This is a genomic window from Streptomyces sp. NPDC091412, from assembly GCF_044756885.1.
Taxonomy (GTDB): domain Bacteria; phylum Actinomycetota; class Actinomycetes; order Streptomycetales; family Streptomycetaceae; genus Streptomyces.
On sequence record NZ_JBIVTV010000001.1, the window covers coordinates 788804 to 846292 of the forward strand.

Annotated in this window: 47 protein-coding genes and 1 pseudogene (1 of these 48 running past the window's edge); 28 read left to right on the top strand and 20 right to left on the bottom strand. The window is 71.7% G+C overall.

Annotated features, from left to right (window positions below):
* Positions 1–353: pseudogene (locus ACIQMV_RS03550) on the bottom strand (hypothetical protein); the annotation flags it as partial.
* Positions 354–543: 190 nt separating this feature from the next.
* Here ACIQMV_RS03550 and ACIQMV_RS03555 point away from each other — a divergent pair.
* On the top strand, positions 544–1728 hold the full coding sequence (locus ACIQMV_RS03555; protein WP_402590793.1) for a MarP family serine protease: 1185 nt from the start codon (positions 544–546) through the stop codon (positions 1726–1728).
* 28 nt (positions 1729–1756) lie between these two features.
* On the opposite strand, the gene ACIQMV_RS03560 is transcribed toward ACIQMV_RS03555, so the two are convergent.
* Positions 1757–2245 carry a GNAT family N-acetyltransferase gene (locus ACIQMV_RS03560; protein ID WP_141361553.1) on the bottom strand — a complete coding sequence of 163 codons (489 nt, stop codon included), beginning with the start codon at positions 2243–2245 and terminating at the stop codon, positions 1757–1759.
* A gap of 71 nt (positions 2246–2316) precedes the next feature.
* Between ACIQMV_RS03560 and ACIQMV_RS03565 the strand changes: the two genes are divergently transcribed.
* A complete protein-coding gene (locus ACIQMV_RS03565) occupies positions 2317–3213 on the top strand; it encodes a TIGR01777 family oxidoreductase (protein WP_141361552.1) in 897 nt (298 codons plus the stop codon).
* Between the two features lie 203 nt (positions 3214–3416).
* On the top strand, positions 3417–4826 hold the full coding sequence (locus ACIQMV_RS03570) for an NAD(P)/FAD-dependent oxidoreductase (RefSeq protein ID WP_402590796.1): 1410 nt from the start codon (positions 3417–3419) through the stop codon (positions 4824–4826).
* An 88-nt stretch (positions 4827–4914) separates the two neighbouring features.
* Here ACIQMV_RS03570 and ACIQMV_RS03575 read toward each other — a convergent pair whose 3' ends face one another.
* Positions 4915–6405: a regulator gene (locus tag ACIQMV_RS03575; RefSeq protein ID WP_402590798.1), complete on the bottom strand. Its 1491-nt coding sequence runs from the start codon at positions 6403–6405 to the stop codon at positions 4915–4917.
* A 244-nt stretch (positions 6406–6649) separates the two neighbouring features.
* Between ACIQMV_RS03575 and lipB the strand changes: the two genes are divergently transcribed.
* The 4 genes from lipB to ACIQMV_RS03595 all read left to right on the top strand — a co-directional run bounded on the left by lipB (position 6650) and on the right by ACIQMV_RS03595 (position 9799).
* Entirely contained in the window at positions 6650–7447 is a 798-nt protein-coding gene (gene lipB / locus ACIQMV_RS03580; RefSeq protein ID WP_402590800.1) for a lipoyl(octanoyl) transferase LipB, read from the top strand.
* Positions 7448–7565: 118 nt separating this feature from the next.
* Positions 7566–8531 (top strand): lipoyl synthase, encoded by a 966-nt coding sequence (gene lipA / locus ACIQMV_RS03585; protein WP_141361547.1) that lies wholly within the window; start codon positions 7566–7568, stop codon positions 8529–8531.
* 271 nt (positions 8532–8802) lie between these two features.
* Positions 8803–9003 (top strand): hypothetical protein, encoded by a 201-nt coding sequence (locus ACIQMV_RS03590; protein WP_141361545.1) that lies wholly within the window; start codon positions 8803–8805, stop codon positions 9001–9003.
* Between the two features lie 94 nt (positions 9004–9097).
* The gene (locus tag ACIQMV_RS03595) at positions 9098–9799 is read left to right on the top strand and encodes a DUF4191 domain-containing protein (protein WP_141361543.1); all 702 of its coding nucleotides are present in this window, start codon (positions 9098–9100) and stop codon (positions 9797–9799) included.
* Between the two features lie 214 nt (positions 9800–10013).
* Here ACIQMV_RS03595 and ACIQMV_RS03600 read toward each other — a convergent pair whose 3' ends face one another.
* Complete coding sequence (locus ACIQMV_RS03600; RefSeq protein ID WP_141361541.1) at positions 10014–10481, bottom strand: RDD family protein; 468 nt, start codon at positions 10479–10481, stop codon at positions 10014–10016.
* Between the two features lie 208 nt (positions 10482–10689).
* On the opposite strand from ACIQMV_RS03600, the gene glnA (ACIQMV_RS03605) reads away from it, so the two are divergent.
* Positions 10690–12099 carry a type I glutamate--ammonia ligase gene (glnA, locus tag ACIQMV_RS03605; RefSeq protein WP_141361538.1) on the top strand — a complete coding sequence of 470 codons (1410 nt, stop codon included), beginning with the start codon at positions 10690–10692 and terminating at the stop codon, positions 12097–12099.
* Between the two features lie 87 nt (positions 12100–12186).
* On the opposite strand, the gene ACIQMV_RS03610 is transcribed toward glnA (ACIQMV_RS03605), so the two are convergent.
* Entirely contained in the window at positions 12187–12456 is a 270-nt protein-coding gene (locus ACIQMV_RS03610) for a hypothetical protein (RefSeq protein ID WP_402590804.1), read from the bottom strand.
* Positions 12457–12850: 394 nt separating this feature from the next.
* Between ACIQMV_RS03610 and ACIQMV_RS03615 the strand changes: the two genes are divergently transcribed.
* From ACIQMV_RS03615 to ACIQMV_RS03630, 4 genes are all read left to right on the top strand, one after another.
* Positions 12851–13108 (top strand): hypothetical protein, encoded by a 258-nt coding sequence (locus ACIQMV_RS03615; protein WP_141361534.1) that lies wholly within the window; start codon positions 12851–12853, stop codon positions 13106–13108.
* Between the two features lie 167 nt (positions 13109–13275).
* Positions 13276–14199 carry a zinc metalloprotease HtpX gene (gene htpX, locus ACIQMV_RS03620; protein ID WP_402590806.1) on the top strand — a complete coding sequence of 308 codons (924 nt, stop codon included), beginning with the start codon at positions 13276–13278 and terminating at the stop codon, positions 14197–14199.
* Between the two features lie 2 nt (positions 14200–14201).
* Positions 14202–14786 carry a hypothetical protein gene (locus tag ACIQMV_RS03625; RefSeq protein WP_401771529.1) on the top strand — a complete coding sequence of 195 codons (585 nt, stop codon included), beginning with the start codon at positions 14202–14204 and terminating at the stop codon, positions 14784–14786.
* 132 nt (positions 14787–14918) lie between these two features.
* A complete protein-coding gene (locus tag ACIQMV_RS03630; protein WP_402590809.1) occupies positions 14919–16103 on the top strand; it encodes a winged helix DNA-binding domain-containing protein in 1185 nt (394 codons plus the stop codon).
* Between the two features lie 70 nt (positions 16104–16173).
* Here the strand turns inward: ACIQMV_RS03630 and ACIQMV_RS03635 are convergent, their stop codons facing one another.
* Both ACIQMV_RS03635 and ACIQMV_RS03640 read right to left on the bottom strand, forming a co-directional pair.
* Positions 16174–16488 (bottom strand): hypothetical protein, encoded by a 315-nt coding sequence (locus ACIQMV_RS03635; protein WP_141361526.1) that lies wholly within the window; start codon positions 16486–16488, stop codon positions 16174–16176.
* A gap of 434 nt (positions 16489–16922) precedes the next feature.
* Positions 16923–17642 (bottom strand): dienelactone hydrolase family protein, encoded by a 720-nt coding sequence (locus tag ACIQMV_RS03640; protein ID WP_402590811.1) that lies wholly within the window; start codon positions 17640–17642, stop codon positions 16923–16925.
* Positions 17643–17843: 201 nt separating this feature from the next.
* Here ACIQMV_RS03640 and ACIQMV_RS03645 point away from each other — a divergent pair, with 201 nt between their 5' ends.
* From ACIQMV_RS03645 to ACIQMV_RS03670, 6 genes are all read left to right on the top strand, one after another.
* Positions 17844–18206, top strand: a complete 363-nt coding sequence (locus ACIQMV_RS03645; protein ID WP_141361522.1) for an arsenate reductase family protein — start codon at positions 17844–17846, stop codon at positions 18204–18206.
* Positions 18207–18346: 140 nt separating this feature from the next.
* Positions 18347–19048 (top strand): hypothetical protein, encoded by a 702-nt coding sequence (locus ACIQMV_RS03650; protein ID WP_402590813.1) that lies wholly within the window; start codon positions 18347–18349, stop codon positions 19046–19048.
* A 232-nt stretch (positions 19049–19280) separates the two neighbouring features.
* Entirely contained in the window at positions 19281–20318 is a 1038-nt protein-coding gene (gene glnII / locus ACIQMV_RS03655) for a glutamine synthetase (RefSeq protein ID WP_402590815.1), read from the top strand.
* Positions 20319–20674: 356 nt separating this feature from the next.
* Complete coding sequence (locus ACIQMV_RS03660; RefSeq protein WP_402590817.1) at positions 20675–21277, top strand: winged helix-turn-helix domain-containing protein; 603 nt, start codon at positions 20675–20677, stop codon at positions 21275–21277.
* A gap of 59 nt (positions 21278–21336) precedes the next feature.
* Entirely contained in the window at positions 21337–22329 is a 993-nt protein-coding gene (locus ACIQMV_RS03665; protein ID WP_402590819.1) for an NAD-dependent epimerase/dehydratase family protein, read from the top strand.
* A gap of 209 nt (positions 22330–22538) precedes the next feature.
* The gene (locus ACIQMV_RS03670) at positions 22539–24134 is read left to right on the top strand and encodes a DUF1996 domain-containing protein (RefSeq protein ID WP_402590821.1); all 1596 of its coding nucleotides are present in this window, start codon (positions 22539–22541) and stop codon (positions 24132–24134) included.
* Between the two features lie 102 nt (positions 24135–24236).
* Here the strand turns inward: ACIQMV_RS03670 and ACIQMV_RS03675 are convergent, their stop codons facing one another.
* Complete coding sequence (locus ACIQMV_RS03675) at positions 24237–24677, bottom strand: hypothetical protein (protein ID WP_402590823.1); 441 nt, start codon at positions 24675–24677, stop codon at positions 24237–24239.
* A 157-nt stretch (positions 24678–24834) separates the two neighbouring features.
* Between ACIQMV_RS03675 and ACIQMV_RS03680 the strand changes: the two genes are divergently transcribed.
* The 3 genes from ACIQMV_RS03680 to ACIQMV_RS03690 all read left to right on the top strand — a co-directional run bounded on the left by ACIQMV_RS03680 (position 24835) and on the right by ACIQMV_RS03690 (position 28096).
* Positions 24835–25335 carry a tetratricopeptide repeat protein gene (locus tag ACIQMV_RS03680; RefSeq protein ID WP_402590825.1) on the top strand — a complete coding sequence of 167 codons (501 nt, stop codon included), beginning with the start codon at positions 24835–24837 and terminating at the stop codon, positions 25333–25335.
* A gap of 51 nt (positions 25336–25386) precedes the next feature.
* The gene (locus ACIQMV_RS03685) at positions 25387–27309 is read left to right on the top strand and encodes a hypothetical protein (RefSeq protein WP_402590827.1); all 1923 of its coding nucleotides are present in this window, start codon (positions 25387–25389) and stop codon (positions 27307–27309) included.
* Positions 27310–27406: 97 nt separating this feature from the next.
* Complete coding sequence (locus ACIQMV_RS03690; protein WP_141361502.1) at positions 27407–28096, top strand: TetR/AcrR family transcriptional regulator; 690 nt, start codon at positions 27407–27409, stop codon at positions 28094–28096.
* Between the two features lie 203 nt (positions 28097–28299).
* Here the strand turns inward: ACIQMV_RS03690 and ACIQMV_RS03695 are convergent, their stop codons facing one another.
* From ACIQMV_RS03695 to ACIQMV_RS03725, 7 genes are all read right to left on the bottom strand, one after another.
* The gene (locus ACIQMV_RS03695) at positions 28300–28656 is read right to left on the bottom strand and encodes a 5-carboxymethyl-2-hydroxymuconate Delta-isomerase (protein WP_402590829.1); all 357 of its coding nucleotides are present in this window, start codon (positions 28654–28656) and stop codon (positions 28300–28302) included.
* Between the two features lie 35 nt (positions 28657–28691).
* Entirely contained in the window at positions 28692–34106 is a 5415-nt protein-coding gene (gene pulA / locus ACIQMV_RS03700) for a pullulanase-type alpha-1,6-glucosidase (protein WP_402590831.1), read from the bottom strand.
* A 340-nt stretch (positions 34107–34446) separates the two neighbouring features.
* Positions 34447–35823 (bottom strand): alpha-amylase family protein, encoded by a 1377-nt coding sequence (locus ACIQMV_RS03705; RefSeq protein ID WP_402590833.1) that lies wholly within the window; start codon positions 35821–35823, stop codon positions 34447–34449.
* A gap of 132 nt (positions 35824–35955) precedes the next feature.
* The gene (locus ACIQMV_RS03710; protein WP_402590835.1) at positions 35956–37644 is read right to left on the bottom strand and encodes a glycoside hydrolase family 13 protein; all 1689 of its coding nucleotides are present in this window, start codon (positions 37642–37644) and stop codon (positions 35956–35958) included.
* Between the two features lie 206 nt (positions 37645–37850).
* On the bottom strand, positions 37851–38756 hold the full coding sequence (locus tag ACIQMV_RS03715; RefSeq protein ID WP_402590837.1) for a sugar ABC transporter permease: 906 nt from the start codon (positions 38754–38756) through the stop codon (positions 37851–37853).
* Positions 38757–38775: 19 nt separating this feature from the next.
* Positions 38776–39780, bottom strand: a complete 1005-nt coding sequence (locus ACIQMV_RS03720; RefSeq protein WP_402590839.1) for a carbohydrate ABC transporter permease — start codon at positions 39778–39780, stop codon at positions 38776–38778.
* 100 nt (positions 39781–39880) lie between these two features.
* Positions 39881–41152 (bottom strand): extracellular solute-binding protein, encoded by a 1272-nt coding sequence (locus ACIQMV_RS03725; protein ID WP_402590841.1) that lies wholly within the window; start codon positions 41150–41152, stop codon positions 39881–39883.
* 445 nt (positions 41153–41597) lie between these two features.
* Here ACIQMV_RS03725 and ACIQMV_RS03730 point away from each other — a divergent pair, with 445 nt between their 5' ends.
* Together ACIQMV_RS03730 and ACIQMV_RS03735 are read left to right on the top strand one after the other, a co-directional pair.
* On the top strand, positions 41598–42632 hold the full coding sequence (locus ACIQMV_RS03730) for a LacI family DNA-binding transcriptional regulator (RefSeq protein WP_141361486.1): 1035 nt from the start codon (positions 41598–41600) through the stop codon (positions 42630–42632).
* A 75-nt stretch (positions 42633–42707) separates the two neighbouring features.
* Entirely contained in the window at positions 42708–43550 is an 843-nt protein-coding gene (locus tag ACIQMV_RS03735; protein ID WP_402590843.1) for a phosphatase PAP2 family protein, read from the top strand.
* 72 nt (positions 43551–43622) lie between these two features.
* Here the strand turns inward: ACIQMV_RS03735 and ACIQMV_RS03740 are convergent, their stop codons facing one another.
* The gene (locus ACIQMV_RS03740) at positions 43623–46619 is read right to left on the bottom strand and encodes a bifunctional [glutamine synthetase] adenylyltransferase/[glutamine synthetase]-adenylyl-L-tyrosine phosphorylase (RefSeq protein ID WP_402590845.1); all 2997 of its coding nucleotides are present in this window, start codon (positions 46617–46619) and stop codon (positions 43623–43625) included.
* 291 nt (positions 46620–46910) lie between these two features.
* Positions 46911–48272, bottom strand: coding sequence for a type I glutamate--ammonia ligase (gene glnA / locus ACIQMV_RS03745; RefSeq protein ID WP_141361480.1), 1362 nt, complete (start codon positions 48270–48272; stop codon positions 46911–46913).
* A 329-nt stretch (positions 48273–48601) separates the two neighbouring features.
* Between glnA (ACIQMV_RS03745) and ACIQMV_RS03750 the strand changes: the two genes are divergently transcribed.
* Complete coding sequence (locus ACIQMV_RS03750) at positions 48602–49813, top strand: globin domain-containing protein (protein ID WP_401771482.1); 1212 nt, start codon at positions 48602–48604, stop codon at positions 49811–49813.
* Positions 49814–49928: 115 nt separating this feature from the next.
* Here the strand turns inward: ACIQMV_RS03750 and ACIQMV_RS03755 are convergent, their stop codons facing one another.
* Complete coding sequence (locus tag ACIQMV_RS03755; protein ID WP_141361476.1) at positions 49929–50372, bottom strand: Rrf2 family transcriptional regulator; 444 nt, start codon at positions 50370–50372, stop codon at positions 49929–49931.
* A 149-nt stretch (positions 50373–50521) separates the two neighbouring features.
* On the opposite strand from ACIQMV_RS03755, the gene ACIQMV_RS03760 reads away from it, so the two are divergent.
* The 3 genes from ACIQMV_RS03760 to ACIQMV_RS03770 all read left to right on the top strand — a co-directional run bounded on the left by ACIQMV_RS03760 (position 50522) and on the right by ACIQMV_RS03770 (position 54062).
* Positions 50522–51196, top strand: coding sequence for a DUF3105 domain-containing protein (locus tag ACIQMV_RS03760; protein ID WP_402590849.1), 675 nt, complete (start codon positions 50522–50524; stop codon positions 51194–51196).
* Positions 51193–51825 carry a DUF305 domain-containing protein gene (locus ACIQMV_RS03765; protein WP_402590851.1) on the top strand — a complete coding sequence of 211 codons (633 nt, stop codon included), beginning with the start codon at positions 51193–51195 and terminating at the stop codon, positions 51823–51825. Before ACIQMV_RS03760 ends, ACIQMV_RS03765 begins: the two co-directional genes overlap by 4 nt.
* 302 nt (positions 51826–52127) lie before the next feature.
* Positions 52128–54062 (top strand): protease pro-enzyme activation domain-containing protein, encoded by a 1935-nt coding sequence (locus ACIQMV_RS03770; RefSeq protein ID WP_402590853.1) that lies wholly within the window; start codon positions 52128–52130, stop codon positions 54060–54062.
* Positions 54063–54069: 7 nt separating this feature from the next.
* Here the strand turns inward: ACIQMV_RS03770 and ACIQMV_RS03775 are convergent, their stop codons facing one another.
* The gene (locus ACIQMV_RS03775; RefSeq protein ID WP_402590855.1) at positions 54070–54372 is read right to left on the bottom strand and encodes a hypothetical protein; all 303 of its coding nucleotides are present in this window, start codon (positions 54370–54372) and stop codon (positions 54070–54072) included.
* Positions 54373–54802: 430 nt separating this feature from the next.
* Between ACIQMV_RS03775 and ACIQMV_RS03780 the strand changes: the two genes are divergently transcribed.
* A complete protein-coding gene (locus ACIQMV_RS03780) occupies positions 54803–56557 on the top strand; it encodes an NAD+ synthase (protein WP_402590857.1) in 1755 nt (584 codons plus the stop codon).
* 49 nt (positions 56558–56606) lie between these two features.
* Here ACIQMV_RS03780 and ACIQMV_RS03785 read toward each other — a convergent pair whose 3' ends face one another.
* Positions 56607–57489, bottom strand: the 3' portion of a protein-coding gene (locus ACIQMV_RS03785) for an MFS transporter (protein WP_141361466.1). It continues 431 nt past the right edge of the window; 883 of the gene's 1314 nt are visible here — the last part of the coding sequence; its start codon lies off the right edge, out of view; its stop codon occupies positions 56607–56609.

Sequence of the window (57489 nt, forward strand, 5' to 3'; positions counted from 1 at the left end):
CAGGAGCCCCGGCAGACCCAGGAGTGCCCGGAAACCCCGGAGGTTCGGGAGGCCCAGGACAGCCGGGAGGCCCCGGAAGCCGAGGAGGCCCAGGACAGCCGAGAGACTTCGGAGAGCCGAGAGGCCCGGGGAGTTGCGTCCAGCCAGGCCGAGCGGGGCACGATCCGCGACCTGGGCGCGTCGTGCGCCGGGGCCGCCGGACCGGGCACGGCGGCCCACACGGGCACGGACGGCGTCCGTCCGGAGCCGGACACGTACGGCAGCAGCGCGCCGACGGCGGCGACACCCGGCAGGCAGCACACGAGCGCCACGAGAGCGCTGCGCGGCCGCCCGGCCCTCGGCACCGCACGCATGAGCCCACTCTCGGGGCGGTTCCGGTCCGTCCGCGATGTGCACTCTGCCACCTGGTGGAACCAACGTCCTGGTCCAGGACGTTTATGGGGGTACACGTACACGTGGCCGGTCCCCGGATCCACGTGTGCGTGGCTGATCACTGGACCCGTCCCGCGCGTATGTGTGGATCCGAGGAGAAAGGCGGCGTGAGTGAACCTGCTCGACCTGCTGTTGGTGCTGGTGATCCTCGTCTACGCCGCGTCCGGCTACCGGCGGGGACTGGTGGCCGGCTGTGTCTCGCTGGCCGGTTTCGTCGGCGGTGCCGTCGTCGGCGTGTGGATCCTGCCATGGGTGATGGACTTCGTCACGCGCGGGACGACCACGGCGACGGTCACCGCCGTGCTCACGGTGCTGGTGCCGGCCGTGGTGGGGCACGAGCTGGCGGGCCGCCTGGCGCTGCGGCTGCGGCGCGAGCTGGACCGCGGACCGCTGCGGGTGGCCGACGGCATCGGCGGGGCCGCCGCCAACACGGTGGCGGTGCTGATCGTGGCCTGGGTGGCGGCGAGCGTCCTGGGCGCCTCCTCCTCCCCGGTGGTGACGTCGGCGATACGCGACTCCAGACTTCTGGGCACCGTGCAGAACGCGATGCCGGAGACCACCCCGGCCTGGTTCTCGCGTGCCACCTCCGCGCTGACCGAGGCGGGCTTCCCGCAGGTCTTCAACCCCTTCGAGAGCGAGCCGGCGGCGGGCGTCGCCCGGCCCTCCGGGGACAGCGTGACGGAGAGCGCGACGAACGCCGCCCGGTTCAGCACGGTCAAGATCGAGGGCGCCGCGGGCAACCAGGGCCGCGAGGGCAGCGGGTTCGTGTACGCGCGGGAGCATGTGATGACCAACGCGCACGTGGTGGCGGGCGTCGACGATCCGGCCGTGCGGATCGGCGGCGTCGGGCGGTCGTACGAGGCACGGGTGGTGCTGTTCGACCCGCACCGGGACGTGGCCGTGCTCTACGTCCCCGGGCTGGAGGCCCCCGTGCTGCGGTTCGACGACGCCGCCGTGCGCGGCGATTCGGCGGTGGTCGCGGGCTATCCGCAGGACGGCGACCTGAACCTCCAGGCGGCGACGGTGGCGAACCGGATCCGGGCGACGGGCCAGAACATCTACAACAACGGCACGGTCACCCGGGAGATCTACTCGATCCGCTCCACGGTCCGCCCCGGCAACTCCGGCGGTCCGCTGCTCACCACGGACGGCCGGGTCTTCGGCGTGGTCTTCGCCCGCTCCACCTCCGACAACGAGACGGGATACGTCCTGACGGCGGCCGAAGTCGCCCCGGACGCGCAGCGGGCGGCACACGCGACCGCGCCGGTGGACACGGGCGGGCTGGTGACCTCGTGACTCGGGGCCTCGCGTCGGGCCCCGCGGCTCACAGGAAGCGGCCCATGAGGACGTCGTCGACGTAGACGCCGTCCAGGTGGAACTCCTCCGGCTGGACGCCCTCCACCACGAAGCCCTCGGACTCGTACAGCTTGCGGGCGGGGGTGTTGTGGCCCAGCACCCGCAGGGTGATCCGGCGGGCGCCCTGGCGGCGGGCCTCCTCGACGACGGCACGCAGCAGGGCGCGGCCCACCCCGCTGCCGCGGGCCTCCTCGGCCACGGCGAGTCCGTGGATCTGCCGGACGTGCGCGTTCGACGCCAGTCCGGTGGGGAAGCCGAGGCGGATGTATCCGACCAGACGGCCGCCGAGCTCGGCGACCAGGTGGTCGCGCGGTCCCGACCGGTGCGTGAAGAAGGGCTCGTAGGGCTGCCGCGGGGGCGGGGCGACCGCGTGCGTCGTGGACCAGGTCTCACGGTCGAGCCGGCCGAGACCGTCCTCGTCGTCCAATGTGGCGTGGCGTATGGAGGGAACCGGCATGACGGTCACTCTACGGCGCGGACCGGACCGGCCCGCCGGGATTTTCGCGGCCCGGCGGGCAGGATGGGCGCATGGAACGTTCGCGAATCGCGGTGGCCGGCGCGTCCGGTCTGATCGGCAGTGCCCTGGTGCGGTCCCTGGTCGCGGACGGGCACGAGGTGGTGCGCCTGGTGCGCCGTTCGGCCCGCGGCGAGGACGAGGTCTGCTGGGATCCCGTCGGCCGGTACGTGGACGCGGCGGGGCTCGCCGGGTGCGACGCGGTGGTCAACCTGGCGGGCGCGGGCGTGGGCGACCACCGGTGGACGCGGGAGTACAAGAAGGCGATCCGGGACAGCCGGGTGCTCGGCACGACGGCGCTCGCCGAGGCCGTGGCCTCCCTGGACGCGCCTCCGCGGGTGTTCGTCAGCGGCAGCGCGATCGGCTACTACGGCGACACCGGCGAGCGCGCCGTCGACGAGGACGCGCCGCCCGGGGACGGTTTTCTGCCGGCGCTGTGCGTCGAGTGGGAGCAGGCCGCGGCTCCCGCGCGGGAGGCGGGCGTCCGGACGGTGTTCGCCCGCACCGGGCTGGTGGTGGCCCGTGAGGGCGGGGCGTGGGGACGGCTGTTCCCGCTGTTCAAGGCCGGATTGGGCGGGCGGCTGGGAGACGGGCGGCAGTTCTGGTCGTTCATCGCGCTGCACGACGAGGTGGCCGCGCTGCGCCATCTGCTGGACACCGAGAGCCTGTCCGGGCCGGTCAACCTCACCGCGCCGCAGCCGCTGACGAACGGTGAGATCACCGCGGCCATGGGCCGGGTGCTGCAACGGCCGACGCTGTTCTCCGTGCCGGCGCCGGTCCTGCGCGCGGCGCTCGGGGAGATGGCGGGCGATGTGCTGGGCAGCGCGCGGGTGGTGCCGAAGCGGCTGCTGGAGTCGGGGTTCTCGTTCGCCTTTCCGGGGATCGAGGACGCCGTCCGTGCGGCGCTGTGACGTCTGTGGCCACTCGCCGTGCCACTTTGCGATCGCGTGCGGAACACCTTGCGACCGTGTGCGACCGCCGTGCGACCGTGCCCTGTTGATGCGCGACTGTCGCTGACCGGGCACGGCCCTAATCTCGACGCGAACTCGGGTATTCCTGACGCCGGTCGCGGGCATCACCGCCCCACCGGCCGCGCAACCTCGAGGAGGGGCACGTGCTTGAGCCCGCGTATCAGGCGGACGTCGTCGTTGTGGGAGCCGGGGTCGCCGGGCTCGCGGCAGCGCATCGACTGACCAGTGCAGGAGTGACGACCGCGGTCCTGGAGGCCGCCCCTTACGTGGGCGGCCGCATGTCGACGGAGAAGGTCGACGGGTTCCGGCTCGACCGGATCGGACAGCTGCTGAACACGTCGTACCCCCAACTGGCCCTGAGCCCGGGGCTCGACGCGCTCGTGCTGCGTCCCTTCGCGCCGGGGGTCCTGCTGCACAGCGACGGACGGCACCTCCGCGCGGGCGCTCCGGCGCACGGAGGGAGCGCGAGGAGCGCACTTCACGTAGTGCGCGCCCTGGCGAGCGCCCCCCGCCCGCCGGTCCCCCGGCCGTCGTCCCTCGCCCGTGCGCCCCTCTCCCTGCCGTCCGTTCCCCGGTCGTCCGCCGTGCCGTTCCTCGACGGTCCGCCGCCCGGACGCCGCGGGGTCGGCGCGCCGCTGCGGCTGCGCGCCGCGCTCGGCCGGATCGCCGCCACACCGGTCGAACGCCTGTTGTCGCGGACCGAGTTGACGGCCCAGCAGGCGCTGGCCGCCCGCGGCCTGCCCGCCCGCACGGTCGACGGCTTCCTGCGTCCGCTGCTCGCCGCCCTGTTGTGCGACCCGGACCTCACCACGTCCAGCCGCTGCGCGGACCTGGCCCTGCACTCCTTCGCCTCCGGCCGGCTGTGTCTGCCGGAGGGCGGCGCCGAGGTCCTGCCGGAGCTGCTCGCGCGCACGCTGCCGCCCGGCACCGTGCACACCGGCGTACGGGCCACCTCGGTCTCCACGACCTCGGTGACCACCGCCGAGCACGGCGAGATCCGCTGCAAGGCCGTGCTGGTCGCCACCGACGCGCGTGCCGCCGCCGAGCTGCTGCCCGGGCTGCGCGTACCGGACTTCCACCCGGTGACGGTGGTCCACCACACGACCGACGAGCCCCCGGAGACGGGCGGGTACCTGCTGCTCGATGCGGAGCGCGGCGGCCCGGTGGCGCACACGGCGGTGGTCAGCCGCGTCGACCCCTCCCGCGCGCCCGCCGGCCGCGCCCTGGTGTCGTCGACGGTCCTGGGCGTGCCCCCGGCCGACGTCGACACGGCCGTACGCCGCCATCTGTCCCGCCTCTACGGCACCTCCACCGCCCGCTGGGAGACGCTCGCCGTGCACCACACCCCCGAGGCCGTCCCCGCGATGCGCCCCCCGCACGACCCACGGCGCCCGGTGCGGCTGCTGGCGGGCCTGTACGTGTGCGGCGACCACCGGGACACCAGCACCGTCCAGGGGGCGCTGCACTCGGCCCACCGGGCCGCCGCGGCGATCCTGGGCGACCTGGGGGCCGGCCGCCCGATGCACCGGGCGGAACCGAAAGCCGCCGCCTGAGCCGCCACCGCCCCGTCCCGGAACTTGCCCCGGCACCACCGCCGTTGCCCCGGGCCTCGGCCCAACACCGCCACCCCGTCCCCGGGACTCAACCCAACGCCGCCACCTTGTCCCGGTAGCCGCGTACGGGTGTCGCGTCCTTGTACGGTTCCAGGCGGCGTTCGAAGTCCTTGACGTACTCCACCGCCCGGACCGAGCGCATGTCCGCGGCCTGGGCCGCCGCCTCGGCGGCCAGGCGGCAGGCCTGGTCCAGGTCGCCGAGGCCGAGGCGGGCGGTGGCCAGGACCACCCGGCAGAACAGCCGGCTGCGGGCGTGCGCCGGGGCGCGCAGCCGCAGGGCGCGTTCGGCGTGCTGCGCGGCGGCCCGGTACTGCTGGAGGTCCCGGTGGCAGTGCCCGGACTCGTCGGCCAGCTGCGCCTCGTCGAAGCGCGCCCAGGAGGGCACCTCGTCCCCGGGCCGGGCCGCCTCCAGGAAGCGCTCGGCGCGCACCAGGGACGCGGTGCAGGCGCGCACCTCGCCCAGCACGCCGTGCCCGCGCGCCTCGGCGGCGTGCAGCAGCGACTGCACGGCGGGCGGGGCGGAGCCGCCGAGCCCCTGCTGGGCCACCCGTGCGAGCTGTACGGCCTCCCGCCCGTGTCCGAGGTAGACGGCCTGCCGGCTCATGGTGACCAGCACATAGGCGCCGTAGGGCCGGTCCCCGGCGGCCTGGGCGAGCCGCAGCGCCTGCACGAAGTAGCGCTGGGCGAGCCCGTGCGCGGCGATGTCGAACGACGTCCAGCCGGCGAGCCGGGTCAGGTCGGCGGCGGCGCCGAAGAGCCGGCGGCCGGTCTGCTCGCCGTAGGTGCCGCGCAGCATCGGCTCGCACTCGTGCTCCAGGTAGCGCACCAGGGCCTGGCGGGCATGGCCGCCGCCGTACAGGTCGTCGAGGGTGCGGAACAGCTCGCCGACCGAGCGCAGGGCGGCGATGTCGCCGGCGGTGACCTTCCGGCCCGCCTCCCGTCCGGCCGGGCCCCGTTCGGCCCGGCCGCGCTGCCGGGGCACGCCGGGCACCGAGGGGTCGGGCACGACGAGGGCGGGCCGGTCCGGGTACCCCTGGACGGGGACCCGGGTGGCCGGTGCCTCCGCGCGGGCGACCCGGTCGTCGGCCCGCCCGATCAGCCAGTCCCGGCTGGGCACGACGAGGCCCGCCGGGGTGAAGGCGATCCTGCGCAGTTCGGCGTGGCTGCCGCAGTCCTTGCGCCACAGCCCGCCGACGATGTCGACGGCCTCCTCCGGGGTGGCGGCGAACTCCAGCCCCGCGTACACCGGGGCGCAGGCGTCCAGGCCGAGGTCCTGGGCGGTCAGGCGGCGGCCCAGGCGCCGGGTGAACACCTCCGCGATGAGGGCGGGCGTGGTGCCCCGCGGCTGCTGGCCGCGCAGCCAGCGGGTGACCGACGTCTTGTCGTATCTCAGGTCCAGCCCGTGTTCGAGACCGAGCTGGTCGACGCGACGGGCCAGACCCGCGTTCGAGAACCCCGCTTCTGCGATGAGCGCGGCGAGCTGGCGGTTGGGAGTGCGCTGCGCGGGTCGTTCCGTCATCTGCGGTGCGGTCTCCTGCCTCTCGGGCAGCCACGCGGCCGCGTGGTGCCCGGATTGCCTGTGAGCAGCCCTTATGGCCTCATGAACGGCGCGAATGTAGCGGAGAGTGAGCAACCGACCGCAGAGTTCGACCATCATTCATCCGATCGTGTGAGGATTGCCCGCGAGGCTGACGCGTGCCGGCCGGACGTACAGTGACGTGGGCACGTTTCGTGCCTTACGACCTTCCGGGGAGGCGTTTGCCGTGAGTGAGCTGCGGTTCGTCCGCATGGGATTCGGTGCCGAGGCCGTGGACTACGTCCAGGCCTGGGACGAGCAGCGCCGGGTGCACGCCGCCCGGTTCGCGGACGAGGTCCCCGACACCGTGCTGCTCCTGGAGCACCCCCCGGTCTACACGGCCGGCCGGCGGACCGAGGACAGCGAGCGCCCGCTCGACGGCACGCCCGTCATCGACGTGGACCGCGGCGGCAAGATCACCTGGCACGGTCCCGGCCAGCTGGTCGGCTACCCGATCCAGAAGCTGCCCCGCCCGGTGGACGTGGTGGCCCACGTGCGCCGCCTGGAGGAGGCGCTGATCCGCGCCTGCGCGGACTTCGGCCTGGAGACCACCCGCGTCGAGGGCCGCAGCGGAGTGTGGGTGCTCGGCGACCCGGTCGAGCAGCGGCCCGCCCTGGGCGGGCTGTCCCTGGACTTCGACCCGCGCCTGGCCGACGAGGAGTTCGACCCCCGGCTGAACGGCCCGGAGTACGCCCCCTCCAACGCCGGCCAGCGCCGCGAGGACCGCAAGATCGCGGCGATCGGGATCCGGGTCGCCAAGGGCGTCACGATGCACGGCTTCGCGCTCAACGTGAACCCGGACAACAAGTGGTTCGACAAGATCATCCCGTGCGGGATCCGGGACGCCGGCGTCGCCTCGCTGGCGGCCGAGCTCGGCCGGGACGTCGCGATCGTGGAAGTGCTGCCGGTCGTCGAACGGCACCTGCGGGACGTCCTGCAGAACGCGGACCTGAAGCCGCGGGAGATCGAGAGGGCCACCGCCTGACCGGGCCCCGCCCGGGGAATGATCCCCCAGGCCCGCAGGTTGGCCTCACCGACGGGGCGCAACAAGCACGGGCGTACCCTGGTGTACGCCGAAGAATCGAAGCTACAGGGAGCCGGTCGTGTCCGCAGTCGCACCCGACGGACGCAAGATGCTGCGCCTGGAGGTCCGCAACAGTCAGACCCCCATCGAGCGCAAGCCCGAGTGGATCAAGACCCGGGCGAAAATGGGTCCCGAGTACACCAAGATGCAGAACCTCGTGAAGAGCGAGGGCCTGCACACGGTCTGCCAGGAAGCCGGCTGCCCGAACATCTACGAGTGCTGGGAGGACCGCGAGGCGACCTTCCTCATCGGCGGCGACCAGTGCACCCGGCGCTGCGACTTCTGCCAGATCGACACCGGCAAGCCCGAGGCCCTGGACCGCGACGAGCCGCGCCGCGTGGGCGAGTCCGTGGTCACCATGGACCTGAACTACGCCACCATCACCGGCGTCGCCCGCGACGACCTGGAGGACGGCGGCGCCTGGCTGTACGCCGAGACCGTGCGCCAGATCCACCAGCAGACGGCGGACCGCGAGGACGGCCGTACCAAGGTCGAGCTGCTGGCCCCCGACTTCAACGCGGTCCCCGAGCAGCTGGCCGAGGTCTTCGCCTCGCGCCCCGAGGTCTTCGCGCACAACGTCGAGACCGTGCCGCGGATCTTCAAGCGGATCCGCCCCGGCTTCCGCTACGAGCGCTCCCTGAAGGTCATCACCGAGGCCCGCGACTTCGGCCTGGTGACCAAGTCGAACCTCATCCTCGGCATGGGCGAGACCCGCGAGGAGGTCGTCGAGGCGCTCAAGCAGCTGCACGACGCGGGCTGCGAGCTGGTCACCATCACCCAGTACCTGCGCCCCTCGGTGCGCCACCACCCGGTGGAGCGGTGGGTCAAGCCGCAGGAGTTCGTCGAGCTGAAGGAGGAAGCCGAGCAGATCGGCTTCTCGGGCGTGATGTCGGGTCCGCTGGTACGGTCCTCCTACCGCGCCGGACGGCTGTACCGGATGGCCGTCGAGAAGCGGGGCACCTACATCGCCGCCCAGGCGGTCTGACGGCTGACCGACCGTCACCATCCCTGTCCCGCAAGCGGGCGGGCAAGTGTGTGAAATCGGGCACAAGAGCCAACTGACCGGTAGTGGCCGATACGACGCGGTCCCGACCGTTGCCGCAGATGAGCGGCCCGGTCGGGGCCGCGTCAGTCTTTCGGACCGCGGCCGCGAGGCTTCATCGGTGTTTGACCGGCCGGTCACGCCCTGGTAACACCAAGCAGTGACCCTGGACTCACAGCCCGTAGACCAAGAGCCGTCATGAGGGGGACCTCCCATGCAGGCCGCGCACGTTCGCGCCACCGCCATTCCGTCCGTCACCGACGCACTGCGTGCGGTCGAGTCCCTGCTCATGAGCAGCGGCCAGCGCACCGCCCGCCGCAACGCCTGGAACTCCGTCCTCGAGGACCGACGCCGGGCCAAGGACCGCGTCGAGGCGCAGCGCGTCCTCGACCAGTTCCCGGCCGTCGGCCCCTGACCGCCGCTCCCCCAACCCCTTTCCGCTCTCCACCCCGGGCCCGTACGGGCACTGCCGTCGTGGGCCGCTCCGGGGGCCACGTAGACTTCGTGGCATGGCGAGGAAGGACAACGCAGCCGAGGCTGCCAACCCCGGGCGACTGAAACAGATCGCCCTGACCTACAAGATGACCCGCAAGGCCGACAACAAGATCGGTCTGGTACTCGCGGGTGTCTTCATCATCACCTTCGGCGTCCTTCTCGGGATCGGCTTCGCGATCGGCCACCCGTACTACGCCGGCATCCTGGGCCTGCTGCTCGCCTTCCTCGCGACGGCGATCATCTTCGGACGCCGGGCCGAGCGCGCCGCCTTCGGGCAGATGGAGGGCCAGCCGGGCGCCGCAGCGGCGGTCCTGGACAACGTGGGCCGCGGCTGGACCACCACCCCGGCGGTGGCCATGAACCGCAGCCAGGACGTGGTGCACCGCGCGGTCGGCAAGGCCGGCATCGTGCTGGTCGCCGAGGGCAACCCGAACCGGGTGAAGTCCCTGCTCGCCGCCGAGAAGAAGAAGATGAACCGGATCGTCGCGGACGTCCCGGTGCACGACGTGATCGTCGGCAACGGCGACGGTCAGGTCCCGCTGAAGAAGCTGCGCACGACCATGCTGAAGTTCCCGCGCGTGCTGACCGGCCCGCAGGTCACCACCACCAACGACCGGCTGCGCGCCCTCGGCGACCTGATGAGCAACATGCCGCTGCCGAAGGGTCCGATGCCGAAGGGCATGCGGATGCCGAAGGGCGGCCCGAAGGCCCGCTGATCCCGCGCAGACACCCTCTCTCTACGACGACGGGGGCGCCCGGAGACCACTCCGGGCGCCCCCGTCGTCGTGGGGACGTCTCGCGCGCGTACGAGCGCTGGAGCCGCGACCGGCTCACGCCACCGAGATCCTGCGGCGCGCTTGCGCGACCCGATCCTGCGGCGGGCTCCGGCGGCCGACTCCCGTCACTGGATCCCGCGGTCGGCTCCCGCGGTCAGATGCGCACCTCCACCGTGCCCGCCAGCCGGTCGTGCAGACCGCGGCCGTCGCGGTCCCAGATCAGGGCGGGAACGGCCAGGCACAGCAGGACCGTGCGCAGCAGGGCGCGCAGCGGCTGCACCCGGCCGGTGGCGAGGGCGACGACGCGCAGGCCGAACAGGCGCTTGCCGGGCGTGAAGCCGATCGTGCCGACGGTGAGGATGCCCAGCGCCAGGAAGATGAGCAGCGCCCAGTTGCTCGTGGCCTGGTAGTAGCCGTGCGTGATCAGGCCGTAGGCGATCCACAGGCACAGCGCCCAGTCGACGGCCAGAGCGCCGAGCCGCCGTCCCGGACCGGCGATCGAGCCGGGCCCCTGCTCCGGCAGCCCCAGCTGCCGGCCCCGGTAGCCGAAGTCCGCGCCGGCGTCCTCCATGGCCGCGCGCGGCCCGGACAGCCATGATCCCCATGCTTGCCTGTTGTCCACCCGACCACCGTACTGCGACGCTGGAATCAGGGGGGTCGGCGGGGTGTCCGCGACCGCGACCGCCACCCGAGCCGGTTAACTTCAGCGAAACAAACGGGTCACGCCCGGGAAATCACGCGTCCCTAGGGTCGAGCCCAGCGTGTGCCACCGCACCGGCCGCACCACGATCTACCACCCCGGCGGGACGGTCGGGAGTAGGAGGAGCTGGATGTTCCAGAACGCCGACGAGGCCAAGAAGTACATCGCGGACGAGGACGTCAAGTTCATCGACGTCCGCTTCTGCGACCTGCCGGGCGTCATGCAGCACTTCACGTTGCCCGCCGAGGCGTTCGACCCCGACGAGGAGCAGGCGTTCGACGGGTCCTCGATCCGTGGCTTCCAGGCCATCCACGAGTCCGACATGTCCCTGCGGGCCGACCTGTCCACCGCGCGTGTGGACCCGTTCCGCCGGGACAAGACCGTCAACATCAACTTCTTCATCCACGACCCGATCACCGGCGAGCAGTACTCCCGTGACCCGCGGAACGTGGCGAGGAAGGCCGAGGCGTACCTCGCGTCCACCGGGATCGCCGACACCGCGTTCTTCGGTCCCGAGGCGGAGTTCTACGTCTTCGACAACGTCCGCTTCCGGACCGCCGAGAACGAGTCCTTCTACCACATCGACTCCGAGGCGGGCGCCTGGAACACCGGCGCGGTGGAGGACAACCGCGGCTACAAGGTCCGCTACAAGGGCGGCTACTTCCCGGTCCCGCCGGTCGACCACTTCGCCGACCTGCGCGCGGAGATCTCCCTGGAGCTGGCGAAGAACGGCCTGAAGGTGGAGCGCCAGCACCACGAGGTGGGCACCGCCGGCCAGGCCGAGATCAACTACAGGTTCAACACGCTGCTCGCCGCCGCCGACGACCTCCAGCTCTTCAAGTACATCGTGAAGAACGTCGCCTGGCGCAACGGCAAGACGGCCACCTTCATGCCGAAGCCGATCTTCGGCGACAACGGCTCCGGCATGCACGTGCACCAGTCGCTGTGGAGCAACGGCGAGCCGCTCTTCTACGACGAGGCCGGCTACGCGGGCCTGTCGGACACCGCCCGCTACTACATCGGCGGCATCCTCAGGCACGCCCCGGCGCTGCTCGCCTTCACCAACCCGACGGTGAACTCGTACCACCGTCTGGTGCCGGGCTTCGAGGCCCCGGTGAACCTGGTGTACTCGCAGCGCAACCGCTCCGCCGCGATGCGCATCCCGATCACCGGCTCCAACCCGAAGGCCAAGCGCGTGGAGTTCCGCGCGCCCGACTCCTCGGGCAACCCGTACCTGGCCTTCTCGGCGCTGCTGCTCGCGGGCCTGGACGGCATCAAGAACAAGATCGAGCCGGCCGAGCCGATCGACAAGGACCTGTACGAGCTGGCTCCCGAGGAGCACGCCAACGTCGCCCAGGTCCCGACCTCGCTGGAGGCCGTCCTCCAGGCCCTGGAGGACGACCACGAGTTCCTGCTCCAGGGCGACGTCTTCACGTCCGACCTGATCGAGACGTGGGTCGACTTCAAGCGCACGAACGAGATCGCCCCGCTCCAGCTGCGCCCGCACCCGCACGAGTTCGAGCTGTACTTCGACGTGTGATCGGCGTCTGCGGCGTCTGATCGGCAGGGCGTCATGGTGAGGGCCGCCCCCCGGGAACCGGGGGGCGGCCCTTGGCCGTGTTGTCCGTCAGCGGACCACGACCACCACCGTGCCGCCGCCGAAGCCGTACCCGTAGCCGCCGAACCCGTAGCCCCCGTAGCCCCCGTAGCCACCGAAGCCTCCGTAGCCGGGACCGAAGAAGCCGCCGCGGCTGTAACCGCCGCACCAGCGGGACCACCAGCCACAACCGCCACCATGGTTGACGATGGTGGAGACAGTGGAGAGATGGGCCGGAGTCGTGGCCGGGGTCGCTGCCGAGGCCGTGCCCGCCGCGCCGAGGGCGGTGCCGGCCGCCATCAGAACACCGACTGCGGACGTTGCGAGGAGACGCCTTGCACGCTGAGCTTTCATGGAAATACCTTCCTTTCCACCCCCTCGTGCGGTTTCGGGCACGAGAAGCATGGCCGCGGCCGCAGCCGGAAAGGGTTCGGCGGCGCGGTCGTAGGTGTTGGCGCGAGTACAGGCGGCGGGGCCCGCGCGGTAGCGCTGTCAGCCCCGTGAGCAGAGTCTTCGGCCGACGCCGGGCTTGTTCCCGGACCGCCGCCCTCACCCATAGAGGCTAGCTTCCCGGCGAGCACACAGCATCTTGAGCGATCGCCTCACAGTGACGATCGCTTCCCAGCGCTCTCGTAGTCAGGGGATGATTCCTCGTCGGTATCAAGGACGGATAAGGACCGGAGAGGTAACGGGGATGACCGAGAACGACGACCTTGAGCGGGAGTTCGATCACCGGTGGGCGCGCGCCGCCGAGCACAAGGAGCCGTCCGCCCGTGCCCGGATGCTCGCCGCGCGCTGGAAGCACAATCCGCCGGGGCCCGTCCCGTTCCGCGCCGACCCGGACCCGGTCGCACCGCGCCGCTCGTCGTGGATGTCCACGGTCGTGGTCCTCGGCTGCGTCGCCGCGGTGATCGTGCTGCTCGGGTACGCGCAGACGCACGGCCACCTCTGAGGCCTCCGGGTCTTCCGGGGCCGGGGAGGACTCCGGCGCTCACCCCGCGCGCACGCGGACTCACAGGCGGCTTTTGCCCCTCCTGGAGCCGATCGGGACCGCTTCATGGGCATCCGCAGGTGCACACTGGATGGCGGGACGAGTGCCTGACTGCGGGGTGATGCAAGATGCAGAGCCGCTTCCGGAGCGACCGACGGCTGACCGTGCGCATGGGGGTCACGCTGTTCCTGCTCGGGCTGCTGTACGTGGCGTTCGTGGCCGTGCTGATCGTGCTGCTGAAGTCCTGGGTGCTGGTCGTGGTGATCGCGGCCGGCGTGCTCGCCGCCCAGTACTGGTTCTCCGACCGGATCGCCCTGTTCGCGATGCACGGCCGGGTGGTGGAGCGGGAGGAGTATCCCGAGCTGCACGCGGTGGTCGACCGGCTGTGCGCCATGGCGGACATGCCCAAGCCGGCCGTCGCCGTGTCCAGCATGGACATGCCGAACGCGTTCGCGACCGGACGGAACCCGGACAACGCCGTGGTGTGCGTGACCACGGGGCTGCTGCGGCGGCTGGAACCCGCCGAGCTGGAGGGCGTGCTCGCGCACGAGCTGTCGCACGTGGCGCACAAGGACGTCGCCGTGATCACGGTGGCCTCGTTCCTCGGTGTGGTCGCGGGCCTGGTCGTACGGTTCGCCTTCTACTCGGAGCTGTTCGGCGGGCGCGGGCGCAAGGACCAGAACACCCTCGCCCTGTTCGCCATGGTGATGGGCGTCTCGGCAGCCGTGTACGCGATCAGCTTCCTGCTGATCCGGGCGCTGTCCCGGTACCGGGAGCTGGCCGCGGACCGCGCGGCGGCGCTGCTGACCGGACGGCCCTCGACGCTGGCCTCCGCGCTCACCAAGGTGACCGGTGACATCGGCCGGATCCCGTCCGAGGACCTGCGCACCGCACAGGCCTTCAACGCCTTCTACTTCACACCGGCGCTGGGCTCCGAGCCCGGCATCTCCCGGCTGTTCTCCACCCACCCGAGCCTGGAGCGGCGGCTGGAGCAGCTGGCGCGGATCTCCGCCGAGCTGGGCGAGCCCGCGACGCCGGGGAAGGCGGGCTGAGGATGGGGCTCCTGGACATTCTGCTCGGCCGTACCAAACCCGCCCTGCCCGACCTGGACCAGCTGTTCGCGCTGCCGTCGGCGGCCATCACCCTTGAGGCGGCGGCCGGCTTCACCCCGACCGGGCAGGGCGCGGTGTGCTTCGCCACGGTCGAGGGAGCCGCCTTCGAGCAGACGCACCGCGAGGTCCAGGCCCTGCTGGACGCCGACGCCGAGCGCGGGGGGCCGCCCGTGGAGCTGTCCCAGGACTCCTACGGCTACTCCTGGCTGGTCTCCCGCCGCACCCCCGACCAGCTGCCGGAGCTGGTCAACGACCTGCACGCGGTGAACAGCGCGATGGAGGTCAACGGCTTCGGCCCTCAACTCCTGTGCTCCCTGGCCGGCTTCCACGACGACGCCGATCGGCGGCTGGCGCTGGTGTACCTGTACAAGCGGGGCACCTTCTACCCGTTCGCGCCGCTGGCCGGCCAGGCACAGCGGCGCGACAACCCGCTGGAAATCCGGGTGAAGGCGGCCCTGGCCGACGATCTGCGTATCGAGCCGGACCTGAGCCGCTGGTTCCCGGTGTGGGGCGCCCCCGGTCTGTGAGCGAGGTCTGTGAGCGGCCCCGCTCACAGACCCTCCAGCCTCTCCGGCCCCGGCGGAACTCCTCAGCGCGAGGGCCCGGTGTCAGTGGTGTCGGGCAGGATGCCGTCAGGCACTACTACGGGTGGAGGTCTCATGGGCGGGGAGCCCCGGTACATCGACGTGGTGGAGCGGCGGGCCAGGCTGGCCCTGCGGCACCGGCTGGCCACAGGGACGCGGGCGGGGACGCCGGAGGAGGTGGCACGGGCGCTGGTGGCACTGCACGGAACGGACCCGGCGACGGTGTACCTGGGCGTGGACGCCCGCCTGGCGGAACCCGCCGGGACGGTGCCGCAGACCGAGCGCGCGCTGTACGAGGACCGCACGCTGGTGCGGATGCACGGCATGCGGCACACCGTCTTCGTCTTCCCGGCGGAGCTGACCGCCGTCGTCCACGCCTCGACCGGCATCGCCGTCGCCGCCCGCGCCCGCGCCGCCCTGCTCAAGGACATGGCGAAGGCGGGCGCGCCGGACGCGGCCTGGCTGAAGGAGGTCGAGGAGTCGACCCTGGCCGCGCTGGCCCGCCGCGGGCAGGCCACGGCCACCGAGCTCGCCCAGGACGAGCCGCGGCTGCGGGAGCAGTTCGCGTACGCGGCCGGGAAGAGCTACGAGGGCGTGCACACGGTCTCCTCGCGGCTGCTGCGCGTCCTGGGTGTGGAGGGCAAGGTGGTCCGGGGCCGGCCGCTCGGCTCCTGGACGTCCACGCAGTTCCGCTGGGCCCTCGCACCCGAGCATCCCGAGCTGGACGTCGCCGGCGCCCAGCTCGACCTGCTGCGCCGCTGGCTCGCGGCCTGCGGTCCGGCGACCGAGGCCGACCTGAAGTGGTGGACGGGTTGGCGGGTGACGGACGTGCGGCGGGCGCTGGCCGCGGCGGGGGCGCGCGAGGTGAGGGTGGACGAGGGCACGGCGTACGTCACCGAGGACGACGTCGCCCCGGTGGCCGGCCCGGCCGAACCGTGGGCGGCCCTGCTGCCGGCTCTCGACCCCACGGCGATGGGCTGGCAGCAGCGGGACTGGTACCTCGCGCCCGGGCTGCGGCCGGCGCTGTTCGACGGCAGCGGCAACGTCGGCCCGACGGTGTGGTGGAACGGCCGGGTCGTCGGAGCCTGGGCCCAGCGACCCGACGGCGAGGTCGTCTGGCGGATCCTGGACCGGGAAGGGCTGGGCGCGGACGCGGAGGCGGCGATCGCCCGGCAGGCGCGGGAGCTGGGGAGCCGGCTCGGCCCGACGCGGGTCACACCGCGCTTCCGCACACCGCTGGAGAAGGAACTGGCGGCGTAGGCGGTGGCGTGGGCGGTGGCATGGGCGGGGCCGGACACCCCGCGGGCGCGGGGTGCCCGGCGTCACGGGGTCAGCGCGAGTACCGCATCAGCGCCCGCACCATGTGACACGTCGTGTTCGACGGCGGGTGCACTCCGATGAGTTCGGCTATGGAACGGATCGTCTCGTCGCGGGCCTGGTGCGGCATGTAGACGCCCGAGTCGAGCAGGGCGATGGCGAGCCGCATCGCCTTCAGACGGCGGTTGTGGATGACGTACCACTCACGCGGACGCCCCGGCGGCAACGGCCGCTTCGCCACGGGTTCGTAGGGGAGGTCGAGCAGGACGGGACGCTTCGCGGTGGACTGGGTCGGCAACGGCTTCGGCTTCAGTGCGGCAGCGGCCACAGGCATCCTCCTGTCGCGGTGGGAGCGCCGCGAAGGGACCCCGGCGACGCTCTCGAACACTGCTCCCAGTTTACTGCCCGGCACTGACATCCAGGGAGTCCACAGAGTCCCGCAAACGTCCAGGTGAACAAGGGAATTGACGCCGTGTCACACCAGGTGTGCGAGATGCGTGTGAGGCGGCGGCAATTCGAACAAGACCCCTCGGCGTGGCGGCCGGCTCTGTTCACGAGAACCGACAGCACCTCAACACGAGTTCGGGCAGCACTCGAAGCTCTGCAGAAAACGCACAGTTCATGGCTTCGGGCAGCGCGGGCCCCTGCCGAGTTGGCAGGGGCCCGCGCCGCGGAGGGCTGAGGAGGGCCTGGCCCCGTCCCCGATGAGCGGCGTCCTGGCCGACACCGCTTACCGTCTGCTGCCGGCCCCGCGGCCCGGCCTCACTTCAGGTGCCGGCCGAAGAACCGGGCCCCGTCCTCCACCTCGAACCACGGGGTGCCGGTGTGCCCGCCCAGATTGGCGTGCAGCGTCTTCTCCTTGGTGCCGAAGGCGTCGAACAGGTCCAGGGCCCGCTGCCGGGGGTTCCCTTCATCGTCCCACTGCAGCAGGAACAGCAGTGGAATGGTGACCTGCCGGGCCTCCTCGCGCTGGGCGCGGGGCACGTAACCCCCGGCGAAGAAACCGGCGGCCGCGATGCGCGGCTCGAGGACCGCCAGCCGAATGCCGACGGCGGTCCACCCCGAGTACCCGACCGGGCCGCCGATCTCGGGCAGCGAAAGGAGGGCGTCCAGGGTGGTCCGCCATTCCGGGACCGCCTTTTCGACCAGCGGGCCGATGAAGGACTCGAAGATCTCATCGACCGGCTCGCCGGCCCGCATCGCCCGGCGGAGGTCGGCGCGGGCCTGCTCGTCGGCGGCGGAACGGGGCCGGTCACCGCACCCGGGGGCGTCGATGGCTGCCACCGCGTAGCCGTGCGCGGCGGAGTGCCGGGCCCGGGCCACCAGCCGGGACTCCCCCTTGGGCAGGCCGTTGTTGTGGGCCATCAGGATCAGCGGGGCCGGTGCGGATCCGGGCGTCCACAGGGTGCCGGGGATCTCGCCGAGGGTGAATTCGCGTTCGAGGACGCCGTCGTCGAGGCGCTGTTCAGAAGTGAAGTGCATGGTCGTGCCTTTCGGGAGTGCGCTGGAACGGCGCTCCCGGACGACCTATCGTCCGACCGTGACCCCGGAGGGGAGCACCCATGTCGATACGTTCACGGGTACCACCTCCTTGTTCTCTCGCACGGCCTCCGGAAAAGTAGCAGTGGCCGCCGTGGTCCGCCAACGGGTTTTTGCCGCCCGGTCCTCGCGTACCGTGGCCGCATGGAGATCTGGATCAATCCGGCCTGCTCGAAGTGCCGCAGTGCCGTCGGGGTGCTCGATGCCGAGGGTGCCGAGTACACCGTGCGCCGCTATCTGGAGGACGTACCGACCGCGGAGGAGATCCGGAACGTGCTCGGGCGGCTGGGGCTGGAGCCGTGGGACATCACGCGGACGCAGGAGGCCGTGGCGAAGGAGCTCGGGCTGAAGGACTGGCCGCGGGACGCCGGGGCGCGCGAGCGCTGGATCGCGGCGCTGGCCGAGCACCCGAAGCTGATCCAGCGTCCGATCATCACGGCCGACGACGGCACGGCGGTCGTGGCCCGGACCGAGGAAGCGGTGCGGGACGCGCTCGGACGCGGGTGAGTGCCGCGTGACCCGTCGCACGGCACTGCCAACTCCCGCGTGACACAGGTCACTTCAACTGGTCCCGCAACCGCTGAGTAACCTCGTTCGGCATCTCGTACCTAGCGGCGTACGCTCCCCCACCCCTTCAGGAGGCGCGCATGTCGCGTAGGCGCACTGTCAGCACGAAGAAGAAGGTCGCGCTGCTGGTCACGGCCGCGGCGGTGGCGGGCGGCGGGGCCTTCGCCCTGGCCGCCACGTCCAACGCCGCGCAGCCGGAGGCCCCGCGAACCCTGTCCGCCGCGGACTCGACGGTCTGTCAGGGACTCGCCACCGCCCTCGGCAACAACCAGAAGTTCATCGACGGCCAGCGGGCCGACCCGGACGCACTGTCCGAGGCGCGGATCGCCAACCGTGAGGCGGTCATCGAGGAGATCAAGCGCAAGCAGGCCGCGTCCGGGTGCACGGTGGGGGAGTCGGCTCAGGACTCCCAGGCCGGGCAGCAGGGGCAGAACGGCCAGCAGGCGGGCCAGCAGAACGGCCAGGAAGCCGGTCAGCAGAACGGGCAGCAGGACGGTGCGGCCGGGAACGCCGGCGGCGGCGTCGCGGCGTCCGGCCAGCAGGTGTGCCAGGGCTCCACCGTGACGCTCTCCGGCGAGGGCGGCGCACCGGCCGCGTCCAGCAACCAGTTCCCGGCGGGCACCACGCTGAAGGTCACCAACCTGGACAACAACAAGTCCACCACGGTGAAGGTCACGTCCGTCTCCGGCAGTTGCGTCCTGCTCAACGACGCGGCCTTCGAGGAGGTCCGGGAGCCGGGCAAGTTCCTGATCCGGCGCGCGGTGATCGAGAAGGTGGGCTGACACCCACCTCCACGGGTGAGGGCCTGCCTGCTCCCGGCCGGGAGCAGGCAGGCCCTCACCCGTACCGCGTGAACCACGCCACAACGGCGCCGGGTAACACGGGGTTCACATTCGGGCAATGGCCGGGAAACGGCCCGTTGACAGGCTGCTGAACAGCCGCCGCGGCGCACCGTGCCGCGGCGCCGCGCCGCCCGTGGGCGCGCGCGAGTGAGACCCCCGGAGGATGTGGCCCGTGACCTTCAAGGCTGAGTACATCTGGATCGACGGCACCGAGCCGACGGCCAAGCTGCGTTCCAAGACGAAGATCCTCGGCGACGACGCCAAGGGCGCCGAACTGCCGCTCTGGGGCTTCGACGGGTCCTCCACCAACCAGGCCGAGGGACGCACCTCCGACTGCGTACTGAGGCCGGTCTTCTCGTGCCCGGACCCGATCCGCGGCGGCGACGACATCCTCGTGCTGTGCGAGGTCCTCGACACCACGCTCGCCCCGCACCCGTCCAACACGCGGACCGCGCTGGCCGAGGCCGCGGAGCGCTACGCCGCGCAGGAGCCGGTCTTCGGCATCGAGCAGGAGTACACCTTCTTCAACGGCTCCCGCCCGCTCGGCTTCCCCGAGGGCGGCTTCCCGGCCCCGCAGGGCGGCTACTACTGCGGTGTCGGCGCCGACGAGATCTTCGGCCGGGAGATCGTCGAGGAGCACCTGGACAACTGCCTGACGGCGGGGCTCGGCATCTCGGGCATCAACGCCGAGGTCATGCCGGGCCAGTGGGAGTTCCAGGTCGGCCCGCTGTCCCCGCTCGAGGTCGCCGACCAGCTGTGGGTGGCCCGCTGGCTGCTCTACCGCACCGCCGAGGGCCACGGCATCTCCGCCACCCTCGACCCCAAGCCGGTCAAGGGCGACTGGAACGGCGCCGGCGCCCACACCAACTTCTCGACCAGGGCGATGCGCGAAGGCCCGGAGGGCTACGCCGCGATCATCACCGCGTGCGAGTCGCTCGGCGAGGGCTCCCGGCCGATGGACCACGTCAAGAACTACGGGGCCGGGATCGACGACCGCCTCACCGGCCTGCACGAGACCGCCGCGTGGGACGCGTACTCCTACGGCGTCGGCGACCGCGGTGCCTCGGTCCGCATCCCGTGGCAGGTCGAGCGGGACGGCAAGGGCTACATCGAGGACCGCCGGCCGAACGCCAACGTCGACCCGTACGTCGTCACGCGCCTGCTGATCGACACCTGCTGCACCGCCCTGGAGAAGGCCGGGCAGGTCTGATCCGGACGGGTGGCGCGGCCGCGGGGCTCCGGCTTCCCACCGGGGAGGTGTCCGCGCAGTGAGAAGCGGCGAGCGGAGGGTCCTGTCCGGGCACGGTGTCTGCTTCAATGGGGGCATGGTCGGCTTCCGGAAGTGCGTTGCGACGAGTCGCGACGACCTGGAGCCGTTCTGGCCCTCCCGTCAGCACCACGACTTCGACCGGCTCTGTTGCCGCGCGCCGAGCGCGCGGGCCCGGTAAAGCCGTACACCCCGGCCTCCGGCCAGCGCGGAACGACGTACGTCCCCGACGCGCCCGACCACGAACTCGCGGCCGTCGGTCCCCCGACGAACCTCTCCCGCGAAAGAGCTGACCTGTCATGGCGACTACGCGTTCTCTGACCGACACCACCCTTCCCGCCCCCGTCTCCTCCCGCTCCCCCGCTTCCGTACGGCACCGGCTGCGCGCCGTGGACCGGGACGAGGTCGTGGAGATCGCCGATCTCCTGCCGCCCGGCGCCACCTGGCTGCCGGCTCCGCAGCACGCCCTGCCCAGGCTGCCGGGCCGGCCCCCGATGGTCGGCTACCTGGTGCTCGTGCCCGCCGACCAGCAGCCGCCGCACCTCCCGGTGGCGGTGCCGGACCACCCGGAGGCCGGGACGGCCGGCGAGACCGCGCCCGGTGCCGGCGACGCGCTCGTCCGCATCGACCCCGTACGGCGGATCGCGGAGGTGGACGGGCGCGAACTCGACCTCACCTACCTGGAGTTCGAGCTGCTCTCCCATCTCGTGGCCCACCCGCACCGGGTGCACACCCGCGACCAGTTGGTCACCACGGTCTGGGGCTACGGCCACGTGGGCGACGGCCGCACCGTCGACGTCCACATCGCCCGGCTGCGCCGCAAACTGGGCACCGAGCACCGCCGGGCGATCCAGACCGTACGCCGCGTAGGCTACAAGTACGCTCCGCCGACCGGGCGTTGATCTCTGCCGAGGGCAGAATCCCGTTCCCTGCCACGGCCCTGACGGGCACAGTCACCGGTATGAGACTTCTGGTGCTGGGTGGTACGGAGTTCGCGGGGCGGGCCGTCGCCGAGGCGGCGGCCGGGCGCGGCTGGGATGTGACGGTCCTGAACCGGGGGCGGCACGCGCCCGTTCCCGGGGTGCGGTCGCTGCAGGGCGATCGCACCGCGCCCGACGGGCTCGCGGCCCTGACGGACGGCGCGTGGGACGCGGTCGTCGACACCTGGTCGGCCGCGCCCCGCGCGGTCCGGGACGCGGCGCGGCTGCTGCGGGACCGCGCCGGCCGGTACGTGTACGTGTCGACCTGCTCGGTGTACGCCTGGGCCCCGCCCGCCGGCTACACCGAGGCGGCGCCGCTGGTCGAGGGCGCCGAGGCCGGCGCCGAGCGGACGGACTACCCGCGGGACAAGCGGGGCGCCGAACTGGCCGCGGTGGAGGCCTTCGGGGCCGACCGCTCGGTGCTCGTGCGGGCCGGGCTGATCCTCGGGCCGCACGAGAACATCGGGCGGCTGCCGTGGTGGCTGAACCGGATCGCGCGGGGCGGCCCCGTGCTGGCGCCCGGTCCGCGGGACCTGCCCCTTCAGTACATCGACGTCCGCGATCTCGCCGCGTGGATCCTCGGCGCGGTGGAGCGGGAGCTGAGCGGGCCGTACAACATGATCAGCCCGCGGGGGCACGCGACGATGGGCGAACTGCTGGAGGCCTGTGTACGGGCCACCGGCGCCGACGCCGAGCTGCGCTGGACCGATCCGGAGACGATTCTCGCCGCGGGCATCGAACCCTGGACGGAGCTGCCGGTGTGGACGCCACCGGGCAGCGAGGGCCACGACGCGCTGCACGGCGCCGATGTCGGCCGGGCCCTCGCGACCGGTCTGCGCTGCCGTCCCGTGGACGAGACGGTCGCGGACACCTGGACCTGGCTCCGGGGCCTGGGCGGTACGGCGCCCCAGCGGCCGGGCCGGCCTCCGGTTGGTGTGGACCCGGCCCTGGAGGCGAAGGTGCTCGGGCTGTAGGCGGTCCTCGGGCCGAAGAGCCGGAGTCTCGGCCACTGTTGTAGCAACTGCCGGTGGAAAAGCGGAAGTTGCGGCCCAGTTGACCCACGGATCGCGAATGAATTCGTGAGTCGGCTGAACACGTCCGGGACCGTGTCCGTATCCATGGGAGCCGCTTCACTCCTGTCGGGCGCCTCGATGCTGCCCCGCAAGGAAGTCAGAGGAGTTCCATGGGACGCAACACACGCAAACGCCGAATGCCGCTGGCCACCAAGGCCATAGCCGGGGCGGCGGCCCTAGCGCTCGGTGGGGGCGGGCTTGTCTGGGCGAACTACTACGCATCCGCGCACGAGTCGAAGAACGACGCGTGGGGAGGCAACCGGACGAAGGCCGTCAACGCGCAGGTCGTGACGATCAAGTGCCCTGACGTCGGCCAGCAGCTCACCGCCGTGCCGGAGCAGGCCCGTGGAGAGGTGGACGGCGAACTCGCCACGCTCGACCAGCAGATCACCGAGGCCTACCAGCGGCTGGCCACCACGCGCGACGCGCAGGCCAGGGACGCGAGCTTCGTCCAGAACGCCATCCTGGGCCCGCTGAAGGACCGGCGGAAGGTGATCCTCGACCGGATCAAGCTGGAGATCAACCGGGCCGGCGGCCAGACCCCCGGCAACCTGGACGGCATGGCACCCTGCACCGGCACCCCCGCCGAGCAGAACCAGACGGACGCGGGCGGCGGCGAGGGCGGTCAGGACAACGGGCAGAACGACGGCCAGGACAACGGGCAGCAGGGCGACAACGGCGGCCAGAACGACGGCGGTCAGGACAACGGCGGCCAGAATGACGGCGGTCAGAACGACGGCGGTCAGCAGGGCGGCGACGACGGACAGCAGGGCATCGGCGGTCAGGCCGGAAACGGCCCGGTCGCCGCGGACTTCGTGGACATCACCACGGTCCAGCCCAACGTCAAGGCCAAGCCGCGCAAGAGCCGCAACGCCTCGAACGGCACCTTCACCACGCGCTGCGGTGTGAACGCCAACGGCAACCACAACACCGACAACGTGATCGTGGCCCCGGGTGTGGCCAACGGCGCCCACCACCTGCACGACTACGTCGGCAACCAGAAGATCGACGCGTTCGCGAGCAACGACACGTTCCTCCAGGGCGGCACCAGCTGCCAGAACAAGAACGACCTCTCGTCGTACTACTGGCCGGTGGTCCGGGTCCAGGACGGCTCGCAGGACTTCGACCAGGACGCGGACGGCGGTGGCAAGGAGGGCAACGTCGGCCGGATCCTGAAGCCCCTCCAGGCGCAGATCAAGTACGTCGGCAGCCCGACCGGCAAGGTCGTCGCCATGCCGCAGTTCCTGCGCATCATCACCGGTGACGCCAAGACCACGACCAACGGTCTGGCCAACGCCAACGCGCACTGGAGCTGCACCGGCTTCGAGAACAAGGTCCAGCTGACGGAGCAGTACCCGATCTGCCCCGAGGGCAGCAAGATGGTCCGCACGTTCGCCTTCCAGAGCTGCTGGGACGGGCAGAACACCGACAGCGCCAACCACCGTACGCACATCGCCTTCGCCGACGAGCGCGGCACCTGCCCCAGCGGCTTCAAGGCCATCCCTCAGCTGACGATGCGCCTGGTCTACGACGTGCCGCGGCCGGCCATCGAGAACGGTGCGGTGAAGAACGCCTACGCGGTCGACGGCTTCCCCGAGCAGCTCCACAAGGCGGCCACCGACCACGACGACTTCATCAACATCACGACCGGCGGCCTGGCGAACAAGATCGCCAACTGCCTCAACTCGGGCCGGAACTGCAAGTGACGCCCTGATCCGGTGACACTGGACCGGTGACCTCTTGAAGAAGGCCGGCGGCGGGAGATCCCGCCGCCGGCCTTCGCCGTGTGTACCCGTGAGTGGGGCCGCTCAGCCGCTGTGCGCACCGTGGGCGCTGTGGGCGCTGTGGGCGCTGTGGGCGCTGTGGTCCTTGCCCGTCTCCACGTCACCGCCGAGGGTGGCGCGCAGCGTGGTGACCACGCCGCTGTCGCCGACGGCGACCCACTTGCGGCCGACGAGGTAGGAGCCGCCGTAGTCCTTCGCGTCGTCGATCCACTCCCGCTGGCCGCGGTCGGTGGCGAAGGTGGCGAGGACGAACTTGCCGGTGGAGTTGGTGCAGATCGCCTGCCGGATGGTGTCGGCGTCGGTCTGCATGTCCGGCTCGCACTTCACCTCGGCGGCCAGACTCTCCAGGCTGCCGGTCGCCGTCGGCGGCACCTTCGCCGCCACACCGTCACCGGAGCCGCACCCCGTCAGCGCCAGTGCCGCCGCGGCACCGGCCACCGCGAGCATCGGTCGGGTCACCCTCATCTGTTCCTCCGGTCGCTTCCGGCTCTCCGTTCCCGGCGGCACGAGCCACAAGCATGCCGCACCGGGCCCCGGCAGGGGCCGCCCTTCGATACGGCTCCGGCGCGCACAGCGCTCAATCGGGTGGACGCCACCTGCACGTGCGTGCAAGCCTGAGCCGATGAACCAGGACTGGGAAGACCGCGTGGCCGCCGCCTGGGCCCGCTTCGACGACTACTCCGAGGACGAGGCACCCGCGTTCCGGGCGCGGATCGACGCGCTCGTCGCCGAACTGCCGGACGGCAGCCCGCTCGGCCCGTTCGAGCGGGCCTGCGCCTGGGACTCCACCGGCCACTCGGACCGGGCGGTGCCGCTCTACCGGGAGGCACTGGCGCGCGGGCTGAGCGGCTACCGGGGCCGCCGGACCAGGATCCAGCTGGCCAGCTCACTGCGGAACACCGGTCATCCGGAGGAGGGCGTCAAGCTGCTCACGCCCGAACTGCACGGCCCCTCGGACGAGTTGGACGACGCCGTCCGGGCGTGTCTGGCCCTGTGCCTGTCCAGTCTCGGCCGTGACCGCGAGGGTCTGTCCCTCGTCCTCGGCGCCCTCGCGCCTCATCTGCCCCGCTACCAGCGCTCGATGGCGAACTACGCCCGGCTGCTGGTCGAGCCGGAGGACTGAGACCGCCGGGCGGCGGTGTGACCAAGGACCGGCTCGCTCGTTTGCCTGGACGTGCAGTCACAGGATGTCGCCCCGCGCCACAAGTCCTCCCCCGGGCCGGTCGTCGATACCGAGCGGGCCGAGGCCGCGCTCGTCGAGCACTATCCGCGTCTCGTCCGGCTCGCCTATCTGGTGCTGCCGCCCGGACTCGGGCGGGGCCGCCGCGTGCTGACCGCGCACGCGCTGGCACAGCGTGCGCTGCCGCGGGGCCGGTCCTCGGCGTCCGTGATCCCGGCCCAGTCGGCCGGCCGCGAGTCCGACCCGGGCTATGCCTTCGTCCGCCTCCAGGTGATCCGCACGGCGCTGGGGGCGAGCCGCCCGCTCAGGCGCCGGATCCGGTCCGGACGCGCCCAACTGCCGCCGCTGATGCCCCTGGTGTGGGGCCTGCGCCTGTTCCCGCACACCGGCGGCGCCGACGAACTCGCCCTGGACCAGAAGCTGGCGACCCTGTCCGGGCCGGCCCGCGCGGCCTACGTCCTGCGCGGCCTGGAAAGGCTCCCGGACCCCGCCGTACGGGAGGTGCTGAAGGCCGCGGGCGTGGCCGACCCGGTCGCAGCGCTGCGCCAGGCCGACCGGCTGCCCGCCCAGTACGCGCTCCTGAACTCCCCCGAGTTCGACCCCTGTTCGTTGCAGGCCCGGCCCACCGACCTGAAGCGGCGCAGACAGCACACCAGGGCCGCGCTCGCCGCGGCGGCGGCTCTCGCCGTGTGCGGGGCGCTGGTCGCCCTGCCGGGCGGCGGCTGGGGTCCCGACGGCGCCGCCGCCCCCGCCTACGCGCAGAACCCGTCCGCCGAGGCCGCCCTGGACCCGGGCAGGCTGACCAGGGTCGCCCCCACCGTCTGGCGGACCTCCGCGCGGCTGGACCTCTCCGTGTGGCCGGCCCGCGGCGGCCGGGCCGGCGACACGGCCCTGCTGCGCCGCGCCCTCGCCGTCTGGGCCCGCCCCGGCGACTCCGTGCGGGTCTCGGTCACCCCCGGCACCGCCTCGGGCGGCCCCGCCGGACCGCCGCAACTGCTCTACGCCGGCGACGTCGACAACGCGCGCGTGGTGCTCTTCTACGACGGCCTGCGCATCGCCCGCTACGCCGAGCCGAAGGACTCCGCGGCCGGGGCCGCCCTCGACTTCGCCCGGGTCGACGGCGCCGCCGGCGCGGAGGCGAGCGCGGTGGTGCTGGGCCGCTCCGACGGCAACGTCCGCTATCTGACGGCACCCTGGGTGAAGTCGGCGGCCGAACGGGACCTGCTCAAGCCGGACGCCGGGGCGATGGACCTCGGCATCACGGACGGGGTCACCGGGCCGCTGGCCAGCCCGGTCCAGCAGACGGGCGCCTGCACCTCGTGGAACGTGCTCCAGCTGACCGGCGAACCCGGCACCCATGTCCTGGCCGATCTCGGCGAGCTGGCCCCCGCCCGCCTCACCACGGGCCGCCCGGACGCCCCGCAGGAGGCGTCCGGTGCGGCGGGGCTGCGCGCCTGGGCACCGCTGGCCTGCTCACTGGCTTCCGTGCGCGCACACGGCGTCCGGTCGGTCAACGCCTGGCAGTACGCGGAGCAGCCCCTGCCCGACGAGACCGGCACGGCCGCGTGGGTGTGCACCCGGGCCGAGACCTGGCGGGGCGACGGGCCCCGGGTGCTGGCCCAGTTCCACACCCCCGGCGGGAAGTACGCGGCGGTCGCGGCCAAAGCCGAGAACGTGCCCGCGTGCGGCACCCGCGATCCGCACGTGCTCGCAGGGGTGCTGTGGAAGTCGGAGACGGGCACCTGGTACCTGCTCGCCGCCGGCGGCCGGGACACCGCCTCGATCAGCGCCACGGGCGGGGTCAGCGCCTCCTCCCAGGGCCATTTGCTCGCCGTACGGACGAGGCAGGGCGCCGAGGCCGACCTGAAGGGGACGCTGGACGACGGCGGGTCCGTCGACGTGCTGCGCCAGAAGTGACCGGCCGACGTGGGAGGGTGTGACGCCCCGAGGTCGAACACCGCGGTCGATCCTGTCCGGTCCGTTCGGGGCCGGAATCGATCGGTAAGGTGTTCGTATGACTACCGGGGTTCGCCGCAGGATGGGAGTCGAGGAACGACGGCAGCAGTTGATCGGCGTCGCCCTCGAACTGTTCAGCCGCCGCTCGCCCGACGAGGTCTCCATCGACGAGATAGCGTCGGCGGCGGGCATCTCGCGCCCGCTGGTCTACCACTACTTCCCGGGCAAACTCAGCCTGTACGAGGCTGCGTTGAAGCGTGCCTCGGACGATCTGGCGGGCCGGTTCGCGGAGCCGCACGAGGGCCCGCTGGGGGCACGGCTGCTGCGGGTGATGCGCCGGTTCTTCGACTTCGTGGACGAGCACGGCCCCGGTTTCTCGGCGCTGATGCGCGGCGGCCCCGCTGTTGGCTCGTCGACGACGAACGCGCTCATCGACTCCGTCCGGCAGGCCGCGTATGACCAGATCCTTTCGCATCTCGGGGTCGAGGAGCCGCCCGCCCGGCTGGAGCTGGTCGTCCGCTCGTGGATCTCGCTCGCGGAGTCGACGGCGCTGATCTGGCTGGACGGCCGGCGCATCCCGCGCGCCGAGCTGGAGGTCCAGCTCGTGCACGACTTCGGCGCGCTGGTCGCCGTCAGCGCCGCCCACGACGAGGAGATGGGCGCGCTCATGCGCCGGGTCTTCAAGGACGAGCCGGCCGACGGCCCTTTCCTGGACCTGGTCGGCCGGCTCGTCGCCCTCGCCTCCTAGTGCGGTACCGCCGCTAGGGCCTCTCGTTTGGATCATGCCGGGCTCGCGGGCCCTGGCACCGCTCCCCCAAGCTCTTCGAGCAGGGGGTACCCCCAGCCGCGTTGTCGTCGGTTGGCAGGGCTCCGCCCTGCCGCCCTCCTCCGCCGTGCGATGCACGGCACCAGACCCCGCTCCCTGATCCGGCCTGATCCAAACGAAAGACCCTAGGCGTCGAACTTCCGGTACGAGGTGTCGAGGTCGCGGACCTCGGCCGACGCGTGCAGCTCCAGGCCGTCGACCGGCTTCACATGCTGCCGCAGCGCCTCCAGGACCGCCTCCGTCAGGCGTGCCTTGGTCTCGTCGGTGCGGCCGGCCAGCAGGCCGATGGTGACGTGCACGATCGCGTGCCCCTCGGTGTCCGGACCGACGACGGTGTCCTCGGTCCGGCGGAACTGCGTCTTGCACGCCGGGGGCTTGGCGGCCGCGATCTCGACCGTGCGGGCGTGCAGCTCCCGCGCGAAGGCACGCCGGTCGAAGGCGTCGGCCAGCCGCTCGGAGTAGTCGACGGTGATCTGCGGCATGAGCACTCCTGTTCCGGGTCGACCGGGGACCCGCGCTAGTTCCTGAACACCGCGACCGTACGCGCCGGGACCGTGATCGTTCCGGTCGCCCTCTCGTACGACGAGGTCTTCACCACCGGATCGCCGCCCGCCGTCTGCACCGGGTGCAGCCGGTAGCCGGTCCCCGCGAGCTCCGCGACGCGCTGCTGCCGGCGTTCGGGCGTGGCGTTGAACACCACGACGAGGTCACCGAGCCTCATGGTGATCACGCCGGGCGTCTCGTCGCCGCCCGACAGCGGGAAGGACAGCTTCCGCTGCACCTGCGCGGCCGTGGCCAGGGAGAAGGCCTGCTCCGTGGTGCGGATGCGCAGCAGGTCCCGGTACGCGGCCGAGGCCCCCTGGATCTGCGGGCAGCCCACCGCGACGGAGGTCAGCAGCGGCTTGGCGTACGGCCACTTGTCCTGGTTGTCGGCCGCCATGGGCAGCCCGCGGCCGAAGCCGTTGCCGTCGGCGCAGTTCCAGTGGATGGCGTTGAACCAGTCGCCGCTGTCGTAGGAGTTGCGGTCGAGGGACTTCGAGCGCAGCAGGTCGGTCCCGGCCTGGGACAGCGCCGGCCCCTGGGACAGCGCGGCCGTCGCCATCGCCAGGACCTGCATCCGGGCCCGGTCGTCCGCGCTCGTGGCGGACGGCAGTTTGTAGGCGAGGGCGTCGAACAGCGACTCGTTGTCGTGCGCGTCGGCGTAGGCGAGGGCGTCGCCGGGGGCGCCCGCGTATCCGGCGGGCGAGCCGTTGTAGTCGACGTCGGCGCCGGTGACCTCCTTGCCGCTGGTGTCGGTGAAGCGGTACGCGGCGAGGTTGCCGCTCAGGCCGACCTTGATCAGGTCCTGGTAGTGCAGCAGGCGGGCCTTCTGCTCGGCCTCGGTGCCGTTGCTCGCGGAGGAGTTGGGATCGGTGTAGAGGCCGGAGGCGAAGCCCTGGACACCCGGGTCGTCGTCGAAGGGGCCGCCGCCGCGGACCGCGTCACGAGCCCGGTCGGAGAAGGTCGCGATGCCCGTGCCCGCCATGTTCCGCTGCGTGGCCTGGACGAACCGCGCGTCGTCGGCGACCTCGCCGAAGTTCCAGCCCTCTCCGTACAGGACGATGTTCTTGCCGTCCACGCCGTCCTTCTTCAGCGTGAGCGCGTCGAGCGCCTCGCGGACGGCGAGCATGTTGGCCTTGGGGTGGTGGCCCATGAGGTCGAAGCGGAAGCCGTCGACCTTGTACTGCCTGGCCCAGGTGACGACCGAGTCCACGACCAGCTTGCCCATCATGGCGTTCTCGGGCGCGGTGTTCGCACAGCAGGTGCTGTTGGCCACCGAACCGTCGGCGAGGAGCCGCTGGTAGTAGCCGGGCACGATCCTGTCGAGCACGGAGGTGTCCGCCTGGCCGGCGGCGGCCGTGTGGTTGTAGACGACGTCCATGACGACGCGCAGCCCGTCCTGGTTGAGCGCCTTGACCATCTGCCGGAACTCGACGGTACGGGCCGTGCCGTCCGGGTCGGTGGCGTAGGAGCCCTCGGGGACCGTGTAGTGGTAGGGGTCGTAGCCCCAGTTGTAGGCGTCCTGCGCGGCGGTCCTCGCCACGCATGCCTGCTGCCGCTCGGAATCGGCCGGGTAGGAGGCCAGGTCGCAGTCCGGGGTCGCCTGGTCGGCCTTCTTCTCCGGAATGGTGGCGATGTCGAAGGCGGGCAGCAGGTGCACGTACGACGTGCCCGCCTTCGCCAGCTCGCGCAGGTGCCGGGAGCCGTCGCTGTTCTTGTCGGTGAAGGCCCGGTAGGTGCCCTGGTCCCGGGCCGGGACCGTCCGGTCCGCGACGGAGAAGTCCCGGATGTGCAGCTCCTGGATCTGGGCGTCCCTGAGCGGTACGGCCTTGGGCTTGGCCAGGCCCGACCAGCCGCTCGGGGCCAGCGTCCGGTCGTCGAGGTCGACGACGAGGCTGCGCTCGGAGTTCGCGGTGAGGGCGACCGAGTACGGGTCGGTGACCTTGTTGGTGACCACCTTGCCGACGGTGGGCGCCCATACCGTCACGGCGTACCGGTAGGGCTTGTTCTTCCACGACGCCGGGCCGGTGACGGACCAGACGCCGGTCGTGTCGTCGCGGTGCATGGCGACCGCCTTGCCGTCCAGTTCCAGGGCGACGCTCTGCGCGGTCGGCGCCCACACGCTCAGCGTGGCCCCGCCCTGGTGGAAGACGGGGCCGAGGTGGGCCTTGGCGGCCGAGGTGCCGTACACGTCGTCGAGCACGCCCGCGAGCTGGACGCCCGTCGCCGCGAGCACGGCGCCGTTCGCGGCCCGCTGGGAGGCGACGACCTGGCCGCGCAGGGCCTCGCGGACGCGGGCCCGGTCGCGCGGGTCGACGGACCAGGCCGTGTAGTCCTTCAGATGCGGGAACCCCGCCTTCTGGGCGTCGGAGAGCGTGGTCCTCGCCAGCCGCAGCCACCGCTCGTCGTCGCTGGTCAGCGTCCCGTCCTGAACCGTGATCGAGCCGTCGTGGGAGTAGACGAGCTGGGTGGAGGCGGCGCCTTCCACGCCCTTGAAGGCCACCGTGTCCCGGTCGATCCAGACCGCCTTCGAGGTGGTCAGGTCGAGGGCGCCCGCGCCGCCGGTGGGCTGCGGCAGCAGGGGCTTGTCCTGGCCGCTCATCAGCCACACCTCGTGGCCGTCGGCCGCCTTGAGGTCCAGGGACTGGTCGGCCGGCAGGTCCTTCTCGTCGCCCTTGTGGATGATGTAGCCGAGGCTGGTGGCACCATCGGTGAGCGGTACCTCGAAGACCGCGCCATAGGAGTCAGTCTTGACCGGCTGGAGGGGTTTCGACCAGTCGGTGGGGTCGGCGGCGCCGGTCCACACGTGCAGGCCCCAGCCGTCGTAGTTCCCGTCGGCTCGGTGGTAGTGGATGACGGCCTTGGCGGGGTCCTGCGCCGGATACTCGGGGCGCGCGGTCCGCACGTCCTCCGTGCCCTGCTCGATCCAGACCTCGCCCGTCCTGGTGACGTCGATGGACCGGTCGGCGGAGACGTCCTTGTTGCCGTCCTTGTCGATGACCAGGAAGCCGACGTCGGAGGCGCCCGGCTTCAGCCTGACGTAGGCGAAGGCGCCGTAGGCGTCCCGGCCGGTGAAGGGGTGGCTGTTCGGCCAGGTGGTCGACTCGCCGTCGGCGAGGTCGCCCCAGGCGTAGAGGCCCCAGTTCGCGTAGTCGCCGTCGGCGCGCTTGTAGTGGACGACCGCGTAGTCGCGGGAGGAGGCGGTGGGGACCTCCGGGACCGGAGGGGTGCCGGAGGTGGAGTCCGCGGTCGCGCTCGCCGTGCGGCCGGCGGAGTCGACGACGACCGCCTTGTAGCGCAGGGCGGTGCCGGCCGGGACGGTCCGGGCCAGGGTCTGGGTGACCTTGTAGGGGGCGTGGTCGGCGGAGCCGAGCACCTTCCAGGGGCCGTTCCCGGTCTGCGCGGCGAAGACGACCCGGTTGAGCTGCCCGCCGGTGACGTCGGCGTGCAACTCGACGGTGCCGGTGGCGCCGGCGGCGGGGGGCGTGAGGGTGACGGCCGGCTTGGTGGCGGGCCGGTCGAGGGTGCCCACGGCCTTGAGGACGACGGCGGATCCGGCCGGGACGGTGACCGTGACCCTGCGGTCGGCGTCGGAGGTCACGGCGGCCTCGGTGCCGTGGATCCCGCGGTACGTCATCCGCGCCGAGCCGGTGGCGAACGTGGCCGTCCTCGCCCCGCCCGCGTTGTTGAAGGCGACGACGTACTCGGCCCCGGTCCGGGCGTCGGTGCGGGTGAAGGCGTAGACACCGGGCCCGTCCGCCGCGTAGCGCTCGGTCTGGACGCCGTCCGTGAGGGCCGGGTTGTCCTTGCGGAGCTTCGCCAGGCCGGCGATCTGCCGGTAGAGCGGCGCGGTGGTGTCGTAGGCGTCGCTCTCGTGGCCGCGGTCGGTGCCGATCCGGTCGTCGTCGAGGTAGTCGGCGACCTTGGAGGCGAACATGGTCTGGCGGGCGTCCTTGTCGCCGCCGGAGCCGGTGAAGCCCTGCTCGTCGCCGTAGTAGACGACGGGGTTGCCGCGGCTGAGGAACATCAGCTCGTTGGCGAACCCGTCCTTGCGCAGGATCTCGGCGTCGGTCGCCTTCGGGTCGTCCTGCTCCAGGAAGTGACCGATGCGGCCCATGTCGTGGTTGCCGAGGAAGGTGACCTGCTCGTAGGCGTTGGCCTTGTCGGTCGTGTACCGGTAGTCGTCGCCGAAGACGCCCGCGAGCCTCTTCGCGCTGCCGCCCTGGGAGACGTAGGAGCGGGCCGCGTCCTGGAACGGGAAGTCGAGCGTGGCGTCGAGGCGGCCCTCGGTGACGTACGGGGCGTTGACGGAGGTGTCGGCGGAGTAGACCTCGCCGAACATGAAGAAGTCCTTACGGCCGTGCGCGGCGGCGTAGGTGTCGAGCGCCGTGGCCCACTGGGTCCAGAACTCCATGTTGACGTGCTTGACGGTGTCGATGCGGAAGCCGTCGACACCGAAGTCCTTCACCCAGCGCTGGTAGATCTTCTCCATGCCGCTGACGACCTCGGGACGCTCCGTCCACAGGTCGTCGAGGCCGGAGAAGTCGCCGTAGGTGGAGTTCTCGCCGGTGTAGGTGGAGTCGCCGCGGTTGTGGTACATCGCCGGGTCGTTGAGCCACGACGGGACCTTGGCGTTCTTCTTGGCGGCCGGGACGACCGGTGTGCGCGGGAAGGACGAGGCGTCCACGGCGGGGAACTTCTTCGTGCCGTCCGCGTGGTCGGCGTCGTCGAAGGGCCGGCCGTCCTTGGTCAGGTAGGGGTAGGCGCCCTTGGACAGGTACTCGTGGGAGCCGCCCTCGTAGTCGATGACGTCGGCGGTGTGGTTGGTGATGACGTCGAAGAAGACCTTCATGCCCTTGGCGTGCGCCTTGGAGATGAGGGTTTCGAGGTCCTTGTTGGTGCCGAAGTGCGGGTCGACCTGGGTGAAGTCGGTGATCCAGTAGCCGTGGTAGCCGGCCGAGGCGTCCTTGCCGGTCCCCTGCACGGGCTGGTTCTTGAAGATCGGCGCGAGCCAGATGGCCGTGGTGCCCAGGCCCTTGATGTAGTCGAGCCGGTTCGTCAGGCCCTTGAGGTCGCCGCCCTGGTAGAAGCCCTTGTCGGTGGGGTCGTAGCCGGTGGCGAGCCGTGAACCGGTCAGCCCGCCCCGGTCGTTGGACGTGTCCCCGTTGGCGAAACGGTCCGGCAGGACGAAGTAGAACTGCTCCCGGGTCGCGTCGTGCCGGGCCGGCTCGGCGGCGAGCCTCGCGTCCGAGGGCGGCGCGGGCGGCTTTCCGGCCGCCTGCGCCGTGAGCGGTGGGACGAGCGCTGCGGCGAGCGCGGCCGCGGTGACGGCGGCGACGCGTCTGCCTGACGGGGTGCGGCGCCGCGAGGGCGCCGGCCATCTCGGTATCACGGGGTGAACTCCTTGGCGGTACGGCTCACTTGATTGCGGCCCCTCGCCCCGGCATCGACGACGCCGCCGGGCGTGGGCGCGACCGTATCGCCTGCGCAAGGCTTACAGCAAGACCCTTGAAACTCGCGGCAACTCTTTTCATCAGCCACTCACCACCCATCCCTCGGCAGGGGCCGGCGCCCCACTCCCGAAGCGCCGGCCCCACCGTCACGGAAGGCGGTGGAGGATCCGAGGCCGCCGCGCACGTGTGTCGGCCGCCTGGGTCACCGCGACCACCTCCTCGCCCTCCGCGACCCCGCCGACCACGGCGGCCGGCGCCGCAGGAGCAGGCGCCGGGTTGTCAGCAACTCGGTTTCCCGGCGTAGATGGCGAGGGCGGTGTTCGGGGCGACCGAGGCCTGGAACCAGCCGTTGGCGTCCACCGTGACGGTCCTGTTGCCCTGCACATCGCAGTAGGTGCCCGCGGGAAGCGAGGTCTGGTACGAGCGATTGGCCGTCGTGTTCTCGTGGTTGATCACCACATAGCCCTTGGTGCCGCGGCCGAAGACGATGAGGTTGTTGCCGTTGTCCCACCAGTTGGTGACCGCCTGGCCGCGCGTGGCGTTGCGGAAGGCGACCATGGACTTGATCTCCGGCCAGGCGTGTTGGCACTTCCAGCCGTCCTGCCAGCAGGCGTTGACCTTGCCGCCGTTGGGGGGACCCGCGTCCGCGTCGGACCACTCGTAGGCGGAGTTGATGTCGGGGGCGCCGTAGGGCCAGGCCAGCATGAAGACGTTGGCCAGCGTGTAGTTCGCGCCGCTCTTGTAGTTGAGGGTCGAGCCGTTGCGCTCGGTGTCGTGGTTGTCGACGAAGACGCCGGCCACCGAGCTGTTCATGTAGCCCCAGCCCTCGCCGTAGTTCTTCAGGTAGGCGAGCTTCTCATTGGTGAGGACCCGCTTGAGGTCGTAGGCGTAGCGGAACTCCTGGACGTCGCCGGTGCCGGTGTACTCGGTCGGCTGGATCGGCTCGCCGGCGCCGTGGATGACCTCCTGCTTCCAGTAGGCGGAAGGGTTCTTCAGACGCGACTTGATGTTGGCGAGGTCGGCGGCCGGGATGTGCTTGGCCGCGTCGACACGGAAGCCGTCGACGCCCAGGGAGAGCAGGTCGTTCATGTAGCCCGCGATGGTCTGACGGACGTAGTCCGACCCGGTCCTGAGGTCGGCGAGGCCCACCAGTTCGCAGTACTGGACGTTGTAGCGGTCCTGGTAGTTGGTGATGTCGGTCCTGCAGTCGTTGAAGTCGTTGTTCGAGTACAGGCCCGGGTAGCCGTACTTCGTGTACGACGAGCCGCCGGTACCGGTGCCGCTGCCCGCCGACATGTGGTTGATGACCGTGTCCGCGACGACCTTCACACCGGCCGCGTGGCAGGTGTTGACCATGTTCTGGAACGCGGTGCGGTCACCGAGCCGGCCGGCGATCCTGTAGCTCACCGGCTGGTACGACGTCCACCACTGCGGGCCCTGGATGTGCTCGGCGGGCGGGGAGACCTGGACGTAGCCGTAGCCGGCCGGGCCGAGGGTGTTGGTGCACTCCTTGGCGACCGAGGCGAAGTTCCACTCGAAGAGGACCGCGGTGACGTCCTTGGTGCCGGGCGGGGAGGCGGCGGCGGGGGTGGCGAGGGCCACCGAGGCTGCCATGGCGAGGGCGGCCGCGTATGAAAGGGGTCTGCGGATGGTCATGTGGGGGCTCCTTCTTCGTTGAAGGCCCTTGCTGAAAGGTTCAGCAAGTCGATGACCCCGGATGGTAGAAGGCCCGCCGCCTCAACGGGCAGCGGGCCGTGGGGAGTTGATGTGAAACTGTGACCTGTCGGGTCAGGCCGTGGTCCACCACACCGTCGTGTCGGACGGGACCTTCGCCTCGCCGCCCGCCTCCGTCACCTCACCGCTCGTGAGCAGCACACGGCCGTACGCCGGGGTGGTCACCGACTCGCCGGTCGTGTTCGCCACGCAGACGAACTCACCGCGCCGGAAGGCGAGGACGCCCTCGGGCGCGCGCAGCCACTCCACCGCCTCGCCGGCGCCCAGGTCGGAGTGGGCGCGGCGGGCGGCGAGGGCCGAGCGGTACAGCTCCAGGGTGGAGCCCGGCACGCCCTGCTGGGCCGCCACGCTCAGCCGGCCCCAGTGCGCGGGCTGCGGAAGCCAGCTGCCACCGCCGCCGAATCCGTAGGAGGATCCCTCGCGGGTCCACGGGATCGGCACCCGGCATCCGTCGCGGAACCCGTCCTGGCCCTCTCCCCGGAAGTACGCCGGGTCCTGGCGCACCTCGTCCGGCAGGTCCACGACGTCCGGCAGGCCCAGTTCCTCGCCCTGATAGACGTACGCCGAACCGGGCAGCGCCAGCATCAGCAGCGTGGCCGCGCGCGCTCGGCGCAGGCCGAGGTCGCGGTCGCCGGCGCTGCGGATCTGGGTGCCGAGGCCGGGCGGGTTGGCGAACCGGGTGGCGTGCCGGGTGACGTCGTGGTTCGACAGCACCCAGGTGGCCGGGGCACCCACCGGGCGCATGGACTCAAGGGTGCGGTCGATGACCTCACGGAGCGCGTCGGCGTCCCAGTCGGTGCCCAGGTACTGGAAGTTGAACGCCTGGTGCAGTTCGTCGGGGCGCACGTAGTTCGCGGTCCGCTCGACGGTCGGGGTCCACGCCTCCGCGACGAAGATCCGGTCGCCCGAGTACTCGTCGAGGATGTGCCGCCACTGGCGGTAGATCGCGTGCACGCCGTCCTGGTCGAAGAACGGCATGACATCGTTGCCCAGCAGCTTCAGCTGGTCGTGGCTGCCGAGGTCGGGCAGGCCCTCGGCCTTGACCAGGCCGTGGGCCACGTCGATGCGGAAGCCGTCGACGCCCATGTCCAGCCAGAACCGCAGGATGGAGCGGAACTCGTCGCCGACGGCCGGGTGGTCCCAGTCGAAGTCGGGCTGCTCGGGCGCGAACAGGTGCAGGTACCACTCGCCGGGGGTGCCGTCCGGCTCGGTGACCCTGGTCCAGGCGGGGCCGCCGAAGATGGACTCCCAGTCGTTGGGCGGGAGTTCGCCGTCCGCTCCCTTGCCGGGGCGGAAGTGGTAGCGGTCGCGCAGGGCGGAACCGGGGCCCTCGGCGAGCGCGCGCTTGAACCATTCGTGCTGGTCCGAGGAGTGGTTGGGGACGATGTCGACGATGATCCTCAGGCCCAGCGCGTGGGCGTCGCGGATCAGCGCGTCGGCGTCCAGCAGATTGCCGAACATGGGATCGACGGCACGGTAGTCGGCGACGTCGTAGCCGGCGTCGGCCTGCGGGGAGGCGTAGAACGGGCTGAGCCAGACGGCGTCCACACCGAGGTCGCGCAGGTACGGCAGGCGGGAGCGTACGCCCTCCAGGTCGCCCATGCCGTCGCCGTTGCTGTCGGCGAAGCTGCGCGGATAGACCTGGTAGATCACCGCGTCCCGCCACCAGTCGCGGCGCGGGGCGACGGTGGTGGCAGCCGCTTCGGAGAGGGGGGATTCGGCCGGGAAGTGCTGCTTGCTCATGGCGTCCTTGGTGCGTCGGGGGTGCCCCTGCTCGGGCGAAGGAGCTCGGGGCGCTTGCTTGTCATGGGTGCGGAGGAACGCGTCCGGGTGACGGGGCGGCCGCGGTGACAGCGGGGTCCGGGGGCCCCTGCTCGAAGAGCTTGGGGGGACACCGCGGCCGCCACCCGCGCGGGCAGCCGCGCGGGAGCCCTTGACCAGGGGTGGGGTCAGCCCTTGGTGCCGCCCGCGGTGAGGCCGGTGACGATGTTTTTCTGGACAAGGTAGAAGAAGACCGACACCGGAACGGCGATCAACACCGCGGTGGCGGCCATGTAGTTCCACTGGGCGTCGTGCTCGCTGACGAAGCTCTGCAGGCCGACCGCGAAGGTGTACTTGGAGTCGTCCAGCATGAAGGTGGTCGCGAACGCGACCTCGCCGACGGCCGTGATGAAGTTGTAGAAGGCCGCGACGGCCAGCCCCGGGCGGGCCAGCGGCAGGATCAGCCGTACGAAGGTGCCGAAGGGGCTGAGCCCGTCGATGCGTCCCGCTTCGTCGATCTCGAAGGGGATGGTGTCGAAGTACCCCTTGAGCAGCCAGGCGCTGTAGGGGACGGCCGTGGTGCAGTAGATGACGATCAGGCCCAAGTAGGTGTCGATGAGACCGAACTGGCTGAAGATCTCGTACATCGGCACGATCAGGATGGCGATCGGGAAGGCCTGGGTGAGCAGCAGCACCCACATCAACGGCTTGTAGCCGGGGAAGCGCATGCGCGAGACCGCGTAGCCGGTGGTGGCGGCGAGGAAGACACCGATCAGGGTGGTGCCGAGGGCCACGATCATCGTCGACTTGAGCCAGTCGAAGAAGGCGGTGTGCTGCAGCACGAAGCTGTAGTTGGAGAAGGTGAGCTTGCCGAAGATCTCGCCGGGGTGCAGGTAGTCGTCCTTGTCCGGGCCGAGCGACAGGAAGAACAGCCAGGCCACCGGGGCCAGCGCGATGAGGCTCGCCACGGCGAGGCCGCCGTGCAGGAGGGCGCTGCCGAGCGGGCCGCGCTCGGCCCGCCGGCGGGTCCGGCGCGGGGGCGGCGGGGCGGACGCCGGTCCGGCCGGTGTCTTCTCGAGGGTCGTGGTGCTCATGGGGGCGGCTCCTGCGGCGTCAGACGGCGAGCTGGTCATTGCGCTTCAGCCAGCGGAAGTAGAAGGAGGTGAAGACGGTGAGGATCGACAGCAGCAGTACGCCGTACGCGGCGGACTGGGCGAAGTCGCGCGGCTGCTGTCCGAAGCCCAGGAAGTAGGCCCAGGTGACGAGGATCTGGGCGTCGGGCGCGCTGTAGGGGCCGAACAGCAGGAAGATGATGGCGAACTGGTTGAAGGTCCAGATGACGCCGAGCAGTACCACGGTGGAGCTGACCGAGCGCAGACCGGGCAGCGTGACGTGCCGGAAGCGCTGCCAGGCGTTCGCGCCGTCCATCTCGGCGGCCTCGTAGAGCGTTGCGTCGATGGACTGCAGGCCGCCGAGGAGCGAGAGCATCATGAACGGCACACCGCACCAGGTGTTGACCATGATCGCGGCGAAGCGCTGCCAGAAGGTGTCCTCCAGCCACTGCGGCTGGGGCAGGTGCAGGCTGCCGAGCACCTGGTTGAGCACACCGGAGTCGGCGAGCATGATCCGCCAGGAGAAGACCGTGACGAAGGTCGGCACGGCCCAGGGCAGGACCAGCATCAGCCGGTAGAAGGTGCGGCCGCGCAGCTTCTGGTTGAGCATGAGCGCGAGGCCGAGGCCGATGCTGTAGTGCAGGAACACGCAGGCAGCCGTCCAGAAGACGGTCCACAGGAAGTGCGACCAGAACCGGTCGTACGCGGTCGGGCCGAAGAGGATGTCCTGGTAGTTGTCCAGCCCGATGAACCTGTAGGTGGCCTCGATGTGGTTGACGCCGATGGTGCGCGCCGAGTTGAGGCTGTTGGCGTCGGTGAGGGTCAGGTAGAAGCCCCGCACCAGGGGATATCCCACGATGCCGCCGAGCACGACGACCACCGGCGCGATCATCGCGTAGGCGTACCAGTACTTCTGGTAGCCGTTCTTCAGGCGCTGCCCCAGCCCGGGCCGAGGCGCGCGGTCACCGCGACGCCTGCCGGTCGCGCGGTCGATGGCGACTGTCATGGTTCGACACCTTTTGCAAGATCAGGGAGTTGGGCTGGGCACAGGCCGGTGGCCGCCGGAGTCCTCCCCTTCACGGGAGCACTCCGACGGCCACGCCGGCTCACTTGCTGAAGTCGGGGACCAGCTTGGCGATCGCGAGTTCCGCGTTGCTCAGGCCCTTGTCCAGGGACTCCTTGCCGGCGGCGATCTTGGGCAGCTCGCTGTCGAGCGGGCCCCACAGGGAGCCGTACTCGGGCAGCGCCGGGCGCGGCTGGGCGGCGGCCAGGACGCCCTGGTAGCCGGCGATGCCGGGATCGGTCTTGACCTCGGCCGTGTAGGCGTCGTCACGGGTGGGCAGCGTGGAGTTCTTCAGGGCGATGGTCTCCTGGGACTTCGCCGAGGTCATGAACTTCACGAACTTCAGGGCCGCGTCCTGGTGGGCCTTGTCCGAGCCGGCGTAGACGGAGAGGTTGTGTCCGCCGGTCGGAGCGCCCGCCTTGCCGGAGGAGCCGGCCGGGACGGTGGCGATGCCCAGGTTCGACTTGTCCGTGAAGGCGGAGCCCTTGTAGAAGTTCGTGATCTCCCAGGGGCCCTGGATGATCGCGGCGACCTTGCCTTCGATGAACGCGTCCTGGATGTGGGCGTAGGCGTCGGCGGTGGTGTCGGCCTTGTGCAGGCCCTTGCCGTCGAACAGGCCGAGCCAGGTGCCGTAGCCCTTCTTGGCGGCCGCCGAGTTCATGGTGATCTTCTTGGCGTCGACGTCGACGGTGTCGGTGCCCTCGCCGAAGAGGAAGTTCTGGGCGTAGTAGGCCTGGGTGGAGCCCCAGTAGCCGTCGACGCCGGTCTTGTCCTTGATCTTGGCGGCGGCGGACTTCAGCTCGTCCCAGGTCTTGGGGGCCTCGGCGATGCCGGCCTTCTGGAACAGGGCCTTGTTGTAGACCAGGGCCAGGGTGTCGGTGACGAACGGGACGCCGTAGGTCTTGCCCTCGTACTGGGCCTGCGTGATCAGGCTGGGCTGGAACTTGTCCTGGTCGGCGAGGGCCTCGGTGCCGTCCAGCGGCACGAAGTAGCCCTTCTTGGCGAAGGCCGGGGTCCAGCCGACCTCGGAGCGCAGCACGTCCGGGGCGCCCTTGGAGCCCGCGGCCGTGTCGAACTTGTTCTGCGCCTGGTCGAACTGGACGTTGACGTACTTGACCTTGATGTCCTTGTTGGCCGCTTCGAACTGCTTGACCAGGGCCTGGTACGTCGGTGCCTCGTTGGTGGCGTTGGAGGTGTCCCACCAGGTGATGGTCACCGGACCGTCCGACTTGTCGCCGTTGTCGCTCCCGCCGCACGCCGTCGCCGTGAGGGCGAGGGACGCCACCAGCGCGGTGGCCGCTATGCCACGCCGCATGAGTTCTCCTTGAGGGTTAAGCCCGTGAACAGGGAACGGCCCCGTCCGCCGCCCTGCCGAGTTGCCGACCGCGCCGTTGCCGCCGCCGGGCGACCGAGAACGTAACAGCGTTGCAAGCTCCGCGAAAGACCTTGCAGAAAAAAAGCGCAAGACTGCGGGCGAGTTACCACTTCGTGACCCGCCGAGGCGGGTCCTACGGCCCTGATTTCACGCGGGCAGGCGGCCCCTCGGACACTTGTGCAAGACTCTGCAAGCCCTTGCCAGACGATGGCGGGGGAGGAATCATCCCGTTGCGGACCGGACGCCGAGACCCGGACGTCGACCGGCCGCCGACCGAACACGAGGGATCGCGATGACGCAGCAGCCCGCAGCGGGCCGTTCAACGGCTCGCACCAGGCGCCCCGTCGGTGTGCAGGGCGGGGGCCGACCGGTACAGTCCGGTCATGTGACCACACGGCTTGCCGACATCGCCGCGCAGGCAGGGGTGAGCGAGGCGACCGTCAGCCGCGTCCTCAACGGCAAGCCGGGCGTCGCCGCCACCACCCGCCAGTCCGTGCTGGCCGCCCTCGACGTCCTCGGCTACGAGCGCCCGGTACGGCTGCGGCAGCGCAGCGAGGGGCTGGTGGGCCTGATCACCCCGGAGCTGGAGAACCCGATCTTCCCGGCGCTGGCACAGGTCATCGGCCAGGCGCTGACCCGGCAGGGTTACACCCCGGTGCTCGCCACGCAGACCCCCGGCGGGTCCACGGAGGACGAGCTGACCGAGATGCTGGTGGACCGCGGGGTCGCCGGGATCATCTACGTCTCCGGTCTGCACGCGGACACCACGGCCGACATGGAGCGCTACGAGCGCCTGCGCGCCCAGGGCGTGCCCTACGTCCTCGTGGACGGCTTCTCCCCCAAGGTGCAGGCGCCGTTCATCTCCCCCGACGACCGGGCCGCGATGACTCTGGCGGTCACCCACCTCGCCTCCCTGGGGCACACCCGTATCGGCCTGGCCCTCGGCCCGAAGCGCTTCGTGCCGGTCCAGCGCAAGATCGAGGGCTTCGTGCGCGCCATGCAGGACCAGCTGGGCCTGGCCGCGGACGTCGTCGAGTCGGAGCTGGTCCAGCACTCCCTCTACACCCTGGAGGGCGGCCAGGCCGCGGCCACCGCGCTCATCGAACGGGACTGCACGGCGATCGTCTGCGCCAGCGACATGATGGCGCTCGGCGCGATCCGGGCGGCCCGGCAGCGCGGCCTGGAGGTCCCCCGGGACGTCTCCGTGGTGGGCTTCGACGACTCCCCCCTGATCGCCTTCACCGACCCGCCCCTGACGACCATCCGCAAGCCGGTGCCCGCGATGGGCCAGGCGGCGGTGCGCACGCTGCTCGAGGAGATCGGCGGGACGCCCGCGCCGCACAGCGAGTTCGTGTTCATGCCGGAGCTGGTGGTGCGCGGTTCGACCGCTTCGGCCCCCGGGGACCGCGCTCGTCCCTGAGGCGGAGAACATGCGAACGGAACCCGACCGGGGGATGATCGGTGGACGAACGCTTTTCTGGCAGACTCTGTGCCTATGGGTGACTCGACCGAGACACGACTGGAAGGCCGGGAAGAGGCCGTTCCGCCCCTCGTCACGGACGAGCAGTCCCCCACCGCCCTGGAGCGGCTGCGCACCCCCCGCCGGCCGCGGCTGTGGTTCGAGATCCTGCTGATCGCGGTGAGTTACTGGACGTACTCGCTGATCCGCAACGCGGTCCCGGAGCAGAAGGCCAAGGCGCTGCGCAACGCGGACTGGGTCTGGGACGCCGAGCACCAGCTCGGCATCGCCGTCGAACACTCGGTCAACCATGCCCTGAACTCGGTGACTTGGCTGATCATCGGCATGAACTACTACTACGCGACGCTGCACTTCGTGGTCACCATCGGCGTCCTGGTGTGGCTCTACCGCACGCACCCCGGCCGCTACGCGGCGGCCCGGCTCACCCTCTTCGTGACGACGGGTGTGGCGCTGCTCGGCTACTACCTGTACCCGCTGGCACCCCCGCGCCTGATGACCGGCGGCCACTTCGTGGACACGGTCCAGGTCCACCACACCTGGGGTTCCATGGCGTCCGGCGACCTCAAGAACATGTCCAACCAGTACGCCGCGATGCCGTCCATGCACATCGGCTGGTCCCTGTGGTGCGGCCTGACCATCTTCACCCTGTGCACGATCCCGTGGCTGCGCGTCCTCGGCCTGCTCTACCCGGTGGCCACCCTGGTCGTCATCGTCGCCACCGCCAACCACTTCTGGCTCGACGCGGTCGGCGGCGCCCTGTGCCTCTCCTTCGGCTTCACGGTGGCCCGCGCCTGGTACGGGGCGCTGCCGCACGCGCTGCCGCGGCTGACGCCGGCGCTGCGGCCTACGGAGGCGTAGGGCGGTGTGGCAGGGCCGCCGTCACGGCCTGCGGAGGCCTGGCTCCGCGGCGGTGTCGCCGGGCCGGCCGTCTCACGAACCGTAGAACAGCTCCTCCATGACCGACCGGGCCCGGCGTGCCGTCCGCCGGTACGCGTCGAGCATGTCGCCCGCGTGCCCCGGCCCGTATCCCAGGTATCGTCCCACCGCGGCCAATTCCCGCGACTCGGTGGGGAACGTGTCCCCCGCCCGGCCCCGCACCAGCATCACCGCGTTGCGCACCCGCGTGGCCAGCACCCACGCCTCGTCGAGCGTGGAGGCATCCTCCGGGGACACCAGTCCCGCCTCCTGTGCCGCCGCCAGCGCCTCCCGCGTCCGCGTGGTCCGCAGCGACGCCTCCCCCGCCGCGTGCCGCATCTGGAGCATCTGCACGGTCCACTCCACGTCGGACAACCCGCCCGGCCCCAGTTTGGTGTGCAGCTTGGGGTCGGTGCCGCGCGGCAGCCGCTCGGACTCCATCCGGGCCTTCAGCCGCCGGATCTCCCGCACCGCGTCGTCGCGCAGCCCGCCGCGCGGATACCGCAACGGGTCGATCAGCTCGATGAACCGCCGCCCCAGGTCCTCGTCCCCGGCCACCGGCTCGGCCCGCAGCAGCGCCTGGGACTCCCACACCAGCGACCACCGCCGGTAGTACGCCTCGTACGACTTGAGCGTCCGCACCAGCGGCCCGGACTTCCCCTCGGGCCGCAGATCCGCGTCGACCAGGAGCGGCGGATCCGCGCTCGGGATCTGGAGCAGCCGCCGCGTCTCGGCGACCACCCGGGCCGCGGCCTCGGCGGCCTCCCGCTCGTCGGCGCCCTCCCACGGCTCGTGCACGAACAGCACGTCCGCGTCCGAGCCGTAGCCCAGCTCGTGCCCGCCGAAGCGCCCCATGCCGATGATCGCGAACCGGGTCGGCAGGGTGTCCCCCCATCCCTTGCGCACGACCGCCCGCAGGGTCCCGGCCAGCGTCGCCGCCGTCAGGTCGGACACCGCGCCGCCCACCTGGTCCACGAGCGCGCCCTGATCGGCCTCGGCGGGCCGGGTCTCGGTGCCGTAGGAGCCGACGATGTCGGCGGCGGCGGTACGGAACAGCTCCCGCCGCCGTACGCCGCGCGCCGCCGTGACGCCCTGCTCGGGGGTCTCGGCGCGGCGGACGGCGGCGAGGACCTCCTGCTCCAGCTGGGCGCGGCCGCGCGGTTCGAGGCCGCCCGCGTCACCGTTGCCCAGCAGTGCCACGGCCTCGGGCGCGCGCATCAGCAGGTCGGGCGCGAGCCGCCCGGCCGACAGCACCCGGGCGAGGTTCTCGGCGGCGGCACCCTCGTCCCGCAGCAGCCGCAGATACCAGGGCGTCTTGCCGAGCGCGTCCGACACCTTGCGGAAGTTCAGCAGCCCGGCGTCCGGATCGGCGGAGTCCGCGAACCACCCCAGTAGCACGGGCAGCAGGGTCCGCTGGATGGCCGACTTCCTGGTGACGCCGGAGGCCAGCGCCTCCAGATGCCGCAGCGCGGCCGCCGGGTCGGCGTACCCGAGCGCGACCAATCGCTCCCGCGCGGCTTCCGGCCTCAACCGGGCCTCGCCGGGAGCGAGTTGGGCGACCGCGTCGAGCAACGGCCGGTAGAACAGCTTCTCGTGCAGCCGGCGTACGACGCTGGTGTGCCGTTTCCACTCGCGGGTCAGCTCGGTGATCGGGTCGCTGCGCAGGCCGAGCGACCGTCCGAGCCGGCGCAGATCGGCCTCGTCCTCGGGGACGAGGTGGGTGCGCCGCAGCCGGAACAGCTGGATGCGGTGCTCCAGGGAGCGCAGGAACCGGTAGGCGTCGTCGAGTTGCACGGCGTCCACACGGCCGACGTACCCCCCGGCGGCCAGCGCCTGCAACGCGTCCAGGGTGGAGCCGCTGCGCAGCGACGGGTCGGTCCGCCCGTGCACCAACTGAAGCAGCTGCACGGCGAATTCGACGTCGCGCAGGCCGCCCGGCCCGAGCTTCAGCTCGCGCTCGACCTCTGCCACGGGGATGGTCTCGACCACGCGGCGGCGCATCTTCTGCACGTCGGCGACGAAGTTCTCGCGCTCGGCGGCCTGCCAGACCAGCGGGTCGAGCGCGGCGATGTACTGCCCGCCCAGTTCCAGGTCGCCGGCCACCGGGCGGGCCTTGAGCAGCGCCTGGAACTCCCAGGTCTTGGCCCACCGCTGGTAGTAGGCGACATGGCTGCTGAGGGTGCGCACCAGCGGCCCGTTGCGGCCCTCGGGCCGCAGATTGGCGTCGACCGGCCAGATCGAGCCCTCCACGGTCGTCTCGGAGCAGATCCGCATCATGTGCGAGGCGAGCCGGGTCGCGGCGCGCAGGGCCTTGACCTCGTCGGCACCGTCCGCGGCCTCACCGACGAAGATCACGTCGACGTCGGAGACGTAGTTGAGTTCGTGGCCGCCGCACTTGCCCATCGCGATCACCGCGAGCCGGCACAGCGCGTCGTCCTCGGGCGCGGCGGCCCGCGCGATCCGGAGCGCGGCGCGCAGGGTCGCGGTGGCGAGGTCGGCGAGCTCGGCCGCGGTCTCGGCGACATCCGTGGTGCCGCACACGTCGCGGGCGGCGATGGACAGCAGGCAGCGCCGGTAGGCGACGCGGAGCGCGACCGGGTCGCCGGCCTCGGCGAGCCCGTGCTCGAACTCCTCCACGCCCGGGTGCAGGTCGCGCGGCTCGTAGGTGACCAGCGCCCGCCAGTCGCCCGCGTGCCGGGCGAGGTGGTCGCCGAGCGCAATGGAGGCGCCGAGCACACCGAGCAGCCGGTCGCGCAGCGGTTTGGCCGCTATCAGCGTGTCGAGCAGTTCGCGGCGGGCCTTGGACTCCGGCTGCGCCTCCAGCAGCCGGACCAGCCCGCCCAGCGCGAGATCCGGGTCGGCGGTGGCGCCCAGCGCCTCCAGCAGCACCGGATCGTCCCTCAGCGGCGCGAGGTCCGGCCCGTCCAGCAGCCGCTCGGCGTCCGAGGCATGGATGAAGCCGTGCCGCAGCAGCCGCGTGAAGGTACTGCTCCTGCGCCCCGGCGCCGTCATCCCGGCCTCCCGTCGGATCAAGCCCGTCCTGGCCAGAGCCTATCCGGACTCCCGGGCCGGAGCCCTGACGCCGGTCCCGCTTTCCGCGCGGTCGGAGACCGGACGCACCGCCTGTCACCCCTTACGCACTGGGGGCCCCGGAGCACCGACAGGTGCTTCTTCGGGGATTCCACTCGACATCACGCATACCCCAAGGGGCCGTGAACGTCAGGAAGAGACGCCGCGGGGCCGACGGTTCCGTGACCGTCGGCCCCGTCCGCCGAATCAGCGGAAACCAGCTCTGACCTGCGCCTACAGCACCGGCAGATGCTTCTTCAGTTCGAAGGCCGTGACCTCCGAGCGGTACTCGTGCCACTCGGCGCGCTTGTTGCGGAGGAAGAAGTCGAAGACGTGCTCGCCGAGGGTGTCGGCGACCAGGTCGCTGTTCTCCATCAGGGTCAGGGCCTCACCGAGGTTCTGCGGGAGCGGTTCGATGCCCATCGCGCGGCGTTCGGCGTTGGACAGGGCCCAGACGTCGTCCTCGGCGCCCGGCGGGAGCTCGTAGCCCTCCTCGATGCCCTTCAGACCGGCGGCCAGGAGGACGGCGTAGGCCAGATAGGGGTTCGCGCCGGAGTCGAGGGAGCGGACCTCCACACGGGCGGAGCCGGTCTTGCCGGGCTTGTACATCGGGACGCGGACCAGGGCCGAGCGGTTGTTGTGGCCCCAGCAGATGTACGAGGGGGCCTCGCCGCCCGCGCCCGCGGTGCGCTCGGAGCCGCCCCAGATGCGCTTGTAGGAGTTGACCCACTGGTTGGTGACCGCGGAGATCTCGGCGGCGTGGCGGAGGAGGCCCGCGATGAAGGAGCGGCCCACCTTCGAGAGCTGGTACTCGGCGCCGGACTCGTAGAAGGCGTTCCGGTCACCTTCGAACAGCGACAGGTGCGAGTGCATGCCGGAGCCGGGGAACTCCGAGAAGGGCTTGGGCATGAACGTGGCCTGGAGGCCCTGCTCGAGCGCGACCTGCTTCATGACCAGGCGGAACGTCATGATGTTGTCCGCGGTGGACAGGGCGTCGGCGTAGCGCAGGTCGATCTCCTGCTGGCCCGGGGCGCCCTCGTGGTGGGAGAACTCCACCGAGATGCCCATCGACTCCAGCATGGTGATCGCCTGACGGCGGAAGTCCATGCCGATGGCCTGCGGGGTGTGGTCGAAGTAGCCGGAGTTGTCCGCGGGCGTGGGGCGGGAGCCGTCCAGCGGGCGGTTCTTGAGCAGGAAGAACTCGATCTCGGGGTGGGTGTAGAAGGTGAAGCCGAGGTCGGAGGTGCGGGCCAGGGCGCGCTTGAGGACGTAGCGCGGGTCGGCGAAGGAGGGGGAGCCGTCCGGCATGAGGATGTCGCAGAACATGCGGGCCGTACCGGGGGCCTCGGCGCGCCAGGGCAGGATCTGGAAGGTGGACGGGTCGGGCTTGGCGATCATGTCGGACTCGTAGACCCGGGCGAAGCCCTCGATGGCGGAGCCGTCGAAGCCGATGCCCTCGTCGAAGGCCTGTTCCAGCTCGGCGGGCGCGACGGCCACGGACTTGAGGAAGCCGAGCACGTCCGTGAACCACAGGCGTACGAACCGGATGTCGCGCTCCTCCAAGGTCCGGAGCACGAACTCCTGCTGCTTGTCCATCTTCCGCTTCCCCATCCTTGCTGGTCAGGCCGCCTGTATTCGGTGTCACGGGAGACCGTCGGGCACCTGAGCATCCCACCACGGCCGCGTTTCGCCCGTGTTGCGGAGCCCGTCACCCGGCCGTCGCGCGAGGGCTCTCGCCCCGCGTACCGCAGGCGTACCGCTCTGCCGCCCATCTTGCCCGCTCGCACCGTCATCCGTAATGGCCGAACCGTCACCCACGTGACCGAGGACACGCCTCCATAATTTGCATCTCAAATGCAAGTTTCAATACCGTTTCGATCAGTCGAGCGATCGAGCCCATCCGATCGAGTCATCGAGGAGTCACGATGCTGTCCGAGCAGTCAGCAGCCACCGTCCGCGCCACCCTCCCCGCCGTCGGCGCGGCCATCGGCCAGATCACCGAGCGCTTCTACGCCAGACTGTTCGACGCCCACCCCGAGCTGCTGCGCGATCTGTTCAACCGCGGCAACCAGGCCGCCGGCACGCAGCGGCAGGCCCTGGCCGGCTCCATCGCCGCCTTCGCCACCCACCTGGTGGAGAACCCGGACCAGCGCCCCGACCTGATGCTCCAGCGCATCGCCCACAAGCACGCGTCCCTGGGAGTGGCACCGGAGCAGTACCCGGTCGTCCACGAGCACCTGTTCGCGGCCATCGCCGAGGTGCTCGGCGAGGCGGTGACCCCGGAGGTCGCCGCCGCCTGGACCGAGGTCTACTGGTTGATGGCCAACGCCCTCATCGCCATCGAGAAGCGCCTGTACGAGCAGAGCGAGCAGCGCGGCTGGCGGGAGTGGGAGGTCGTCGAGCGGATCGAGGAGACCGCGGACGTGGCCACCTTCAAGCTGCGCCCCGTCGACGACGCCCCGGTGCCCGGCTACCGCGCCGGCCAGTACGTCTCGGTCGGCGTCGAGCTCCCGGACGGGGCCCGCCAGATCCGCCAGTACAGCCTGACCGCGGCCCCCGGATCGCCGGTGCGGCAGTTCGCCGTCAAGCGGGTGGCCGGCGACGCCACGACGCCCGACGGGGAGGTCTCCCACCACCTGCACGCACACGTGCGCGTGGGAGACGTCCTCCAGCTGTCCGCCCCGTACGGCGACCTCGTCCTGGAGGAGACCGGGGCGCCGCTGCTGCTCGCCTCCGCGGGCATCGGCGTCACCCCGATGATCGCCATGCTGGAGCAGCTCGCCCTGACCGGCCACAGCGCCCCGGTGACCGTGGTCCACGCCGACCGCTCCCCCGCCGCGCACGCGCTCCGCTCCGACCACCAGGCGTACACGGCCAAGCTGCCGGACGCGCAACCGGTCTTCTTCTACGAGCGGTACGACGCCGATGCCGACGACGACGCGGCAGGCGCCGGGCGGCCCGGCCTGGTCGACCTCGGCGACGTCGACGTCCGGGCCGGCACGCGCGCGTACCTGTGCGGCCCGCTGCCCTTCATGCGGGCGGTGCGTGAGCAGCTGATCGGCAAGGGCGTGTCCCCGGCCGACATCCACTACGAGGTCTTCGGCCCGGACCTGTGGCTGGCCCAGCCGGCCGCCTGACCGATCGGGCCGATGGCTCCGAAGGCCGGCCGAGGCGGTGTGCACCGTCTCGGCCGGCCTTCCGGTGTGGTCGTCCTTCCGGGCCTCCCCGGGGCCGGCCGTGCGTGCCCCGCGCTCAGGTGGGCGGCCGCATGGCGGGCAGCCCCAGCAGCAGCGGTCCCGTCGGCGCCGCGACCATGTCGGCGACCGTGAAGGGGTCGAGCGCGGCGTAGAAGGCCTCCTGGGCGCGCCGCAGGGCGCCGCGCAGGCGGCAGTCGGAGCTGAGCGGGCAGGGGATGCTGCCCTCGCAGTCGGCCACGTCGCCCTCGCCCTCCAGGGCACGTACGAGGGCGCCGACCGAGGCGTCGCGGCCCGCTTCGGTGAGCGTCAGTCCGCCGCCGCGGCCGCGGCGGGCCGCGAGCAGACCGCGGTGCTGGAGCTCGGCGACGACCTTCGCGGTATGCGTGTAGGGCACGCCCATGTCGCCCGCGACCTCCCGGGTCGTGGGGCTCGACTCGCCGGCGACCGCGAGCCGCATCAGGACGCGCAGCGCCATGTCGGTGGAACGCAGCAGCCGCATGCGGACAGGGTAGATAATGCGCATCCGCCGTTCAACTTATCGGCGGTCTCCCGGAGGGCGCTCCGGTCCCACTACGATCAGCGGGCCCCTCGGGCACGCACGGCCGCCCGCACGTCACACCCGCCCCTTCCCCCACGAAGGACTCCGCCATGGACTCCGCGCACCCGACCGGCACCGGACAGCACAAGGCCCGCACCGAGGAGATGCGCCGGGCGCAGCGCGCCCGGGAGCGGCGCACGCGGCTGCTCACGGTGGCCGCGAGCGTGGTCGTCGTGACCGGGCTGGTCACCGGCGGCGTGGTGCTCCTGAACTCGGGGTCCTCGGACGCCGCGCCGGCCGCGGCGAGCGAGGGGAAGGGCGGTGACGGCGGGCACTTCGTCACCCGCGCGGACGGCGTACGGACCTGGAAGGGCACGCTGGAGCGCAACCACACCACCGCCCCGGTGACCTATCCGATGGAGCCCCCGGTCGGCGGCGACCACAACCCGGTCTGGCAGAACTGCAACGGCGACGTGTACACCGAACCGGTGAAGAACGAAAGCGCCGTCCACGCGCTGGAGCACGGCGCCGTCTGGGTGACGTACAACAGCAAGGCGTCCACGGCGGACGTGGCCGCGCTCGCGGCGAAGGTGAGGAAGACGCCGTACACGCTGATGAGCCCGGTCGAGGACCAGAAGGACCCCCTCATGCTGTCCGCCTGGGCGCACCAGCGCATGGTGACGAGCGCGAAGGACCCGCAAGTGGACAAGTTCCTCGCCGAGTTCGTCCAGGGGCCGCAGACGCCCGAGCCGGGTGCCACCTGCACGGGCGGGCTGGACCGTTGAGGCACATCGGGCTGATCGCCGGAGCCGCGGCGGCCGCGCTGGTCGCGACGGGGGCGATCACGTACGCGGTCGCCGAGGACAGCGGCGGGGCGCGCCACACCGTGGAGGCGCCCGCCGCCGGCTCCGCGGACGCCGGCTTCGCCCGGGACATGGCGGTCCACCACCAGCAGGCCGTCGAGATGTCGTTCATCGTGCGCGACCGTACGACGGACACCGAAGTGCGCCGCCTCGCCTACGACATCGCGCAGACGCAGGCCAACCAGCGGGGCATGCTGCTGGGCTGGCTCGACCTGTGGGAGCTGCCGAAGGTGTCGGCGGACCCGCCGATGACGTGGATGGGCATGGGCGGCATGCCCGCCGGCCAGGACGGCGCGCTGATGCCCGGCATGGCGACCAACTCCGAGATGCGCAGGCTCGGCGAACTCGGCGGCAGGCAGGCCGAGGTGTTCTACCTCCAGCTGATGACGGACCATCACGAGGGCGGCGTCCACATGGCCGGGGGCTGTGTCGCCCGCTGCACGGTGGGTGTGGAGAAGAGGCTCGCGCGAGGCATGGTCGAATCGCAGCGGTCGGAGATGCGGTTGATGGCCGACATGCTCAAGGAGCGTGACGCGGCGCCCCGTTCATGACCCGGAGGCCCCTTTCATGACTCGGATGCCCCTTTCGTAACCCGGACGCCCCCCTTCGCGCCCCGGACACCCCTTCCCCCCGACTCCCCGGCGGCCGGGGACGAAAGCCGCAATTCGCCGCTCCTGGCGGTTCCTTGGGTTTCTCTTGGCCTTCACATTCCCCTGACATGAACGGTTCATCGGGAAGAGTGGCCCCGATCGTGTGATCCAAACGAAAGATCCTTACCGCCGCGGGCTCTGCGCGGATCGCGCGAGGACCGACCACTCATTGCGTCACATGCGAACGCATCGCAGGGGGTTCTATGAGATCCAACCGTGCCACAGCGCGCGCCGGACTGAGCATGGCGGCGACTCTGCCGCTGCTCGCCGGCGCACTGGCGCTCGGCATACCCGCGCACGCCGCGGACAACCCGGGCCGCAGCGCGCTCGCGGGCACCAGGCCCGTCTGGGCGACGGCCACGGCGGACAAGGGCGCCACCTCGGACAGCGCCCAGGTCCACGCCCGGGTCTACCTGGCCGGACAGGACGCCGCCGGCCTCGCCCAGTACGCCGCGGCGGTGTCCGACCCGTCCTCGGCCTCGTACGGCAAGTACCTGAGCGCCCAGGAGACACAGGCGCGCTTCGGCGCGACGAAGGCCCAGGTGGCCGCCGTGAAGTCGTGGCTGGCGTCGTCGGGGCTGAAGGTCACCTCCGTGACGGCGCACTACGTCGCCGTCTCCGGTGACGTCGCCGCCGCCGAGAAGGCGTTCGGCACCCAGCTGCACAACTTCGCCAAGGGGTCGAAGACCTACCGCGCCCCGGCGCGGACGGCCTCGGTGCCGGCCTCCCTGAACGGCGCCGTCCTGACCGTCACCGGCCTGGACAACGCGCCGCACAAGGCGAAGCACAAGGACCAGCTGCCGCCGCCGGACGACGTGTTCAAGAACGCCGGGCCGTTCTCCACGTACTACGGCTCGAACGTGGCGAGCACGCTGCCCTCCGCGTACGGCCAGAAGGTCCCGTACGCCGTCAAGGGCTACACCGGCAAGGAACTGCGGTCCGCCTACGGCGCCGGCAAGTACACCGGCAAGGGCGTCCGCATCGCCATCACCGACGCGTACGCCTCGCCGACCATCGCCTTCGACGCGGCCGGCTACGCGAAGAAGAACGGCGACAAGCCCTGGAAGACCGGCCAGTTGCGCCAGGTGCTCCCGGCCGGCTACACGGACACGGAGGAGTGCGGGGCGGCCGGCTGGTACGGCGAGGAGACCCTCGACGTCGAGGCCGTGCACGCGGTCGCGCCGGACGCGAACGTCGTCTACGTGGGCGCCGCGTCCTGCTACGACGACGATCTGCTCGACTCGCTGAGCAAGATCGTCGACAACCACCTGGCCGACATCGTCTCCAACTCCTGGGGCGACATCGAGGCCAACGAGACGCCGGACGTCGCGGCGGCCTACGACCAGGTCTTCCAGTTCGGCGCGGTCGAGGGCATCGGCTTCTACTTCTCCTCCGGCGACGACGGCGACGAGGTCGCCAACACCGGTACGAAGCAGGTCGACACCCCGGCCAACTCGGCGTGGGTGACCGCCGTCGGCGGTACCTCGCTGGCCGTCGGCAAGGGCCACAAGTACCTGTGGGAGACCGGCTGGGGCACCCAGAAGGCCTCGCTGTCCAAGGACGGCAAGAGCTGGGCGGGCTTCCCCGGCGCGTTCACCTCGGGCGCGGGCGGCGGCACCAGCCGGACCGTGGCTCAGCCGTCGTACCAGAAGAACGTGGTGCCGAAGGCGCTGGCCACGGCCAACAACAAGGCCGGCAACCGCGTCGTCCCGGACATCGCGGCGATCGCCGACCCGAACACCGGCTTCCTGGTGGGCCAGACGCAGACCTTCCCGAACGGCAAGGAGCAGTACAGCGAGTACCGCATCGGCGGCACCTCGCTGGCCGCGCCGGTCATCGCGGCCGTCCAGGCGCTCGCCCAGGAGGCCCGCGGCGGCAAGGCGATCGGCTTCGCCAACCCGGCGATCTACGCCAAGTACGGCTCGAAGGTGTACCACGACGTGGTGGACCAGCCGACCGGCAAGGACCTCGCGGTCGCGCGGGTCGACTACGTCAACGGCGTCGACGCCGCGGACGGCCTGAGCGTCTCCGTCCGCAGCCTCGGCAAGGACAGCTCGCTCAAGGCGGTCAAGGGCTACGACACCGTCACCGGCGTCGGCTCCCCCGCGAACGGTTACGTGGAGTCCTACCGCCGCTGACACCAGGTCAGCGGCCGTGCGCCCGCCTCTCCTCCGGGAGGAGCGGGCGCACGCGCGCGTGCGGCACTGCGGCGACGTCCCCGGGACGGTCGAGCACGAGCAGGTGGCCGGCGGGTGCGCTCGACCGGAACGCGCCGCCCAGGACCACGGTGAGCGCCCGCTCCCGCCGGGGCGCGCCCCGGCGCGGGTCGTCGGCGGCGAGCACGGTGCCCGGCAGGCCGGACGGCAGCGTCCGCGACCGCCGCAGGGCGGCGAGAACGGGCACCCGGACAACCGGCGCGAGCGCACGGGGCGGCACGGTCACACCCACGCGCGAACCTCTGCCGGCCAGGGCCCACGGCCGACCGGCGGACGAGCCACAGAAGGCGGACGGCTCAAGGCGCCGCAGGGCGGCCCGTCGCGGGCGACTGGACAGTGGCGGCAATACGTCACAGCTTGACCGGTTCCTGCGGGCGCCTGGGCGCAGTGGGTGGCGTACACGAGAGCGGTGAGCACGCCGGACACGTCTGACGGACTCACGGCGGGCCCGCGCGGGTGGTCCGCCTGCGGCGTGGCGAGGCCGGGGGTGCCGGCGGGAACGCGGGAGCGGCGTGGCGGTCCGGCGCCGGGCCGCCACGCCGCTCGCTCCCCGGCGCCGGTCCGCCGCGGCGATCCCCGGCCCCGCGTGGGCGCGGGAGGCGTGGGGTGGCCCACACCTCCGCGCCCGGCTATCGCGTCGCTTTGACGATTACACTGGGCGCGTGCCTCAACTACGTCTCGCCCTGAACCAGATCGACTCGCGCGTCGGAGACCTCGCCGGAAACTCCGAGGCGATCGTCCGCCGGGCCCGGGAGTCCGCCGAGCGCGGAGCGCATCTCGCGGTGTTCCCGGAGATGGCGTTGACCGGGTACCCCGTCGAGGACCTGGCCCTCAGGTCGTCCTTCGTGAAGGCGTCGCGCGCCGCGCTGCGCGCCCTCGCCGCCCGGCTCGCCGCGGAGGGCCTCGGGGAGTTGCCGGTGCTCGTCGGCTACCTCGACCGCGGTGAGACCGCCCAGCCGAAGTACGGCATGCCGGCCGGCGCTCCGCAGAACGCGGCGGCGGTGCTGCACCGCGGCGAGGTGGTGCTGAGCTTCGCCAAGCACCACCTGCCGAACTACGGCGTCTTCGACGAGTTCCGCTACTTCGTCCCCGGCGACACCATGCCGGTCCTGCGGGTGCACGGCGTCGACGTCGCGCTCGCCATCTGCGAGGACCTGTGGCAGGACGGCGGAAGGGTGCCGGCCGCGCGCAGCGCGGGCGCCGGGCTGCTGGTCTCGATCAACGCCTCGCCGTACGAGCGTCTGAAGGACGACGCCCGCCTCGACCTGGTCCGCAAGCGGGCCCAGGAGGCCGGCTGCACCCTCGCCTACCTCGCCATGACCGGCGGGCAGGACGAGCTGGTCTTCGACGGCGACTCGATCGTGGTCGCCCCGGACGGCGAGGTGGTCGCGCGGGCGCCGCAGTTCGCCGAGGACCTCATGGTGCTGGACCTGGATCTGCCGGCGGCCTCGGCGAAGGCGCCCACGGGCGTGGTCGACGACGGTCTGCGCATCGACCGGACGGTGCTGTCCGAGGAGCCGCTGCCGGCCTACGAGCCGGAGCCGGCCGGCGGGTACGCCGCGCGCATGGACGACGACGAGGAGGTCTACGCGGCACTGGTCGTGGGCCTGCGCGCGTACGTGCGCAAGAACGGCTTCCGCTCCGTGCTGATCGGCCTGTCCGGCGGCATCGACTCCGCGCTGGTCGCGGCGATCGCCTGCGACGCGGTGGGCGCGGAGAACGTGTACGGCGTCTCCATGCCGTCCAAGTACTCCTCGGAGCACTCCAAGGACGACGCCGCGGAGCTGGCACGGCGCACCGGCCTCAGCTTCCGCACCGTCCCGATCGCCCCGATGTTCGACGCGTACATGGGCTCCCTGGGCCTGACGGGCCTGGCCGAGGAGAACCTCCAGTCCCGGCTGCGCGGCACGCTGCTCATGGCGGTCTCCAACCAGGAGGGCCACATCGTCCTCGCGCCCGGCAACAAGTCGGAGCTGGCGGTGGGCTACTCGACGCTGTACGGCGACTCGGTGGGCGCGTACGGCCCGATCAAGGACGTGTACAAGACGTCGGTCTTCCGACTGGCCGAGTGGCGCAACCGGGCCGCGGCCGAGCGGGGCGAGGTCCCGCCGATCCCGGAGAACTCCCTCACCAAGCCGCCGAGCGCGGAGCTGCGCCCCGGCCAGGTCGACACCGACTCGCTCCCGGACTACCCGGTGCTGGACGCGATCCTGGAGCTCTACGTCGACCAGGACAAGGGCGCCGACCTGATCGTCGCGGCCGGATACGACCGCGAGCTGGTCACGAAGACGCTCCGCATGGTCGACACGGCCGAGTACAAGCGGCGCCAGTACCCGCCGGGCACGAAGATCTCCGCGAAGGGCTTCGGGAAGGACCGGCGCCTGCCGATCACGAACGGCTGGCGGGAGTCGGCGTAGGCGCCGGGTCCTGTACAGGGGGGTACGGGGGCGTGCGGGTCCCCCGGGGCTAGGCCCCCGGACCACCCGCACCGCCCTCGGCCCGGACGGCTTCGTCCCGGAGTTCCCCCGTGCTCGTCGCGCGGGAAGGGACCCCCGTACGGGCTGTGGACGGCATGTGCGAGGCAACCACGCGCTCCCGCCCCGCCCGCACGGCACCGGCGGTCGCGGCACCCGCCCGCCGCAGGTCCACCCGGTACGCCAGGCCGGCCACCGTGAGGCCCAGCACCGCGAGGACGGCCCCCGCGAGCGCCGGCGAGGTCACGCCGAGGCCCGCGGCGAGCGCCAGCCCGCCGATCCAGGCGCCGCCCGCGTTCGCCAGGTTGAACGCGGCCTGGTTGGCCGCGGAGGCCAGGGACGGGGCCGTGGACGCCTTCTCCATGACCATGAGCTGGAGCGGCGAACCGGTGACGAACGCCGCCGTGCCCAGCAGGGCCACCGCGAGGGCCGCGCTCCACTCGGTCCGCATCAGCAGCGGGAACAGCGCCAGCACGACCGCCAGCGCGGTGAGACCTCCGAACAGCGTGCCCCGCGTCGAGTGGTCGGCCAGGCGCCCGCCCAGCAGGTTGCCGACGGTCGCGCCCACCCCGAACAGGGCCAGCAGCAGCGTCACTCCGGCCTCGGCGTACCCGGCGGAGCCGGTGAGCATCGGCGTGATGTAGCTGTACGCCGAGAACAGCGCGCCGAAGCCCGCCACGGTCGTCAGCAGGGCCAGCCAGACCGGGAGGGAGCGCAGGGCGGCCAGTTCGCGGCGCAGTCCGGCCGCGGGGGCGTGGCCGCGGTCGCGCGGGACCAGCAGGACGAGGGACGCTATCGCGGCGACCCCGATCACGCTGACCGCGAGGAAGGTCACCCGCCAGCCGAGGCGCTGGCCCATGAGCGTGGCGGCCGGG

What these genes read in the sequence shown, in the direction of transcription:
- ACIQMV_RS03560 (WP_141361553.1), bottom strand. Translation starts at nt 2,245, where the DNA reads ATGCCGGTTCCCTCCATACGCCACGCCACATTGGACGACGAGGACGGT.
- ACIQMV_RS03565 (WP_141361552.1), top strand. Translation starts at nt 2,317, where the DNA reads ATGGAACGTTCGCGAATCGCGGTGGCCGGCGCGTCCGGTCTGATCGGC.
- ACIQMV_RS03575 (WP_402590798.1), bottom strand. Translation starts at nt 6,405, where the DNA reads ATGACGGAACGACCCGCGCAGCGCACTCCCAACCGCCAGCTCGCCGCG.
- ACIQMV_RS03590 (WP_141361545.1), top strand. Translation starts at nt 8,803, where the DNA reads ATGCAGGCCGCGCACGTTCGCGCCACCGCCATTCCGTCCGTCACCGAC.
- ACIQMV_RS03595 (WP_141361543.1), top strand. Translation starts at nt 9,098, where the DNA reads ATGGCGAGGAAGGACAACGCAGCCGAGGCTGCCAACCCCGGGCGACTG.
- glnA (WP_141361538.1), top strand. Translation starts at nt 10,690, where the DNA reads ATGTTCCAGAACGCCGACGAGGCCAAGAAGTACATCGCGGACGAGGAC.
- ACIQMV_RS03610 (WP_402590804.1), bottom strand. Translation starts at nt 12,456, where the DNA reads ATGGCGGCCGGCACCGCCCTCGGCGCGGCGGGCACGGCCTCGGCAGCG.
- ACIQMV_RS03615 (WP_141361534.1), top strand. Translation starts at nt 12,851, where the DNA reads ATGACCGAGAACGACGACCTTGAGCGGGAGTTCGATCACCGGTGGGCG.
- htpX (WP_402590806.1), top strand. Translation starts at nt 13,276, where the DNA reads ATGCAGAGCCGCTTCCGGAGCGACCGACGGCTGACCGTGCGCATGGGG.
- ACIQMV_RS03625 (WP_401771529.1), top strand. Translation starts at nt 14,202, where the DNA reads ATGGGGCTCCTGGACATTCTGCTCGGCCGTACCAAACCCGCCCTGCCC.
- ACIQMV_RS03630 (WP_402590809.1), top strand. Translation starts at nt 14,919, where the DNA reads ATGGGCGGGGAGCCCCGGTACATCGACGTGGTGGAGCGGCGGGCCAGG.
- ACIQMV_RS03640 (WP_402590811.1), bottom strand. Translation starts at nt 17,642, where the DNA reads ATGCACTTCACTTCTGAACAGCGCCTCGACGACGGCGTCCTCGAACGC.
- ACIQMV_RS03645 (WP_141361522.1), top strand. Translation starts at nt 17,844, where the DNA reads ATGGAGATCTGGATCAATCCGGCCTGCTCGAAGTGCCGCAGTGCCGTC.
- ACIQMV_RS03650 (WP_402590813.1), top strand. Translation starts at nt 18,347, where the DNA reads ATGTCGCGTAGGCGCACTGTCAGCACGAAGAAGAAGGTCGCGCTGCTG.
- ACIQMV_RS03660 (WP_402590817.1), top strand. Translation starts at nt 20,675, where the DNA reads ATGGCGACTACGCGTTCTCTGACCGACACCACCCTTCCCGCCCCCGTC.
- ACIQMV_RS03665 (WP_402590819.1), top strand. Translation starts at nt 21,337, where the DNA reads ATGAGACTTCTGGTGCTGGGTGGTACGGAGTTCGCGGGGCGGGCCGTC.
- ACIQMV_RS03670 (WP_402590821.1), top strand. Translation starts at nt 22,539, where the DNA reads ATGGGACGCAACACACGCAAACGCCGAATGCCGCTGGCCACCAAGGCC.
- ACIQMV_RS03675 (WP_402590823.1), bottom strand. Translation starts at nt 24,677, where the DNA reads ATGAGGGTGACCCGACCGATGCTCGCGGTGGCCGGTGCCGCGGCGGCA.
- ACIQMV_RS03680 (WP_402590825.1), top strand. Translation starts at nt 24,835, where the DNA reads ATGAACCAGGACTGGGAAGACCGCGTGGCCGCCGCCTGGGCCCGCTTC.
- ACIQMV_RS03690 (WP_141361502.1), top strand. Translation starts at nt 27,407, where the DNA reads ATGACTACCGGGGTTCGCCGCAGGATGGGAGTCGAGGAACGACGGCAG.
- ACIQMV_RS03695 (WP_402590829.1), bottom strand. Translation starts at nt 28,656, where the DNA reads ATGCCGCAGATCACCGTCGACTACTCCGAGCGGCTGGCCGACGCCTTC.
- ACIQMV_RS03705 (WP_402590833.1), bottom strand. Translation starts at nt 35,823, where the DNA reads ATGACCATCCGCAGACCCCTTTCATACGCGGCCGCCCTCGCCATGGCA.
- ACIQMV_RS03710 (WP_402590835.1), bottom strand. Translation starts at nt 37,644, where the DNA reads ATGAGCAAGCAGCACTTCCCGGCCGAATCCCCCCTCTCCGAAGCGGCT.
- ACIQMV_RS03715 (WP_402590837.1), bottom strand. Translation starts at nt 38,756, where the DNA reads ATGAGCACCACGACCCTCGAGAAGACACCGGCCGGACCGGCGTCCGCC.
- ACIQMV_RS03720 (WP_402590839.1), bottom strand. Translation starts at nt 39,780, where the DNA reads ATGACAGTCGCCATCGACCGCGCGACCGGCAGGCGTCGCGGTGACCGC.
- ACIQMV_RS03725 (WP_402590841.1), bottom strand. Translation starts at nt 41,152, where the DNA reads ATGCGGCGTGGCATAGCGGCCACCGCGCTGGTGGCGTCCCTCGCCCTC.
- ACIQMV_RS03735 (WP_402590843.1), top strand. Translation starts at nt 42,708, where the DNA reads ATGGGTGACTCGACCGAGACACGACTGGAAGGCCGGGAAGAGGCCGTT.
- ACIQMV_RS03740 (WP_402590845.1), bottom strand. Translation starts at nt 46,619, where the DNA reads ATGACGGCGCCGGGGCGCAGGAGCAGTACCTTCACGCGGCTGCTGCGG.
- glnA (WP_141361480.1), bottom strand. Translation starts at nt 48,272, where the DNA reads ATGGACAAGCAGCAGGAGTTCGTGCTCCGGACCTTGGAGGAGCGCGAC.
- ACIQMV_RS03750 (WP_401771482.1), top strand. Translation starts at nt 48,602, where the DNA reads ATGCTGTCCGAGCAGTCAGCAGCCACCGTCCGCGCCACCCTCCCCGCC.
- ACIQMV_RS03755 (WP_141361476.1), bottom strand. Translation starts at nt 50,372, where the DNA reads ATGCGGCTGCTGCGTTCCACCGACATGGCGCTGCGCGTCCTGATGCGG.
- ACIQMV_RS03760 (WP_402590849.1), top strand. Translation starts at nt 50,522, where the DNA reads ATGGACTCCGCGCACCCGACCGGCACCGGACAGCACAAGGCCCGCACC.
- ACIQMV_RS03770 (WP_402590853.1), top strand. Translation starts at nt 52,128, where the DNA reads ATGAGATCCAACCGTGCCACAGCGCGCGCCGGACTGAGCATGGCGGCG.